Source organism: Streptomyces sp. NPDC048504 (genome assembly GCF_043200035.1).
Taxonomy (GTDB): Bacteria; Actinomycetota; Actinomycetes; order Streptomycetales; family Streptomycetaceae; genus Streptomyces.
The window spans coordinates 396,688-454,358 of the sequence record NZ_JBICXA010000007.1; the positions used below are offsets into that span (position 1 = coordinate 396,688).

Consider the following 57,671-nt stretch of genomic DNA (forward strand, 5'->3'; position numbering starts at 1 on the left):
CCTTGCCGCGGGTGTAGAAGTGCGTGCCGTCGTTGCCGTAGATGTGGTGGTCCCCGAAGAGGGAGTCCTTCCAGCCGCCGAACGAGTGGTAGCCCACCGGGACCGGGATCGGGACGTTGACGCCCACCATGCCGGCCTCGATCTCCAGCTGGAAGCGGCGGGCAGCGCCGCCGTCGCGGGTGAAGATCGCGGTGCCGTTGCCGAAGGGGGAGCTGTTGATCAGCGCCACGCCCTCGTCGTACGTGTCGACGCGCAGGACGCACAGCACCGGGCCGAAGATCTCGTCCTGGTACGCCTTCGCCGTCGTCGGCACCTTGTCGAGGAGCGAGATGCCGATCCAGTGACCGTCCTCGAAGCCCTCGACCGTGTAGCCGGTGCCGTCGAGGACGACCTCCGCGCCTTCGGCCGCCGCGCCGGTGACGTAGGACGCCACCTTGTCGCGGTGGACCGCGGTGATCAGCGGGCCCATCTCGCTCGTGGGGTCGTTGCCGGGGCCGATCTTGATCTTCTCGGCGCGCTCGCGGATCTTCTCGACCAGCTCGTCGCCGATCGAACCGACCGCTACGACGGCCGAGATGGCCATGCAGCGCTCGCCGGCCGAGCCGTAGGCCGCGCTCACGGCCGCGTCCGCCGCCGCGTCGAGGTCGGCGTCCGGGAGGACCAGCATGTGGTTCTTGGCGCCGCCCAGGGCCTGGACGCGCTTGTGGTTCGCGGAGGCGGTGGTGTGGATGTAGCGGGCGATCGGCGTCGAGCCCACGAAGGACACCGCCTTGACGTCCGGGTGCTCCAGGAGGCGGTCCACGGCCACCTTGTCGCCGTTGACGACGTTGAAGACGCCGTCGGGGAGGCCTGCCTCCGCGAGCAGTTCGGCGATCTTCAGGGACGCCGACGGGTCCTTCTCGGACGGCTTGAGGACGAAGGTGTTGCCGGTCGCGATGGCGATCGGGAACATCCACATCGGCACCATGGCCGGGAAGTTGAACGGCGTGATGCCCGCGACCACGCCCAGCGGCTGGCGGATCGAGGAGACGTCGACGCGGCTGGCGACCTCGGTCGACAGCTCGCCCTTCAGCTGCACGGTGATCCCGCACGCCAGGTCGACGATCTCCAGGCCGCGCGCGACCTCGCCCAGCGCGTCGCTGTGCACCTTGCCGTGCTCGGCCGTGATCAGCTCGGCGATCGCGTCCCGGTTGGCGTCCAGCAGCGCGCGGAACTTGAACAGGATCGTGGTGCGCTTGGCGAGGGACGAGGTGCCCCAGGTCGCGTAGGCGTCCTTGGCGGCGGCGACGGCCGCGTCGACCTCGTCGACGGTCGCGAAGGCGACCTTGGTGGTGACCGCGCCGGTCGCCGGGTCGGTGACCGGCCCGTACGTGCCCGACGCGCCTTCGACGGTCTTGCCGCCGATCCAGTGGTTGACGATCTTCGTCATGACCGAGAACTCCTTCACAGATGGCGGCGTCGAGTGGAGACGTGCCGTTCGTACAGCTCACGTGCCTTGACCGCGGACGATCGGGTCGCGGTCGCGGCCACAGGTACATCCCACCAGGCCTGCGCGGGAGGCGCGCCCGACACTGTGTCTGCGGTTTCGGTCTCCACGTAGACACATGTGGGAGTGTCGGCCGCCCGCGCCACGGCGAGTGCCTCGCGCAGGTCGCTGACGGTCTTCGCGCGCAGTACGCGCATGCCGAGGCTGGCCGCGTTGGCGGCGAGGTCGACGGGCAGCGGGGGGCCGGTGTAGGTGCCGTCGTCCGCCTGGTGGCGGTAGGCGGTGCCGAAGCGCTCACCGCCCACCGACTCCGACAGGCCGCCTATCGAGGCGTACCCGTGGTTCTGTATCAGCAGGACCTTGATCGCGATGCCTTCTTGTACGGCGGTCACGATCTCCGTCGGCATCATCAGATACGTGCCGTCGCCGACCAGCGCCCACACCGGCCGGTCCGGCGCGGCCAGCTTCACGCCGATCGCCGCCGGGATCTCGTAGCCCATGCAGGAGTAGCCGTACTCCAGGTGGTACTGGTCGAACGACCGCGTCCGCCACAGCTTGTGCAGATCGCCGGGGAGCGAACCGGCCGCGTTGACGATGATGTCCGACGCGTCGACGATCTCGTCCAGCGCGCCCAGCACTTGGGGCTGTGTGGGGCGTATGTCGGGTTCCTCCGCCTCGTAGCAGGCGTCGACGCGCTGCTCCCAACGCTCCTTGTCCTCGCGGTACTCGGCGATGTACGACGCGGTGACCCGGTACTCGTCGGGGCCCAACTCCTCGGCCAGCGCGGTGAGTCCTCTCCTGGCGTCCGCGATCAACGGCTGTCCGGCGAGCTTGTGGCCGTCGTAGGCACCGATGTTGAGGTTGAGGAAGCGGACGCCGGGACGTTCGAAGAGGGTGTGGGAGCCGGTGGTGAAGTCGGTGTAGCGGGTGCCGACGCCGATCACCAGGTCGGCGAGGCGGGCGAGTTCGTCGGCGGTCGCGGTGCCGGTGTGGCCGATGCCGCCGACGTCCTGGGGGTGGTCGTGGTTCAGGGAACCCTTGCCGGCCTGGGTGGAGGCGACGGGGATTCCGGTGGCCGACGCGAAATCCGCGAGGACGGACTCCGCGCGGCTGTGGTGGACTCCGCCGCCCGCGATGATCAAGGGGCGCTTGGCCGCGCGAACTGCCCTTACGGCGTCGGCGAGTTCGGCCGGGTCGGCGGCCGGTCGCCGTACGTACCAGGTGCGTTCGGCGAAGAACTCGTCCGGCCAGTCGTATGCCTCGGCCTGAACGTCCTGCGGGAGAGCGAGAGTTACGGCTCCGGTCTCGACGGGGTCGGCCAGTACGCGCATGGCTTGCAGCGCCGCCGGGATCAGCGCCTCGGGGCGGGTGATGCGGTCGAAGTACTTCGACACCGGGCGCAGACAGTCGTTGACCGACACATCGCCCGCGTACGGGACTTCGAGCTGCTGGAGCACCGGGTCGGCGACGCGGGTGGCGAAGGTGTCGCCGGGGAGGAGCAGGACCGGGAGGTGGTTGATGGTGGCGAGTGCGGCGCCGGTGACGAGGTTGGTGGCGCCGGGGCCGATGGACGTCGTAACGGCGTGTGCGGACAGGCGATTCGACTGACGCGCGTAGCCGACTGCCGCGTGCACCATGGACTGTTCGTTGCGGCCCTGGTGGTACGGCATGTCGTCGGCGTACTCGATGAGGGCCTGGCCGAGGCCGGCCACGTTGCCGTGGCCGAAGATGCCCCAGGTCGCGTCGATCAACCGCCGCCGTGCGCCGTCGCGTTCGGTGTACTGGACGGACAGGAACCGTACGAGTGCCTGTGCGGCCGTCAGCCTCGTCGTCGAGGTCATCGGTAACCACCTGTGCTTTCAACGTGGTCCGGGTGGAAGCAGATCCGCCACTCCCTCGTTCCACCCGGCCCCGCCATGACGTTCAGGTAGTACATGTCGTGACCCGGCTGGGCGATCGACGGGCCGTGCCAGCCATCGGGCACGAGCACGGCGTCGCCGGAGCGGACCTCCGCGAGGACGTCGGATCCGCCCTCACGGGAGGGGAATACGCGCTGATAGCCGAAACCGTTCGGGCCGTCGATCTCGAAGTAGTAGATCTCCTCCAACTCGGCTTCCTCGCCCGGCCGTTGTTCATCGTGCTTGTGGGGCGGATACGAGGACCAGTTGCCGCCGGGCGTGACGACCTCGACCGCGATCAGCTTGTCGCAGGCGAAGGCGTCGGCCGAGGCGAAGTTGCGGACGCGGCGCAGGCAGGTGCCGTCGCCGCGTCGTTCCACCGGAACCTCCGGCGCGGGGCCGTAGCGAGCGGGGAGTCGTCGCTCGCACTTCGCTCCTGCCAGGGCGAAGCGGCCTCCCGCGCCGGAGGCGATCTTGGCCTGGGCGTCTCGGGGCACGTACGCGAAGTCGGTGACTCCGGCGAACACGCTTTCCCTGCCCAGGAGTTGGAACTCTTCGTCCGCAATTCGCACGGTACATCCACCGCTGAGCGGAAGCACGACCCACTCGCTGTCACCGGTGGTGAAGTGGTGGGTCCCGCCCGGCTCCAGCTCGACGATCCGCAGACTGCTGTGGGTCCAGCCGGCCCGCTTGGGGTCGATGTCCACGGCGTACTGCGCGTTGGCGGCGGAGCCCTTGGGGACGTACAGCTCGGGGACGTACGGCTCGGCGGTCGTCATAACGCGGCCCTCACAGCAGTCCCACGGCGGTGTCTACGGCGGCGGCGACGTCTCCGTCCGCCGGGTAGAGCAGCGAGCGGCCGACCACCAGGCCGCGCACGGTGGGGAGTTGGAGGGCGCCGCGCCACTTCTCGTAGGCGCCGTCCTGGTCGTCGCCGACCTCGCCGCCGAGGAGCACGGCGGGGAGGGTGGAGGTCTCCATGACCCGGGCCATGTCGTCCGGGTTCTCGGTGACCGGGAGCTTGAGCCAGGTGTAGGCCGAAGTGCCGCCCAGGCCCGAGGAGATGGCGATGGACTTGATGACGGCATCGGCGGAGAGGTCGTTCTTCAGCTTGCCCTCGTCCGTGCGGCGGCTGATGAACGGCTCGACGAACAACGGGAGTTGACGCGCGGCCATGTCGTCGATGGCGCGGGCGGTGGACTCCAGGGTGGTGAGGGAGCCCGGGTCGTCGTAGTCGATGCGCAGGAGCAGCTTGCCCGCGTCGAAGTTGAGGCGCTCGATGTCCTGGGCGCGGTGGCCGGTGAAGCGGTCATCGAGTTCGAAGCCGGCGCCCTGGAGGCCGCCGCGGTTCATCGAGCCCATGACGACCTTGCCGTCGAGGGCGCCGAGGAGGAGCAGGTCGTCCAGGATGTCGGCGGTCGCGAGGACGCCGTCGACGCCGGGCCGGGACAGGGCGAGGCAGAGGCGTTCGAGCAGTTCGGCGCGGTTGGCCATGGCGAACTTGTGGTCGCCGACGCCGAGCGCGCCGCGGGCCGGGTGGTCGGCGGCGACGATCATCAGCCGGCCGGCGTCGTTGAGCAGTGGGCGGCGGACCCGGCGGGCGGCGGCCTCGGCGATCGCCTCGGGGTGCCGGGCGCGGACGCGGACGAGCTCCGAGATGTCGACGCGGGGGCCGGGGCCGCCCTCGTGACCGGAGGGGCGTGAGGGATCGGTGGGGCGTGAGGGATCGGTGGGGCTCGAAGGGCCGGTGAGACCGTCGCCGCCCTCGTGTTCGTGCTCGTGCTCGGCGCCCGCCACGCGGCCGGCCCTCACAGGACCGCTCCGGCGGCGACGGCGTCCTCGACCTCGGTGACGGTGGGCATCGCGGACGAGCACTCCAGGCGGGAGGCGACGATCGCGCCGGCCGCGTTGGCGTGCCGCATGATCTTCTCCAGGTCCCAGCCGGACAGCAGGCCGTGGCAGAGCGAGCCGCCGAAGGCGTCACCGGCGCCGAGTCCGTTGAGGACGGTCACGGGCAGCGGGGGCACCTCGGCGGTCGTACCGTCGCGGTGCACGGCCAGGACGCCCTTGGGGCCCTGCTTGACGACGGCGAGTTCGACACCGGCGTCCAGGAGCGCGCGGGCGGCGGCGTGCGGTTCGCGTACGCCGGTGGCGACCTCGACCTCGTCGAGGTTGCCGACGGCGACGGTGGTGTGGCGCAGGGCCTCTTCGTAGAAGGGGCGGGCCTCGCTCGGGTCCTTCCAGGCTGCATCTTTCCAAAACGCCGGCCGCCAGTCGAGGTCGAAGACCGTCGTACCGGACTTGGCGCGGTGGGCGAGGGCCGCGAGCGTGGCCGTACGGCTGGGCTCCTCGCTCAGGCCGGTGCCGGTGATCCAGAAGATGCGGGCCTCGTGGATCGCGTCCAGATCCAGGTCGTGGGCGTCGATCTCCAGGTCCGGGGCCTTGGGCTGCCGGTAGAAGTACAGCGGGAAGTCGTCCGGCGGGAAGATCTCGCAGAAGGTGACCGGGGTCGGGTAGTCCGGGACGGGCGTGACCCAGCGGTCGTCGACGCCGAAGTCGCGCAGCGCCTCGTGCAGGTAGGTGCCGAAGGGGTCGGCGCCGGTGCGCGAGACCAGGGCGACCTCGCGGCCCAGCCGGGCGGCGGCGACCGCGACGTTCGCCGCCGAGCCGCCGAGGAACTTCCCGAAGGTCGTCACCTGGGGCAGCGGCACGCCCGTCTGCAGCGGATAGAGGTCCACCCCTAGCCGCCCCATGGTGATCAGGTCGTACGCCATCGACTTCCCTTCGCGCCCGCGCGTGCGGTCCCCCTGAGGACCGGATGCGGAGCGGCTTCGTTTCGGCTCTCCACGGTTTGTAGTCCCGGTGGCCGAGCCCTGTCAATGTTTTGTCCAGACATTCGGACGAGACGGGGGTGGGTTGGGGGTAAGGGCTTGCACTGTGACGGTTGTGTCCCGTTGTTTGTCGAGTGCGGTCCGGCTGTGGCTGAGCGCGCAGTTCCCCGCGCCCCTATCGGGGCGCTGCAGTCCCGTAGGACTATCAGTGGATGTCTGTTGCTGCCGTGCACACCCGGCGCGGGCACGGGCCCGACGGGTCCTGGGAGACCGCGCTCGCCGCGCCCCACGCCCGGCTGCGGCCCGGGGTGATCAGTTATCGGGGGATGCGGCTCGACCTGGCGCGGCCCCGGGCGCGGCTGGAGGCGCCGATCGGGGCGGCGACGTTGCTGCTCGGGTTCGAGGGGGCGGTGCGGATCTCGCGGGCGGGGCGGCCTACGGTGACGCTGGGGTCCGTGTTCTGCGGGCCTACGACCACTGCGGCGCTCGGCGAACACAGCGGGCGGCTCGCGGGAGTTGAGGTCCTGCTGATGCCGTGGGCGGCGTTCACGCTGTTCGGCACGGCTCAGCACGAACTCGCCGACCGGGTGGTCGATCCGGACGAACTCCCGCACGTACTCGGCTCCCGCTGGGCCGGGATCGGCGAACTGGCCGCCGCGCTCGCCGCGTTGCCGACCTGGGCGGCCCGATTCGGGCTGCTGGACGACGTGTTGACCCGCTGGACGGCGGCCGGCACGCCGAGTTCGGAGCGGGTGGTGCGGGCCTGGTCGGAGCTGGTGCGGACCCGGGGCTCGGTGCCGGTGCCCCGGCTGGCGGACGAAGTGGGCTGGAGCGTACGGCAGTTGGAGAACCGCTTCCGGGAACAGATCGGCCTCGGCCCCAAGGCGGCGGCACGGGTGCTGAGGTTGCAACGGGCCCGGCGGCTCCTCGCGTCCGGCCACAGCCAGGCGGAGACGGCGGCGGTCTGCGGCTTCTACGACCAGGCGCACCTGAGCGGCGAGTTCAGGGCGATGACGGGGTGTACGCCGGGGCAGTTCGCGGTGGCGCGGGTGAGTCCGGCGGTGGCGCGGTCCGGGATGCCGGCCGGGGACCGGATGACGGGCGAGGCGACGAGTCTGCTGATCGCCCCGGGCCGCGGTGCGGATTTCTCCAAGACCGGCCGAGCACGTTGATGCAGGCTGAGCGCCTGGCCGGTTGATCCCCGGGGCCGCGAGGTCTTCAGCGGGTCACCGGTCCGACGGGGGATGCGGGGGCAGCGGGCCGGACCTGACGCAGCGGGTCCGGCCCGCCTTGGCCGGGGGGGTGACGCAGCGGGTCCGGCCCGCCTTGGCCGGGGGTGAGGCGGGGGCCCGGGGCGCCTTGCCGGGGCGGGAGATCCGGCCTACCTCGCTCGGGGCCAGCGCGGGAGTTCAGAGCCGCCCTGCCTCCCGTCTCAACACGTCCGGTCCACCTCGCCGCCCCAGCACACCCCGCCCCGCACGTCAACGCGCCGCGCCCCCGCGCCCGCGTGCGCCTTTGCGTCACGTGTGTCACAAAAGCCCCCCTCGTGTCACACATATCGCGTGTACGCGGGTTTTGCGTCACACCCGGTCGACAGGCGCTTCCCATCCCTCACTGCGTGTCGTTCACCCGGCACACGCTTGTGATCGCCAGCGCAGCGCACGGCTCCCCCGACGGCCGCCCCCGGCCGCCGCCGCGGCGCGCGCAGGGAGGTGCACTCATGACCGACCGACGGCTCTGGTCGTACAAGGAAATCGCGGCCCACATCCGGGTCCAGCCCGACACCGTCCGCTCGTACCGCAAGCACGGTCTGCTGCCCCCACCCGACCATGTGGAGAGCGGCAAACCGTTCTGGTACGCGGACACGGTCCGGGCGTGGGTGGCCTCCCGGCCCCGGAACCGGGGTCGCGGAGACGACTGAGCCGAGCCGGTGAGGGACCGGGCGCCCGTGCCGCGACGCGGGCGCCCGGCGCCGACGCGGAAAGCGCGTGCCGTAGTCATCCGACTATCCGCTTTACGTCTGAGTGACTCCGCTGTCCACCAACACGCCCTGTATATGGCCTTTTTCTGATGTGACCATTTTGTCGAGCACTGCTTCTGCGACCTCAAGAGGTGCGCATGTCCCGCTATCTGTTCGACAACACGGCCGTCCAGACGGCAGGACGCTTCTCCGTACTTGAGGCCCGCTACGACACCGCGTCCAGAGCGGCGCTGGAGCGCACCGGGCTCAGCCCGGGGTGGAGGTGTCTCGAAGTCGGCGGCGGTGGCGGCTCGTTGGGGAACTGGCTGGGCGAACGGGTCGGACCCGACGGCGAGGTGGTGGTCACGGACATCGATCCGGCCCGCGCCGCGTCCCGCCCGGGAGCGGCCAACGTGCGGGTCCTGCGGCACGACATCACCCACGACCCGCTGCCCGGAGACGGTTTCGACCTGGTGCACGCCCGGCTGGTGCTGCTCCATCTGCCCGAACGGCTACGGGTGTTGGAACTGCTGGCCGGTGCCCTGCGACCGGGGGGCTGGCTCGTCCTGGAGGACTTCGACTGCGGCTGGATCCCCGTGCTGGCCGCACCCGACGACAGCGCGGTACTGCTCTTCGAGCGTCTGCACGCCTCCCTGCTGGCCCTGTTGGAACAGGCCGGTGCCGAACCCCGGTGGGGCCGGCAGGTGGTGGGGGCGATGCTGCGGGCGGGACTTGACCAGGTCACGGCGACCACCTACGCGGAGACGTGGCAGGGCGGCGGGGAGGGGATCGGCCTGCACCGCGTCAACACCGTGCAAGTCGCCGACGGCCTGGCCGAGTTGGGGGTCGGCGCCGGCGAAGTGGCCGCCTTCCTCGCCCTCCTGGACGACCCGCGCTTCGTCGTCAGCTCCTATCCCCTGGTCAGCGCGCTCGGTCGGCGTCCCGGAGAGGAGACCTCGCGATGACCACCGAATACCGGGAAATCCGCCTGCAGTTGACGGAGGAGCCCCTCGCCCTCATGGCCCGGCTCGCCCGGAGCGGCCCGTACGACCAGTACACCGTGTACGAGAACGGCCCGGAGTGGTCGTACGCCGGCGGCGCCCTCGCGACCTTCCGCCTCACGGCGGACGCGGAGGATCTCTCCGCCGTCGAGGAGTGGCTCGCCGATGTGCCGGTGACCGGGTGGCGGGTCTACGGCTGGGCCGCCTTCGAGCTGGGGGCGGCGCTGGCCGGGGTGCGCGGGAGCGGCACGGACCCCGGGGAGGCCCTGCTGCACCTGGTCGTACCGGCCGTGGAGGTGCGGGCCCGCGGGGAGCGGCTGCTGCTCCGCGCCACCGATCCCGGCCAACTCGACGCGCTGGTAGGGCTGGTCGGTGCCGAGGTGCCTGGCGAATCCGGGCCGCCCGAGCCCGTCGGGCGCGTCGGTGTGGCGCTGGACGACACCGGCGGGTACCGCGACGCCGTCACCTCCGCCCTGCACGACCTGCGCGGACCCGGTCCGCTGACGAAGGTGATCCTGTCGCGCCGGGTCGCGGTACCCGTACCACTGGACCTGACCGCCACCTATGTCGTGGGGCGGCGGGCCAACACCCCTGCCCGGTCCTTCCTGTTGAACCTCGGCGGCATCAGCGCGGCCGGCTTCAGCCCGGAGACCGTCGCCGAAGTCACCGGCGACCGGCGGGTGGTGAGCCGGCCGCTGGCCGGGACCCGGGCCCGCACGGGCTCACCGGACGAGGACGCCCGGTTGCGCGCCGACCTCCTGAGCGACCCGAAGGAGGTCCACGAACACGCCATCTCCGTGAAACTGGCGCTGGAGGACCTCGCCCTGGTCTGCGACGACATCTGCACCACCGCGTACATGAACGTCGAGGAACGCGGCACCGTCCAGCACCTCGCCTCCACCGTCGTCGGCCGCCTCCGCGCCGACCGCACCCCCTGGCAGGCCTTCGCCGCCCTGTTCCCCGCGGTCACCGCCACCGGCATCCCGAAGACACCCGCCTACGACGTGATCCGCACGCTGGAGGGCCGCCCCCGGGGCCTGTACGCGGGTGCCGTCCTCACCTACGACGTCTCCGGCGAACTCGACGCCGCGCTCGTCCTGCGCAGCGTCTTCCGGCAGGGCGACCGCTGCTGGCTCCAGGCCGGCGCCGGCATCGTCCGGCAGTCGCAGCCGGCCCGCGAACACGAGGAGACCTGCGAGAAGCTCCGCAGCGTCGCCGACCACCTGGTCCCGGCACCGGACGGGTGAACCGCCCCCCTCGGGGCCGGATTCCGTCAACTGGGTCGGCACAGCGTCCAGTTGGAGGCCTACGGCCGCCTTCGCCGGGCCCGGCCGGTATCCCGAGCCCGTCCTCAACTCCACGGCTCGATGACCGTCACCCCCGCTCCCGGTGCCGTGCCCATCGCGGCCAGTGCCGCCGGTGTCTCGTCCAGGGTGATGGTGGCGGTGGCCAGGAGGTCGGGGCGGAGTACTCCCGATCGGACCAGTTCCAGCATGGGTGGGTAGGTGTGGGCCGCCATGCCGTGGCTGCCGAGGAGTTCGAGTTCCAGGCCGATCGCGCGGGCCATGGGGACCGGGGTCGTGCCGGACGGGGAGGGGAGGAGGCCGACCTGGATGTGGCGGCCCCGGCGGCGCAGGCCGTTCACCGAGGCGGCGCAGGTCGCCGGGGAGCCCAGGGCGTCCAGCGACAAGTGGCCGCCGCCGCCCGTCAGTTCACGTACCGCTCGGGCCGTGTCCGGGGTGCTCGCGCCGTCCACGCACTCCGCCGCCCCGAACTTCCTTGCCAGCGCGAGTGCTTGGGGTGAGATGTCGACCGCGATGACTCGGGCGCCCGCGGCCGCCGCGATCATTACCGCCGACAGGCCGACTCCCCCGCAGCCGTGCACCACCACCCACTCCCCCGGCGCGACCCGGCCCCGCTGCACCACCGCGCGGAACGCCGTCGCGAACCGGCAGCCCAGCGAGGCCGCCGTCGCGAAGGTCATCTCGTCCGGCATCGCGACCAGGTTCACGTCGGCGTGGTCCAGGGCGACGTACTGGGCGAAGGAACCCCAGTGCGTGAAGCCGGGCTGGGTCTGCCGCTCGCACACCTGCTGGTCGCCCGCGGCGCAGGCGGGGCAGGTGCCGCAGGCGCACACGAACGGGACGGTGACTCGGTCGCCGGGGTGCCAGTTGGTGACCCTGGGGCCCACCGTCTCGACCACGCCGGCGAGTTCGTGGCCCGGGACGTGGGGCAGGGTGATGTCCGGGTCGTGGCCCTGCCAGCCGTGCCAGTCGCTTCGGCAGAGGCCGGTGGCTTCTACCCGGACGGTCACTCCGTGGTCTGCGGGGTGGGGGTCGGGTACGTCGCGTACGTTGGCAGGTTCACTGTATTGCTCGAACACCACCGCTCTCATGTGGGCTCCCATCGTCGTTGCGGTCTGCGGGTACGTCGTGGCTGGGCGCGCCCCGCGGCGGAGTCGCAGATTGATACAGCCCCGCGCCCCTTTCGGGGCGCCCAGTCTCAGCCTCTCCTAGACCGAACCGGTCGTGGAACCTTCGCAGCGGGGCCGGCGCCCACCACGTCGCCCTTCCCGTCAGTCTCATCACCGCCGGGACCAGCAGGCTTCGGACGATCATCGCGTCCATCAGTACCGCGAGGGCGATGCCGAGGCCCAGCATCTTGGTGTTGGTGACCCGGGACGTGCCGATCGCGATCATCACCACCGCGAGGATGACCGCGGCGGCGGTTATCAGGCCGCCTGTGCGCTGGAGGCCGTGGCGGACCGCCTCGTTGTGGTCGCCCGTGCGGTCGTACTCCTCCTTGATGCGGGAGAGCAGGAACACGCCGTAGTCCATGGAGAGTCCGAAGGCCACGCAGAACATCAGGACCGGGAGGGTGGTTTCTATGGAGCCGGTGCTGGTGAAGCCGAGGAGGCCGGAGAGGTGGCCGTCCTGGAAGACCCAGACGACCGCGCCGAACATCGCCGTGAGGCTGAGCGCGTTGAGCAGGACCGCCTGGACCGGGATCAGCACGCTGCCGGTCAGGAGGAAGACCAGGAGCAGGGTGACGACGGCGATGAGGGCGGCCGCCCAGGGCAGGCGGGTGGCTATCGCGTGCTTGGAGTCGACCAGGACGGCCGCCGTGCCGGTCACCTTGGTGGTGAAGGGGGCGTCCGTGGCGCGCAGGTCGCCGACCAGGTGCTGGGCCGCGGTGTCGACCGCCTCGCCCGTGGGCAGCACCGTGAAGTACGCCGAGTCGCCCTTCACCAGGGGGCCGTCCACCCGTGTCACCTCGGGGAGTTGGGCGATCCTGGCCTTGTACGCGGTGTACTGCGCCTGGGTCGCCCGACCCTCGGCGAGCACTTCGAGGCCGCCGCCGGGGTTGCCCGGGAAGCCGTCGCGGATGTGCTGCTGCACGACGTGCGACTCGGCGCCCGAGGGCAGTTGGCGGTCGTCCGCGGTGCCGAACTTCACGCCCAGGAAGGGCAGTCCGAGGAGGACGAGGACGGCGGCGGTGGCGAGGGCGAAGAAGGGGGCCCTGCGCATCACCAGGCTCGCTGTGCGGGCCCAGCCCGTGCCCTCCTCGCCGGAGACCTTCGCCGGGCGGCCCCGGCGGAACAGGCGCCGTAGATCGAGGGAGTTGACCCGTTGGCCGAGCAGCAGCAGGGCCGCCGGGAGAAGGATCAGGGCGGCCGCCGCGGCCAGGAGGACCACAGCGATGCCCGCGTAGGCGAAGGAGCGCAGGAAGTACATCGGGAAGACCAGCATCGCGGCCAGGGAGACCGCGACCGTGAGGGCGGAGAAGAGCACCGTGCGGCCGGCCGTGCGCAGGGTGGTGGCGATAGCCGTCAACGGGTCGGCGCCGGTGGCCAGTTCCTCGCGGAAGCGGCGGACGATGAACAGGGCGTAGTCGATGGCCAGTCCCAGGCCCAGGGCCGTGGTGAGGTTCATCGCGAAGACCGAGACGTCGGTGAACTCCGTGAGGCCGCGCAGCACCGCGTTGGTCCCGAGGATCGCGACGATGCCGATGCCCAGGGGCAGCAGGGCCGCGATCGCGGAGCCGAAGACCATCACCAGCAGGAGCAGGGTCACCGGCAGGGCGATCATCTCCGCGCGGGCCAGGTCCTCCTTGATGATCGTCTGCATCTCGTGGCGGACCGCGACGATGCCGCCGACCCTGACGTGCACCGGGCCGTGCGTGCCCCGGAGGGTGGGCGCGATGCGGTCCAGGGTGTCGTTCGTCGCCTTCTCGTCGCCCGTGAGGTGGGCGGCGATCAGCGCCTCGTGTCCGTCCTTCGCACGCAGGGACGGGGATTTGGTCTGCCAGTAGGAGCCGACGCCGGTGACGCCCGACTCGCTCGCCAGGCGGGCGGTGAGGCGGTCGGCCTCGGCGGTGACCGCCGGGTCGTCCACCGAGGCGCTGCCGGAGTCGACGAGCAGCAGGAGGTTGGGCTGCGAGGCCGGGAACTCGCGCTCCAGCGCCTTGGTCGCGTACGTCGACTGGGCGTTCGGGTCCTCCCAGCCGCCGCTGCCCAGCCGGTCGGCGACTCCGCTGCCGGCGACCACGGCGAGCGCGGTGAGCACCAGGGCCACAAGCAGCGACAACCTGGGGCGGGTGGTCACGAAACGCGTCCATCCCCCGAGCCGCGGCGGGCTGTTGACTTCGGTCATCGTGCGATGCTCCCCTTCACCTCGACCCGGCTCCGCGCAGAGCGGTGGCATGGGGCGGCCCTGCAATAGAATGGGAAACACGAGATACCGCTCGCGTTTCGCCGGAGCACCAGAATGCGAGCGGCCGCTCGTGTTTGTCAACGTCGTTCGGAGAGCTGGGGATAACTCGTGCCCGTGGACCAGGAGAAGACAGGCCCCCGTCGCCAGGCCCGCGGCGAGCGCCGCATCGCCCAGCTGCTGGAGGCCGCCGCCTCCGTCTTCTGCACGACGGGCTACACCGCGTCCAGCACCAACGCCATCGCCCGCGAGGCCGGCGTCTCACCGGGCACGCTCTACCAGTTCTTCCCGAACAAGGAAGCGATCGCGATCGAGCTGGGCGACCGGCTGGTGCACGAGATGCGGGACACCTACGGCGAGGTACTGGCCCCGGTCGACCCGTCGACCCCGCTGGAGGAGGCCGTCGGTACCGCGGTCGACGGTTTCATCGCCTTCAACTGCCTGCACCCGGTGTTCTTCGCCCTGATGCACGGCCCGGACATCCCCGGGCGGCTCACCGAGGAGCACGACGCGCTGCACGCGAACCTGCTCGCCCGGGTCGAGGCGCTGATCGCGTTCTACCTCCCCGGCGCCCCCACCGCCGACATCGCCCGCACCGCGCGCATGTGCTTCGGCCTCTACAAGGCCGGCCTCGAACTGGTCCTCTCCCACGAGGGCACCGAACGCGAGGCCTACGTCCAGGAGTTGAAGAACGTCCTGATCCGCTACCTGGCCCCGATGGTCACCGCGGCGCGGACCACGGCCTGAGGCGCGAACCCCCGCATCCTCACCACGACTCCATCCCCGCGGCCGCCCCCTCCCCCGGAACCCGCTCCCCCCGCAACCGTAGCGCGACCAGCGGAAACACCAGGACCGACACCATCGCCGCCCCCACCAGCGCGGCCGCGTCCGCCGGCTTCAGCACCTTGTCGTCGACCCCGATGGTGGTGATCGCGACGACCAGTGGCAGCGCGGTCGAGGCGAAGAGCGTGAGTGCGCGCCGGTCCCGTCGTACGAGATCGCGCGGGGCCAGGACGTAGACCGGAAGGCCGCGGACGAGCAGGAAGAGGGCCAGGAACACCGGGAGCAGGAGCAGGGCGTGGCCGCCGGAGAGCAGCGCGTCCAGGTCGAACTCGATGCCGGTGACCACGAAGAACACAGGCACCAGGAAGCCAAAGCCCATCGCCTCCACCTTCTCCAGGACCGAACCCGCGCTCTCCGGGGCCGCACCATGCAGCACCAGGCGGGTGATCAGGCCCGCGGCGAAGGCGCCGAGAAGGGTGTCGAGGCCGAGGGCCCCGGAGACGCCCAGCATGACGGCCAGGAGGAGCACCACCAGCCGTACGGCGAACTGGCCGCTGCTGTGCAGGGTCTTGGCGATGACCCGGGAGAACCACGGCGGACGCGGGCGCATCGCCCACCACACAGCCGCGGCCGTGAGCAGGGCGAACACGGCGAGCACCGCCGTCGAGCGGCCGGGCGCCCGGCCGCTCAGCAGCAGCGCCATCGCGATGACCGGCCCGAACTCGCCCACCGCGCCGACCGCCAGCATCACGGAGCCGAAGCGCGAGTGCAGGTCACCCGCGTCGCGCAGCACCGGCAGGACCGTGCCGAGGGCGGTGCTGGTGAGGGCCGTACCGATGTAGACACCCTTGGACCAGCCGGAGAGGAGGGTGGCCAGGGCCAGGCCCACGGCCAAAGAGATCAGCCACGCACGTACCGACCGTTTGAGCGTGTCCCCCCGGATCTTGTCGAACTCGATCTCGTACCCGGCGAGGAAGATCAGCATCGTCAGACCGAGGTCGGAGAGCGTATCGATCACCTGTCCGTCGCCCGCCCAGCCGAGTACGTCGGGACCGACGAGGATGCCCAGCAGGATCTCGAAGATGACCAGCGGGACCGGGAGCCGGCGGCCGATCGCGTAGGCCAGCAGGGGTGCCAGTACGGCGATGGCCATGATCAGGATGAGCGTCCCGGACTGCGACATGAGGCGTATCTACCATAAAGTGCCGGTAAATCTGCCCTGTAGGAGTACGAGGGGATTTGCCGTGACCTACTCTCCGCCGCCCGGTGCGCCCCGGGCCCGTATCCCCGGGCCGCAGCAGCCACCGCCGACGTACCCCCAGATCCGTACCGGCCTGTGGAAGCACTGTCTGGGCGGCGGGCTGGCGCTGTGGGTGCTGACCGCGCTGGTCACGTACACGACGAAGAACACCACCCTGTTGCCGACGCTGATCCTGCTCGGCAGCTTCCTGGTGCCGGTGACCTTCGTCCTGTGGGCGTACGAACGGCACGGGCGGGACCTGGGCGTCAGCGTGATCCTCGGCTGCTTCCTGACCGGTGGCACGCTCGGGGTGCTGGGCGCCTCGGTGATGGAGTACTACCTGCTGCACCCCTCCTTGTGGATGTTCGTCGGCGTCGGCCTCATCGAGGAGGCCGTCAAGCTCGGGGCACTGGTGTTCGTGCTGCGCCGGCAGCCCCGGCTGCACGGGATGCGCGCCGGGCTGGTACTCGGCGCGACGGTCGGCTTCGGCTTCGCGGCCCTGGAGAGCGCCGGGTACGCGTTCAACGCGGCCGTCTCCACCAAGGGCATCGATCTGCGGGCGCTCCTGGAGACCGAGATCCTGCGCGGCGTCCTCGCGCCCTTCGGGCACGGCCTGTGGACGGCGATCGCGGGTGGCGTCCTGCTCACGTACCGGCAGTTGAACGGGCGCTTCCGGTTCACCGCCCCGGTCGTCGGCACGTATCTCGGCGTCTCCTTGCTGCACGCCCTGTGGGACTCGACGCACGGCATCGCCATCTGGCTGGTGGCCCGGCTGTCGAGTACCGGCCTGGACAAGCAGCTGTTCGCCCAGGGGTACATCCCGAGTCCGACCGACCAACAGGAGCATCTGTTCACGATGTTCTCGGTGGGCGGGATGGTGCTCGTCGCCCTGCTCGGCATCGCCTGGGTACGGTCGCTGGCCCGGCGCGACCCCTCTTGGAGAAATACCCCCTAGGGGTATAGTCTGGGGACAGAGTGAGCCACCGTGGGCCACTCCGACCCCGCACGCCTCCACGAGGAGAACGACATGACCGCCCAGACCGACACCCAGGGTTCCGTCACCACCGTCTACAAGGTGAGCGGGATGAGCTGCGGACACTGCGAGGGTTCCGTCTCCGGCGAGATCTCCGGGCTGCCCGGCGTCACCTCGGTGAAGGCCGTCGCGTCGACCGGCGAGGTCACCGTCGTCTCCGCCGCCCCGCTCGACGACGAGACCGTCCGCGCGGCGGTCGACGAGGCGGGCTTCGAGCTCGTCGGCCAGGTCTGACCGGCATCAGCCCGAGCAACACCCGCACGACGATTCTGCTTTCCGAGCGGGCCGTGCCGACCAGCTGATACTGCCTCCGCACGGTCCGGTCCGATGTCTGGAGTCCGGACATGACCAGCACCACCACAGCGACACCCACCAGCGCAGAGACACCCATAGGCGCGGCCCCCGAATCGGCCGCCGCCGAGGTCGAATTGCTCATCGGCGGGATGACCTGCGCCTCCTGCGCGGCCCGCGTCGAGAAGAAGCTCAACCGCATGGACGGCGTCAGCGCCACAGTCAACTACGCGACCGAGAAGGCGAAGGTCAGCTATCCGGCGGGCATCCAGGTCGCCGACCTCATCGCGACCGTGGTGAAGACCGGGTACACCGCCGAGGAACCCGCGCCGCCGGAGCCGGAGCCGGAGGCCCCTGAGGACGCCCCGGATCCCGAACTCGCCTCCCTGCGCGAGCGGTTGACCGTCTCCGCCCTTCTCGCCGCACCCGTCGTGCTGCTCTCGATGATCCCGGCCCTCCAGTTCGACAACTGGCAGTGGCTCGCGCTCACCCTCGCCGCACCCGTCGTCGTCTGGGGCGGACTCCCGTTCCACAAGGCCGCGTTCACCAACGCACGGCACGGCGCCGCCACCATGGACACCCTCGTCTCGGTCGGCACGCTCGCCGCGTTCGGCTGGTCGCTGTGGGCGCTGTTCTTCGGCGACGCGGGCATGGCAGGCATGCACGACGAGTTCCGCCTCACCGTCTCGCGCACGGACGGCGCCTCGACGATCTACCTCGAAGTGGCCGCCGGAGTCGTCGCGTTGATCCTCCTGGGCCGCTACCTGGAGGCCCGCTCCAAGCGCCGTGCGGGCGCGGCCCTGCGCGCGCTCATGCAACTGGGCGCCAAGGACGTCGCCGTACTGCGGGACGGCCGTGAAGTACGGCTGCCCGTGGCCGAGTTGGCGGTCGGCGACCGTTTCGTCGTACGGCCCGGGGAGAAGATCGCGACCGACGGCACCGTCGTCGAGGGCGCATCGGCGGTCGACGCGTCGATGCTGACCGGCGAGTCGGTGCCGGTGGACGTGGCACCGGGTGACACCGTCACCGGCGCGACCGTGAACGCCGGCGGGCGACTCGTCGTAGCGGCGAGCCGTGTCGGGTCGGACACCCAACTCGCCCGCATGGCACGGCTGGTGGAGGACGCGCAGAACGGCAAGGCCGAGGTGCAGCGGCTCGCGGACCGGATCGCCGGGATCTTCGTGCCGGTGGTGCTGCTGATCGCGCTCGGCACGTTCGGGGTGTGGCTCGGAGCCACCGGCGACGTGGCTGCCGCGTTCACCGCGGCCGTCGCCGTGCTGATCATCGCCTGTCCGTGCGCGCTGGGCCTGGCCACCCCGACCGCCCTCATGGTCGGCACCGGCCGCGGCGCCCAGCTCGGCATCCTGATCAAGGGCCCCGAGGTCCTGGAGTCCACCCGCCGCGTCGACACGGTCGTCCTCGACAAGACCGGCACGATCACCACCGGCCGCATGACCCTCCAGGAGGTCTACGTCGCCGAAGGCACCGACGAGCGGGAGTTGCTGCGGCTCGCGGGCGCCCTGGAGCACGCCTCCGAGCACCCCGTCGCGCGGGCCGTCGCGGCGGGCGCGGAGGAGCGGGTCGGACCGCTGCCGTCCGCCGAGCACTTCGAGAACGTGCCCGGGCGCGGCGTACGCGGCCGCGTGGAGGGCCGTGACGTGGCCGTGGGGCGCCTCTACGACGATCTCCCGGAGGAGTTGGCCCGCGCCAGGTCCGAGGCCGAGAGCGGCGGACGTACGGCCGTGGTGGTCGGTTGGGGCGGAGAGGCGCGCGGGATCGTCGCGGTCGCTGACGCGATCAAGGAGACGAGCGCCGAGGCCGTACGGGAGCTGCGCGCGCTCGGGCTCACTCCGGTGCTGCTGACCGGCGACAACCGCGCGGTCGCGGAAGCCGTGGCCGCCGCCGTCGGGATCGCCCCCGGGGATGTCATCGCCGAGGTGCTGCCCGAGGACAAGGTCGCCGTCGTACGACGGCTGCAGGGCGAGGGGCGGAGCGTCGCCATGGTCGGCGACGGTGTGAACGACGCCGCCGCGCTCGCCACCGCCGATCTCGGGCTCGCGATGGGCACCGGGACGGACGCGGCGATCGAGGCGAGCGATCTGACGCTGGTGCGCGGGGACCTGCGGGTGGCCGCGGACGCGATCCGGCTGTCCCGGCGGACGCTCAGCACGATCAAGGGCAATCTCGTGTGGGCTTTTGGATACAACGTGGCGGCGCTCCCGCTCGCCGCCGCGGGGATGCTGAATCCCATGATTGCGGGGGCCGCGATGGCCTTCTCGTCGGTGTTCGTGGTCTCCAACAGCCTGCGACTTCGGACATTTCGCTGAAGTTCCGCAAAGTTACCGGGAGTTACGGGAAGTCGAAGTAAGAGTCCCCCTAGAGACGGACGACGGCCTCACATAAGCTCTTCACAAGGCTCGCGCATCATCCTTACGCTGGGGTCCCGACCACGACATCGGGGCTCTTGCGCATCTAACGGACATATGCAAGAGACGCAGATCACAGTGATGTGAACGTAACCATCGAAGGGGTTCGAAGGTCTAAGTTGACGATGTCAGCAAGCGTCTTGGGGGGCGCGAACTGGCATCTGAGGATGTCTTGGGGGACTTCCTCAGAGATGCGTTGCCGGGGCACGTACAACGGGGAGCTTTGAGCGGCCCTCCCGACGTGCGATGTCCCGGCAGATCGCACACATCACTGGCTCCACCCAGTAGTACGAGGAGTTTTGCTCGTTCTACTCAACGAAGCTCAGCTTCATCGAGCTTCGGCAGTACGCAGTACAGCGATTCAGGCGCTGGTTCTCTAAGACGCCCGGCCGGATCCCGTGGGGGGAATCCGCACCGGGACATGGGAAGGCGCCCTGTACGCCGGCCCGTGGGGGGACCGTCGGCAGGGCGCCTTCTCCCCTCTTTTTTAAGGCTCGGTTCGCCTCCGGGGCGCCAAAGTCGGTGTCGAGAGGCCGACCGTGCTCGACCCTTCGGGCCTCCGCGCGCTCGACCTCTCGACACCGACGCGCCCCTTCGGCTCACTCGCCGCGTTGGGCGAGGGAGTTGAAGGGGCGCGGTCTTGCCATGGTCCGGAGTATTGCAGTGGTGCAGTGCTCCGGAGTTGTTGCTGCGCTGCGGCGCCCTTCCCTTAGGGACGCCGGGCTGCTGCTTTTAGGGGCGCGGGGAACTGCGCGACCAGCCCCCACCGGGCCTGCAGACAAAAACCGGCGGGCCCAGCGGAGCGTCTAGCGACCCTCGACCGGCACGAAGTCGCGCTCGACAACACCCGTGTAGATCTGGCGCGGGCGGCCGATACGGGAGCCGGGCTCCTTGATCATCTCGTGCCACTGGGCGATCCAGCCCGGGAGGCGCCCCAGGGCGAACAGGACCGTGAACATCTCGGTCGGGAAGCCCATCGCCCGGTAGATCAAGCCGGTGTAGAAGTCGACGTTCGGGTAGAGGTTGCGCGAGACGAAGTAGTCGTCCGACAGCGCGTGCTCTTCGAGCTTGAGCGCGATGTCCAGCAGCTCGTCGGACTTGCCGAGGGCCGACAGGACGTCGTGCGCCGCCGCCTTGATGATCTTCGCGCGCGGGTCGAAGGACTTGTACACCCGGTGGCCGAAGCCCATCAGGCGGACGCCGTCCTCCTTGTTCTTCACCTTGCGGATGAAGGAGTCGACATCGCCGCCGTTAGCCTGGATGCCTTCCAGCATCTCCAGGACGGACTGGTTGGCGCCGCCGTGCAGCGGGCCCCACAGCGCGTTGATCCCGGCCGAGATCGAGGCGAACATGTTGGCCTGCGAGGAGCCGACGAGACGGACCGTGGACGTGGAGCAGTTCTGCTCGTGGTCAGCGTGCAGAATCAGCAGCTTGTCGAGCGCGGAGACGACGACCGGGTCGAGGTCGTACTCCTGCGCCGGGACCGAGAAGGTCATCCGCAGGAAGTTCTCGACGTAGCCGAGGTCGTTGCGCGGGTAGACGAACGGATGGCCGATCGACTTCTTGTATGCGTACGCCGCGATCGTCGGGAGCTTGGCGAGCAGCCGGATCGTGGAGAGGTTGCGCTGCTTCTCGTCGAACGGGTTGTGGCTGTCCTGGTAGAAGGTGGACAGCGCCGAGACGACCGACGACAGCATCGCCATCGGGTGGGCGTCGCGCGGGAAGCCCTTGTAGAAGTTCTTGACGTCCTCGTGCAGCAGGGTGTGCTGCGTGATGTCGTTCTTGAACACGGTGAGCTCGTCGACGGTAGGCAGCTCGCCGTTGATGAGCAGGTAGGCGACCTCCACGAAGGTGGAGCGCTCGGCCAGCTGCTCGATCGGGTAGCCGCGGTACCGGAGGATGCCCTGCTCACCGTCGAGGTAGGTGATGGCGGATTTATAGGCGGCGGTGTTCCCGTAACCGCTGTCCAGCGTCACCAGACCGGTCTGGGCGCGGAGCTTCCCGATGTCGAAGCCCTTGTCGCCGACGGTGCTGTCGATCACCGGGTAGGTGTACTCGCCGTCGCCGTACCGCAGTACTACAGAGTTGTCGCTCACGTCATCCCTCACCGACGTTGTGCCTCTTTTTCGAGGTTGCCCTGACTGTCTCTACCATCCCCCATTTGGCGCAGGAGAGTGCACTCGGGGTCGACCATTGGGCCTATCGGCGGCACTCAGTGCCGCCAACCTGCTCATCCTGCCCCGTTCGGCCTTGGTTCCGAAAGCCCCGTGTGACCTTTGTGACTCATTTGATCGATCATTTTCCCACCGTGTTCGGCCAACGAACGAAGGTTGTCGGCCGGGATGTTGTGCCGCGAGGTCGGGCCGTCGACAGGCGGAAAGCCTATCCGTGCAACGGTCGCGCGCGGCTGCCGCCGCTTCCGGGACGCAGGCCGGACGGGGCGCAGGACGAGAGGGAAAACGGCGTTGAAGAACCCCACGCACGCCCCCAAGCTGATGTATCTCCGCGGTGATCCGACGGGGTCCGCCTCCGAGGAGGCAGAAGTTCTTGAGAAGGCCTGCGAGGCGAACGGCATGACGTTCCTGTGCCCTGATCCGGGTGTGCTCGGCCCTCAGCCGCGGTCCCTCCTGGCCGCCACCGCGGCGGCGACAACTTTGTTCGACGAACGCGCGGACACATATGCCTTCGCACGCAGCACGGGCGTCCGAGTGCTGCTGGGCGCGTCGGCCGCCTGGCTGCGTCAGCACCCGAACCGCCCGCCGCCCCTCGCCGCGATGGTCATCTTGGCACCCGTGACAGCGTCCTTGAAGGCGGGAGCGCTGGGTAGGTTCGCGGCCCCGTCCGCCGACGAGCTCTCGGCACTGAGGGTGCCCACCCTGCTGCTCACCGACGCGGACGACCGTACCGGGGCCCGTGACAACGCCGAAGCATTGCACCGCGTGATGCCTGCCTCGATCCTCGTCGAGGAACCCGTCCCTCTCGGGCATGCCGCGTGGGAGCGGGCGGCTGCGTTCTTCTCGGACGCGTCGGGTACGGAGTTCGGGCGAGTACGGGGGCCGCAGCTCGAAGTCGGTTTCCACGAGGCGCGGGAGCTGCGGCTCCTGCCCGATGTCGCGGCGGAGGCGGCGGACATTCTGATGTCCGCGTACGGGCGGCTGAGTCACCCTCGGGACACACACGTCCGCAGAATGGTTGACCATCCGGGCATCCTGGTCTGGGCGCGCAGCGGCGGACGGCTGGTCGGCTGCTCGCACATCAGAGCCGACGGGAAATGGGGGGCCTGCGGCACGGTCCCCGAGTATCGCGGGTACGGCATCGGGTTCCGGCTGGCCCGTCTCGGCCTGCGGCAGCTGCCGGCCCAGTTCGTCGAGGTCGGGCGGAATACTCCTCACGGCCTGCGACTGGTCCTGGGCTGCGGATTCCGCCCCCTGCACGAGGAGTCCGCCGTGCGGGCCGTTCTTCGCTCCGCGGTCCGCCGTGAGATCGAGCCGCTCGGCGTGGACGCGTTGGGATTCGTGTACCGCAGGAAGCGGGAAGGAGGACGGGACACCGGACCGTTACGGCTGTGTCTGCACCACCCCCAGCCCCCGGGCGGGTAAACATGGGAGCCCCGGCCTGTGTCGACCGCCCTGCCGTCCCGCTGCCGTGGCCGAGGCTCACCGTGATCGTGCGGCCTGTGCCGCCACGGTCGCCACCTCGGTGATGTCGCTGTCGGCCAGCTGGGCGAAGAGCTCCTCGCAGTGAACTCGGCGGGCTCGTTTGAGGCGGCGGCCGCCGGTGGACATGCCCGCGCTCGCACGGTGCGGGGCGTCGAGGTGGTTGAGCACGAACGCCGCTCTGGCGAGCGCGAACGTCTCGAAGCCACGCCGCACCAGATCGGCATCGGTGCGCAGGGACGGTGGGCACACGGTGTCCGGAAGCAGGTCGAGATAACGGGTCGCGAGGTTCCGGCATGTGACGAAGTGCCGCTCGTCGACCGGGAGCAGGGCGAAGTCCTCGATGAACTGGGCCACTTCGAACAGCAGAGGAAGCCAGGCCAGCCCTTCCAGGTCGATCGGGGCGACCCATCGGGGTCGCCCCGGGGCTGCCGGGATCAGCCAGTTGTCGGCATGGGCGTCGCGCTGGCCCACCAGAGGGAGGCCTGCCACACCGTCCCAGAGAGCGGCCAGGTCCTGCGGCTGGACCGCACGGCTGAGCGCGTGCAGGTCGTCGCGCATGCGGTGGTGCAGACGCCGTTGGACCTCACTCCCGTCGGCTGCCGGACCGGGGCCCCGCCAGTGGTGGAAGGACGCCAAGGCGTGCAGGACCGGTTCAGCAACGGCCACCATGTCGTGGTGTGTCTCCACGGATCCGACCGCCACCCGGTCGGCGACGAGCGCGCTGACGGGGCGGCCGGACACTCGCTGGAGGACCAGGGCGACCTCCCGTGTGCCGCTGACCCGGGTAGGCGGCAGGGGTACGGTCGCGATCACCTCCGGCACCCTGATCCACGCCTGGTCCTGTGCGGAGGTCCAGCCTGCGAAGCCGGTGAGCAGCTCGCGCTCCGTGTCGGCCCACTGGCGGAGGCGTTCCTTGATGACGACGGCCCTGCTCAGCAGGCGGTGCGGATCGTCGAGGACGTAGACGGCGTCGGTGATCCGGCCGCCCATCCCGAAGCGGGTGAACTCCTCATCGCGGACGACGAGTTCGGCGGCCCGGCGGAGCAGTTCGGCGCGTTCTCCGGCGAGGGCCAGCCGACGTGTCTCGGACATGCCCGGCTCGTCGAGCCACCGTGCGGCACGGTCGCGGTCGGGCTGCGGCAGCGAGGCCAGTTCGGCGAGCTGGAAGAGGGGCCAGGGCCAGTCGGGGGTCAGTCGGGTCGCCTCGTCGGCGCACGCGATCGCATGGCCGAGGTCCTGCTCGGCGCGGCTCAGCGTGAAGAGCATCTGATGCGCCGCGCACGACACCGACCAGTTCTCCCGGCTGAGGGAACCCAGCTCGCGTGCGGCCGACTTGAGCTCGACGGCCAGGCGGAGGTCCGTCGCGTTCCGGCGGTCGCGGCCCTTGCGGTAGTACACGTCGCCGACGAGGCCGAGCAGGTTCGGGCTGTCGTTGCCGCGACGCCTGCTGCGGGCGAAGTGGTCGAGCGCCAGGTCGGCGTGGTCATCGGTTCCCGTGATGCCGTGCAGCCGCATGTGGCACTCGCCGATCCGGCTCTCCAGACCGGCACGCCGGGGGTCGAGAGGTAGTTCAGGAGCCCGCGCGAGCCAGTCGAGGTGGATCTGCCGCGCGCCGGTGGCAGCCGGCTCTTCGGCGGCACCAGTTCCCAAGGGTCGGGACGACTCCCCAAGGGAGTCGAGCACCGCTTCGGCCTCGGTGTCCAGGCCACGGTCGAACCCGGAGTCTCCGTCCAGAGTGCTGTCGAGGCCATCGTCGAGATCATCGATGGCGAGGTCGTCGGCGTCCAGGCCGCCACCCACGTCAAGGCCGACGTCCTCTCCGGCGAGGGCGAGAGCGGGCGTGGGCGCCACGGCCCGCGGCGCGGCCCGGACAGCCGATCCAGCGGTGGCCGCCTCGGTCATCTCGCCGACGGCCTCCTCCGCGTCGGCCAGTTCGGCGGTGGTGTCGTCACCGAGGGTTCGGACGAACAACGCCAGCGCGTCCCGCAGCAGTTGTACCGCCTGCTCGCGGTCCCGCTCGTCCCCGCCCTGGAGCGCCTTGGCAAGGGTGAACGCGGCGACGCCGGCGTGGTGCTGCAACTCGGGGCCGGGGTCGGTGACGTACGACAGGGCGGTCTGGTAGAGCTCGTGGACCCGCTGCACCTCGTCGAGGTCGGTCGAGTCGCCGAAGGAGAGCACGGCAAGCGTCGCGGCATGGCTGGCGACGAACGACAGCCGGGCAGGTCTGCGCAGTCGTGACAGTTGCCGCTCCAGCGCGACGCTGACGGCCATCAGCCGGGAGGCGGCTGCGGGGCGCCCCCGCGCGGAACACAGCAGACGGGCCGCGTGGGCCAGCGCGCCGCTGTGCACGAGTTCGTCCTCGACTGCGGCGAGGCGGTCCAGAAGGGGCTCGACCGTGTCCCAGTCGCCGGCCGCGGAGGCGCGGCGCAGGGCGGCCTCGTCCTCGTGGACGCGCGCCAGGCGCAGCATCCTCGTGACCAGTGGGCGGACCGGCTGCGGCGCGGTCAAGGTGTCACCGGTCAGCCAGCCGACCGCACGGAGATAGGTGAGGGCGTCCTCGACGTCCTCGAGCGCTCTGTCGACGTCCGTGGTCCACAGCCGGTTGCGGGCCCGGTACAGCAGCACGTACGGGTAGGAGGCGGAGTCGATGACGCCCGCGCCGGTGGCGAGGTCGTCGATCGCTTCGTCCAGGCAGCTCTCGGCAGGCGCGTCCTCGGTCGCCGTCACCTGCCGGCCCACATGGACCCGGAACCGTGCCTGGCCCCGAAGCAGGGCAAGAACCGGGTCGGGGCAGGCCCGGGTGGTGGCGGGCCGTTCCAAGGCCGTTTCATAGGCGGTGACGCTGCGCTCGAACTCGCCGAGGGCGCCGCTCCGGTCAGCGGTGCCGAGCAGATGGACACCCCACCGGAAGGCCACATCCCCTTCGGCAACGGCCAGTTCCCTGGCCTGGTGTTCCAGATCGGCGGCGAGGTCGAGCAGGTCCTCCGCCTCGCCGAGCAGTTCGGCTGCGAGCGCTGTCGCCAGGTTCTCGTCGCCCGATCTCACAGGTGAGGGGCCGGTGCGCCCCCGGCTCAGCAGCAGGTCGAAGCGGCGCACCTTCACTTCGAGGTGGTAGCGGAAATGCTCGGCTGTCGTGTCGTCGTACTTCTGTGACAGCGCCAACTGGTTGTCCGCGTATTCCAGGCGATTGAGTGCGTCGGCGTCCCTTCGCGCCAGAATCAGGCTCGCGACGCCACGAATTCCGTGAAATATCTTCAGTTTGGCGGCGGGGAAAGGAACCAGGGGCAGCGCTCCCTCGATCACCTCGCCCTCGGTCAGCACCGCCCGGAAGATCCGGCGCGCCACCTCGTACCCCTCCTCCTGGGGACCTTCGTTGAGCTTGTCCATGGCCATCCGGTAGAGGGTTCCGGCGAGCCGGAAATGGACCTCGAACCAGGTCTTGTCCCGTGAGAACTTCGCGAAGGCGGCCCGCAGTGAGACATCCGCTCGATCAGGGTGGATCTCGAGAGCACGGTGCACGAGGAGGAGGACTGCCAGGTCGGCCGGTTCCAGCTTCAGCCGCTTGTGGTCCAGCACCGCCTTCCAGGCTGTTCCGACCGAGTCCGCGGCGGTCGCCGGATCCAGCAACGCCTCCAGCGGGACGGGGGCTATTCGTGCGGCGGTCGCGGAGCGGACTTCCTCGTCGCACGGCAGACCGTATTCCTCGAGCACGTCGAACGGCCAGGCGGGACGACAGGCTATCGGGCTCTCACCCATGGCTGACAAACGATCTCCATCGACGCGTTTGATGTTCGCCCCAGAATGGCAGTCTGCCCAGTATGCGGCTCGTACAGGCCACGAGGGAATCGCACTCACACAGAGCGATGGGGCGCCCATGAAGATCTCCGAAGTGACCCCTTTTTTGACCGGACTTGTCGCTGCCCTGATCGCCCTTGTCGGGTACTGGATCACGCAGCACCAGAAACGGCGAGAGCGCCGGGCTGAGGTCTTCGCCTCCGCGCTGGAGGCAATCCGCGAGTACGAGCAGACCCCGTATCTGATCCGGCGCAGGGAAGGGCCCGACGCAGCCACACGCGCCCGTATTTCCGAGTCGTTGAGTGCCAGTGCCGCCCGGCGCCGCTACTACGAGGCGGTGCTCTGCCTGGATTCACCGGTAGTCGCCGAGTCGTACAAGGTCCTGCAACGGCGCACGAGGAAGCAGGTCGGCCCTTATCGCTCGAATGCCTGGAAGGCTCCCGTCATCAGCAGGGACGAGGAGTTCCCCGGCTCGGCGTACTACCCGTACGACAGCGATGAGGAATGGGACCTGTGTCTGTTGGCCATGCGCAGTGAACTCTCCGCTTTCGCCGCGCTGCGACGCCGGGGCACTCGTCGTCGGCTTGCCGCCCTTGTCGCCTCACGGACCCCCTGAGCCAACCACCCAGGGCGGACAGCCCGTTCACCAATGACGCTTCGCAGCCGAACTCAGCCCGAGACCCGTCCCTCGGCCAGCCTGAAATCCAGTGCCGTACACCGTCGGCCCGCCGACACCGTGCGCACGGCCTGGCCGATCGCCTTGCGCGATCCGACCAGCACAACCAGCTGTTTGGCCCGGGTGACGGCCGTATACAACAGGTTCCGCTGAAGCATGGTCCACGCGCTCGTGGTGACCGGGATCACGACGGCCGGGTACTCGCTGCCCTGGGAGCGGTGGATGGTCACCGCGTACGCGTGCGCCAGCTCGTCCAGTTCATCGAATTCGTACGGAACCTCCTCGTCCTCGTCCGTCAGCACCGTGAGGCGCTGGTCCACCGGGTCGAGTGAGGTGACGACGCCGACCGTGCCGTTGAAGACGCCGTTCTCGCCCTTCTCGTAGTTGTTGCGGATCTGGGTGACCTTGTCGCCGACGCGGAAGACCCGGCCGCCGAACCGCTTCTCGGGGACGTCGGGGCGGCCGGGCGTGATCGCCTGTTGGAGCAGGCCGTTGAGGTTGCCCGCGCCCGCCGGTCCCCGGTGCATGGGCGCGAGTACCTGCACGTCCCGGCGCGGGTCGAGCCCGAACTTGGCCGGAATCCGCCGGGCCGCCACGTCCACGGTGAGCCGGCCCGCCTCCTCCGTGTCGTCCTCGACGAAGAGGAAGAAGTCCTTCATGCCGTCGGTGACCGGGTGTTGGCCGGAGTTGATCCGGTGCGCGTTCGTCACCACGCCCGACTGCTGGGCCTGGCGGAACACGCGCGTGAGGCGCACGGCGGGGATCGGACCGCCGTCGGCCAGCAGGTCGCGCAGCACCTCGCCGGCGCCGACGCTGGGGAGCTGGTCCACGTCTCCCACGAAGAGGATGTGGGCCCCTGGGGGCACGGCTTTGACGAGTTTGTTGGCGAGGAGGAGGTCGAGCATGGAGGCCTCGTCGACCACGACCAGGTCGGCGTCCAGCGGGCGGTCCTTGTCGTAGGCCGCGTCGCCGCCGGGCTTGAGTTCCAGGAGGCGGTGGACGGTTGAGGCTTCGGCGCCGGTGAGTTCGGCCAGGCGTTTGGCGGCACGGCCGGTGGGGGCGGCGAGGACGACCTTGGCCTTCTTGGCGCGGGCCAGCTCGACGATGGAGCGGACCGTGAAGGATTTGCCGCAGCCGGGGCCGCCGGTGAGGACGGCGACCCTTTTCGTGAGGGCGAGCTTGACGGCGGCCTCTTGTTCGGGCGCGAGTTCTACGCCCGTACGGCTCTTGAGCCAGGCCAGCGCCTTGTCCCAGGCCACGTCGTGGAACCCGGGCATGCGGTCCGCGTCCGCGTGCAGGAGGCGGCGGAGCTGGGCGGCGAGGGAGAGTTCGGCGCGGTGGAAGGGGACGAGGTAGACGGCGGTGACGGGGTCGGGGCTGCCGTCGGGACCGGGGACTTTTTCGCGTACGACACCGGGGTCGCCCGACTCCTCGTCCGGGAGGGCGAGTTCGGCCAGGCACTCGATGACGAGGCCGGTGTCGACCTGGAGGAGTTTGACCGCGTCGGCGATCAGGCGCTCTTCGGGGAGGTAGCAGTTGCCCTGGTCGGTGGCCTGGGAGAGGGCGTACTGCAGCCCCGCCTTGACGCGCTCCGGACTGTCATGGGGAATCCCGACGGACTGGGCGATCCTGTCGGCGGTGAGGAAGCCGATGCCCCAGACGTCGGAGGCGAGGCGGTACGGCTGGTTCTTCACTATCGAGATCGACGCGTCGCCGTACTTCTTGTAGATGCGCACCGCGATCGACGTGGACACCTCGACGGTCTGGAGGAAGAGCATGACCTCCTTGATCGCCTTCTGCTCCTCCCAGGCCTCGGCGATCTTCTTGGTGCGTTTGGGGCCGAGCCCGGGAACCTCGATGAGGCGCTTGGGCTCGTCCTCGATGATCTGCAGGGTGTCCAGGCCGAAGTGCTGGGTGATGCGGTCGGCGAAGACGGGGCCGATGCCTTTGACGAGGCCTGAGCCGAGGTAGCGGCGGATGCCCTGGATGGTGGCGGGGAGGAGAGTTGTGTAGTTCTCCACGGTGAACTGCTTGCCGTATTGGGGATGCGAGCCCCAGCGGCCTTCCATGCGGAGGGATTCGCCGGCCTGGGCGCCTAGCAGCGCGCCTACGACGGTGAGGAGGTCTCCGCCGCCTCGACCTGTGTCTACGCGGGCGACCGTGTAGCCGTTCTCCTCGTTGGCGTAGGTGATCCGCTCCAGGACACCTTCGAGGACGGCGAGGTGTCGCTCGCCGGTGGGGGTCCCCGGTTTTGCCGCCTGGTTGGACATGGGTCGACGGTACCGGGCGGGTGTGACAGTGGGGGTGGGGCTTCTTCCGGTACCTCGGCATCCTGCCGTCTTCCAGGGCTGGTGCCGCTATGCCAAGGTTGCCGTAGCGCCCTTGGAGTCCAGGGGCGCTCAGCCGTCTGTCCGAGCCGCTGGAGGGTTCTTGATGTCCGTCGCCCCGCTGTGGGACGAGCTCACCGAGCGGTTGCTTCCGGTCTTCACCACTTACCGCAGCCACCTCGCTGATCTTCCTGTCGAGGTCAAGGCGGACACCACTCTCCTCACGGAGGCGGACGTCGCGGTGCAGCGGATCATCGTCGACGCGATCCGGGCCACGGAACCCGACGCCGCGATCATCGCCGAGGAGGACGAGCGGCAGGGACCTCGGGAAGAGGTGGCGCGTGCCGGCGGCCGGGTGTGGGTGATCGATCCCATCGACGGAACGGCGGAGTTCGTCCAGGAGAAACGGGTCGAGTTCTGTTCGGTGGTCTGTCTGCTGGAGGACTGGCAGCCGGTGTCCGCCTTCGTCCTCGCACCGGAACTCGGTTCGGGCGGCACGCCTCTGGTCGTGACCGGGGACGCGCGTGGGCGCCGTCTCACTCTCGACGGCGCCACTGTCGAGCCTCCCTCCGATCCCCGCGAGGACCGATGGCTCTCCGCCACTCGCAGTGCCGGGGCCCCTCCTCGGGACTTCGACCGAGCGGCCGAGGAAACGGGCTTCCTGCTGAAGACCCGTACGACGTCCCAGACGCTCGACATGGTCCGCGCGGCTATCGACCTCAGTGGTCGAACGGCCCCCTCGCTGCCCCCGTTCGAACTGTTCTGGCGGCGCAGGCAGAAGGTGTGGGACGGGATCGCGGGCCTCTGCCTCGGCACGGCGGCGGGCCTGCGTCACTGTGCCGAGGACGGCGAACCGCTCCCCCTCACCCCGTCCTTCTTCAGCCAGGCCGAGCCGGTCTTCGCCTCGACGGTCATGGGGCGGCCGGATGTCATCTCCTGGTTCCTAGGCACACCCCACTGACGACGCGAAGCGGCCGGTCGATGACACAGCGGAACACCGACGTCCTGTTGGACGTCACGTCCTTCATCAGCGCGGAGGATTTCCTGCTGGCCCAGAACAGGGCCGAGCAGCCCGCCGATCCCTTCGCAAGGCAGTGCTTCGTGGAGATCGTGCAGTCACTCATCTTCATGTCCCGGGTCCACGTGGCCCACCCGATCCTGCCGACCCCAGGCCCGGAGGACTTCGGAGAACGTCCGCTGCTCCTGCGTGAACTCATGCGGACCGGTCTGACCCATGCCCTGCAGGCCGACACCGGCCAGCAGCGACGCACAGCGGACCTGGTGGACGCCGCGCTTCTCGACCTCCAGAGCGTGCACGGCATCACCAGCATGGCGCGCTTCGTCGAGCAGGCGTTCACGATCGACCGCACCAGCGCCGGATCACAGACTTCGCTGTCCGGCCGGCTGCGGGACTGGAGCGCGTTCCAGGAACAGAAGGTCCGCAACAGCAGTGGTCATCACTCCGACCGCATACCCACCCGCGACGGGGTGGAGGAGGACGGCTTCGGGGACTGGGCCCGCGCTGCGGCAGTCATCCTCGCCGGACCGCTGCGTGACATCACGGCGCCCGGCCAGGGGAAGTACCTCATGGCCACACTGGCCAGAGGCATGAAGTACCAAGCCCGGGCAGAAGCAGCCGAGATCACCTACCAGTCGCATCCTCTCCGCAGGGACTTCTCCCTGACATTCGATCTCACACTCGACGGCGCGGGCGACGCCGCCGTGCTCGACATCATCCAGGCGGTACGCGGCATCCACGACACCCTCAGCCGCGCGGCCCGCCAGGGCGACGCCCATCGGCTACGCCTTCTCGAACTCGAACTGCCCCTGCTGGGCGGCAGGCTGTGGGAGCCCGGCGAGACCGGTCGACTCGACGACAGACGCTGGATCGCCCTCATCGTCCAGCGCATACACGAGTACCGCGAGCGAGCCGCAGACCTTCGTCACGCCGTCGAACGCTGCGTCACCGACGAGGACCAGTTACGGCTCGCCCGAGACATCGAAGGAGTGAAGCACCAGCTCCTCGATCGGCTGGGCCTGCGCAGGGCCGAAATGTCCGCCGTAGAGCAGGAGTTGGTCAACTCCGTGGCATCCGTCACGCAGGTGGCGACGGGCGTCCCGGCCGTCAGTGGGCTGTGGTTCGGAGCACGGACGCTGGGCAAGCAGTTCACGTTCGTGGGGGCACAGCCGTTCCAGCGCTTCCTGTACAAGGAATTCATCAGCGCGTGGAAGCGGGCGGGCCGCTGACGGGAAGATCAGCGGCGGGGTTGCGGCTTCAGGGCTTCGACGAAGGCGGTGAAGGCGGGGGCGGTGACTGTGAGGGTGGCGTGGTTCGGGACCTTGGAGTCCCTGACGGCTATGTGCAGGTGGCGACGGGCAATCTCCACGCAGGCATCACCCTGGCCGCCCCCGGAATACGACGACTTCTGCCAATTGTCAGGGGTGATCATGCGGTCACAGCTCCTTCGCCAGCCTGTGGATGAAGTCACGCGAACGCTGGGGTTCGAGGGACACCGCCTCCACCCTACGGAAGAGGGTTCGGTAGCGGTTGAGCTGGGCCTCGGAGTCAATGAAAACGGGGCCGTTGGGGCCGTCGCGTACCACGGTGTCCAACTGTGGGACGGCGCCGCCCGCGTACACCATGGCACTTCCGGCCCCGCCGAAACCGTTCAGATCGAAGGGGATGACGCGCACGGTGACGTGTTCGGCTTCGGAGAGTTCCAGGACACGGGTGAGTTGGGCCCGCGCCGCGATCTGGTCACCGACCCGGATGCGCAGGGCCGCCTCGTGGATCAACGTCTCGTACGGGATCGGATTGGGGCGCTCGATGATGACTCTGCGCTTCATCCGGTGTTCCACCCAGCTCTCCACCTCGCTCTTCGGGAACTCCGGGTTCACGTAGGAGAAGAGGGCTCGGGCGTAGTCCTCGGTCTGCAGAAGTCCCGGGATGTGCAGGAAGTCCACGTCCCATCGGTAGCAGGCGTGATGTTCCAACTCGGCGAGGTCGAGGAACGGTGTGGGCAGCGAACCTCGGTACTCCTCCCACCAGCCGCGTGTCCTGTCGGTCGCCATCGCGACCAGGGCGTCGATGAACTCCTCATCCGTGGCTACATAGTTGGCCGCCAAACGGCGCAGCCGCTTTTCACTGACGCCGGCTAGGGCCGCCTCGATCTGACTGATCTGCGCGGAGCTCACTCCAAGCAGTGCCGCCCCTTCGCGGGCCGCGAGACCTGCCGCGTCGCGGAGTCTGCGCAACTCGATCGCCAGGCGCATCTGACGTGCCGTTGGCTCGCGCCTCAGTGCCACGACTACCCCTCCCAACGCGCCGGTGGGCGCGACTCGTTCAGGGGTCAGATTACGCGACCGGCTTGCGAAACTTAAAATGCTAGGTCTACCGTCGGTGACGCGACGCACACGCTGCGGCAATCCCGGGACACCGGAAGCGCACCACTCCGTCCTGCCAGGACGGCTGCGGCAAGCCACCGCCCGCGCCACCCCGTAGTCCTCCGAAATCCCCACCACCGAAACGGAGTTGACGCATGCCCGAAAACCCACCCGTGCCCTGGGAGTACTGCCTCTACATCCCAAACGACCTTCGTGCCGTCACAGTCAGCCGCCGCACCCTGCGCCTGATCCTCACCGTGCACGGTCTGATCCGGCTGGCCGACACCGCCGAGCTTCTCGCGACGGAGCTGATCGCCAACGCCGTACTGCACGCGAAGGGGCCCGCCGCCCTGCGCGTGAACTGGGCGGCGGGAGTACTGCGGCTCGGGGCCTGGGATGCCGATCCCGAACCGCCGGAGCCGCCACGGCCGTTGGAGGAACTCGGCGACGCGGAGGACGGCCGCGGCCTCGCGCTGGTCCGGGCCTGCGATCAGTGGGGCTGGCAGCCGCTTTCCCGGAACGGCAGCCGGGGGAAGCTCGTGTGGTGCGAGCTCGCTGCGGCTTGAGGTGATGTTCCGCCGGAACTACCGGACAGGGCAGGGCAGTTCGGGCTTCGAACGGTTCGGGGAGCACGTCACCAGGGACAGGGACAGATACGAGGGGCGTTCGAGATAGAAGCCGAGCGAGACGTCAGACCCTGACTCCAGACGCTCGGCAGCGGAGTTCACGAGGCATCCGCAGTTCGTCCGCCGAGACCCCTTCCGGTCCTCGTGGTCAGCAAGCTACGGACGGTTACACACCCGCCACAAGGGCGGCCCCGCTCCAGTCACGAAGTCGCACAGAACCGTAAGCACAAGTCACGGAAAGAAGGTCCCTGACCGGCCCCTACAGGGGCTGATCACGTGACCGATGCATGACCGACAGAGGCCAGGAGCGGACAGAAACCGGACCGGGTCCGTCGGCCGGAGCGAGCCCAATGGGTTCACGGTCTTCCCCAGCCGGAGTATGCCTTGGATCATTGATCGATCACCGAGCGGAGGGGGCCGATCCAAGGTGAGCGAGACGAGCGAGACGGAGCTGCGCGAGGCTGCCGCCGCGCTGCGAAGGACGGCGGAGCGCGCGGCCAAGCCTCATGCCCGGGGCGCCTGGATCGACTCCACGTGGCACAACGTGGGCACTGGGCTCGCCATGGCCGCGACCACGGTCGCCACGGTCCTGCCCGGCGGTTACTCGACCTGGACCCGCAGCGCCACCGGCCTGGCCACGTTCCTGATCGCCTTCCTCCGGGCGATGGACTTCGGTACGCGCTGGCGCTGGCACCGCAGCATGCGGGCCGGCCTCCTTGGGCTCGTCGACCGCGTGGACGGAGTCGCCGTTCTCCCGCCCGAGCAACGCGCCGAGGAACTCCACCGGCTGCACGGGGAACTGGCGCGTATCCGCGCACAGGACGCCGCCATCCCCGGAACCGGGGCCTTCGCGCCCGCCGGTGACAGCCCTTCCCCGGGCGGGCCCGTCCCGCCGGCCAGATAGCGAACCGGGTCACCGGTTCAGGCACGGACCATCACGATCCGGTCTCAGGGTCTTGTTTACTCCCGTGTAATCGATTCCAATCCTCCATGTAATCGATTCCACAAGGAGGTGGAACGGCGATGGCGAGCATCAAGGACGTCGCCGCCGGGGCCGGGGTTTCCGTGGCCACGGTGTCGCGGGTGCTGAATGACCATCCGTCGGTCAGTGACGACGCGCGTGCCCGCGTGCTGGCCGCCGTAGAGGCGCTGGGTTATCGCCCTAACGCCGTCGCCCGTTCGCTGCGTACCGATCAGACCCGCACCCTCGGGCTGGTCATCAGCGACGTGCTCAACCCGTACTTCACCGAGCTGGCCCGTTCCGTCGAGGAAGAAGCCCGCGCCCTCGGGTACAGCGTCATCATCGGCAACGCCGACGAGCGGCCGGAGCTGCAGGACCACCATGTGCGGACGCTGCTGGACCGTCGTATCGACGGACTGCTCGTGTCCCCCACCGACGGCGGCTCCCCCGGGATGCTGGACGCCGCGCGCGCGGGGACCCCGATGGTGTTCGTGGACCGGTGGATCCCGGGCCTGGACGTGCCCGTCGTGCGGGCCGACGGGCGGGCCGCGATCCGGGATCTCGTCGCGCATCTGCACGGGCTCGGGCATCGCAGGCTCGCCATCATCGGCGGCCCCGCCGCCACCACCACCGGCAGTGAGCGCGTCGCGGCCTTCCGGGACGCGCTGGCCGAGTACGGGATTCCCCTCCCCGACGTCTACATCGGGCAGGGCGACTTCCAGGCCGAGAGCGGGCGGCGGGTGACCGAAGGGTTTCTCGATCTGGCCGAGCCGCCCGAGGTCGTGTTCGCCGCCGACAACCTGATGGCCCTGGGTGCCCTGGACGCCGTACGCGCGCGTGGGCTGCGGGTTCCGGAGGATCTCGCGCTGGCCGCGTTCGACGACATCCGGTGGTTCGTGCACACCGATCCGCCGATCACCGCGATCGCTCAGCCGACCGGTGACCTCGGCCGGGCCGCCGTTCGCGCGCTCGTCGACCGGATCGAGGGGCGGGCTCCGCAGTCCGTCACCCTCCCTGCCCGGCTCGTCGTGCGCCGCTCGTGCGGTGAGCCGGACTCCGCGCAACCCACTGTTGGAACCGCCCCGGTTCAACCTGTTCGAAGGAGCCAGTCGTGAGCAACCAGGACGAGTTGCTGCGCATCGAGGGCATCCGCAAGACCTTCCCCGGTGTCGTCGCGCTGGACGGCGTCGACTTCGATCTGCGCCGGGGTGAGGTCCATGTGCTGCTCGGTGAGAACGGCGCGGGCAAGAGCACCCTCATCAAGATGCTCTCCGGGGCCTACCGCCCCGACGGCGGCCGCATCCTGGCCGCCGGCGAGGAGGTGCGCATCCACAGTGCGCAGGACTCCGCGCGGCTCGGGATCGCCACCATCTACCAGGAGTTCAACCTCGTTCCCGATCTGACGGTCGCCGAGAACATCTTTCTGGGGCGGCAGCCGCGTCGGCTCGGGATGATCGACCGGAAGCGGATGGAGGCCGATGCCGCCGTCCTGCTGGAGCGGGTGGGTGTGAACGTCTCGCCGCGCGCTCGGGTGCGTGAACTCGGTATCGCTCGGCTCCAGATGGTCGAGATCGCGAAGGCGCTCAGCCTCAACGCGCGCGTGCTGATCATGGACGAGCCGACCGCCGTGCTCACCTCGGAAGAGGTCGAGAAGCTGTTCGCGATCGTGCGTCAACTGCGCGCGGACGGGGTCGGGATCGTCTTCATCACCCATCATCTTGAGGAGATCGCCGCCCTCGGGGACCGGGTCACCGTCATTCGGGACGGGCGGTCCGTTGGGCAGGTGCCTGCCTCCACCCCGGAGGACGAGCTCGTACGGCTCATGGTGGGGCGGTCGATCGAGCAGCAGTATCCGCGTGAACGGCCGGACGCCGGCGCCGCGTTGCTCTCCGTCGAGGGGCTCACCCGGGACGGGGTCTTCCACGACATCAGCTTCGAGGTGCGGGCCGGTGAGGTCGTCGGCATCGCCGGGCTCGTCGGGGCCGGTCGTACCGAAGTCGTACGGGCTGTCTTCGGGGCCGACCCGTACGACCAGGGGGCCGTCACCGCCTCCGGTGGACTCGTCCCCAAGCATGACGTCAACGCGGCCATGGCTGCCGGGATCGGGCTCGTGCCCGAGGACCGCAAGGGCCAGGGGCTCGTGCTCGACCAGTCCGTGCAGGAGAACCTCGGGCTCGTCACCATGCGGGCCGCGACCCACGGCGGGCTCGTCGACCTCAAGGGGCAGCGCGCGGCCGCCGCGCGGATCGCCAAGCAGCTGGGCGTACGGATGGCCGGACTCGGCCAGCAGGTACGGACGTTGTCCGGCGGCAACCAGCAGAAGGTCGTCATCGGCAAGTGGCTGCTCGCCGACACCAAGGTGCTGATCCTCGACGAGCCGACGCGCGGCATCGATGTCGGCGCCAAGGTCGAGATCTATCAGCTGATCAATCAGCTCACCGCCGGTGGTGCCGCCGTCCTCATGATCTCCAGTGATCTGCCCGAAGTTCTCGGCATGAGCGACCGGGTGCTGGTCATGGCCCAGGGGCGCATCGCGGGCGAACTCTCCGCCGAACAGGCCACGCAGGACTCCGTGATGGCACTCGCCGTCAGCACACCCGGCACATCAACCGAAGCGACTACCGCTCAAGCAACTACCGCTGTGGAGGGCCACCGTGGCCACTGACACGCTCAAGAGCACGCCGGGCGCGAGTGGCGCCTCGGGGATCCGCCGACTGCTCCTGGACAACGGGGCGTTGACCGCGCTCATCGTCCTGGTCATCGCCATGTCGGCGCTGTCCGGCGACTTCCTGACCACCGACAATCTCCTCAACGTCGGTGTCCAGGCGGCCGTGACCGCCATCCTCGCCTTCGGCGTCACCTTCGTGATCGTCTCGGCGGGCATCGACCTGTCGGTCGGTTCGGTCGCGGCCCTCTCGGCCACCGTGCTGGCCTGGAGCGCCACGCAGCACGGCGTCCCGGTCTTCCTCGCCGTCGTCCTCGCGATCGCCACCGGCATCGCCGCCGGCCTGGTCAACGGTTTCCTCATCGCCTACGGCAAACTGCCGCCGTTCATCGCGACGTTGGCGATGCTGTCCGTGGCGCGCGGGCTGTCGCTGGTGATCTCGCAGGGCTCCCCGATCGCCTTCCCGGACTCGGTCTCGCACCTCGGTGACACGCTCGGCGGCTGGCTGCCGGTGCCGGTCCTGGTGATGATCGTGATGGGGCTCATCGCGGCCTTCATCCTCGGGCGGACCTACATCGGCCGGTCCATGTACGCGATCGGCGGCAACGAAGAGGCCGCACGCCTCTCGGGGCTGCGCGTCTCCAAGCAGAAGCTCGCGATCTACGCCCTGTCCGGTGTCTTCGCCGCCGCCGCGGGCATCGTCCTCGCCTCCCGGCTCTCCTCCGCGCAGCCGCAGGCCGCCGACGGTTACGAGCTGGACGCGATCGCCGCGGTCGTCATCGGCGGCGCCTCCCTCGCGGGCGGCACCGGCAAGGCGTCCGGCACGCTCATCGGCGCGCTGATCCTCGCGGTGCTGCGCAACGGCCTCAACCTCCTTTCCGTGTCCGCCTTTTGGCAGCAGGTCGTCATCGGCGTCGTGATCGCGCTGGCGGTCCTGCTGGACACCGTGCGCCGCAAGGCGGGCGCAACTCCCGCCTCCGGTGCGGGCGGTGGCGGTGGCAGCAAGGGCAAGCAGGCGACCACGTACGCGCTCGCGGCCGTCGTCACCATCGCGATCGTCGGTGCCACCTCCTTCCTGCACAACGACTCCTCCACGACGTCGAAGCCCAAGCTCGGTCTGTCGCTCTCCACGCTCAACAACCCGTTCTTCGTGCAGATCCGGTCGGGCGCGCAGGCCGAGGCGAAGAAGCTGGGCCTGGACCTGACCGTCACGGACGCGCAGAACGACGCCTCCCAGCAGGCCAACCAGCTCCAGAACTTCACCAGTTCCGACTACGGCGCGATCATCGTCAACCCGGTGGACTCGGACGCGGCGAGCAACTCCGTGAAGGCCGCCGACAAGGCGAAGATCCCGGTCATCGCCGTCGACCGGGGCGTCAACAAAGCGGCCGTGGACACGCTCGTCGCCTCCGACAACGTCGTGGGCGGTGAACTCGCCGCCAAGACCGTCGCCGAGAAGCTGGGCGGCACCGGCAAGATCGTCATCCTCCAGGGCCAGGCGGGCACGTCGGCGGCGCGCGAGCGGGCGGAGGGCTTCGCCAAGGGACTGAAGGCCTACCCCGGCATCCAGGTCGTCGCCCAGCAGCCGGCCGACTTCGACCGCACCAAGGGCCTCGACGTGATGTCGAACCTGCTCCAGGCCCACCCCGACGTCCAGGGCGTCATCGCCGCCAACGACGAGATGGCCCTCGGCGCGATCAAGGCGCTCGGCTCCAAGGCCGGCAAGTCGGTCTCGGTCGTCGGCTTCGACGGCACGCCGGACGGCCTGACCGCCGTCAAGCAGGGCACGCTGTACGCGTCCGTGGCGCAACAGCCCAGCCAACTCGGCAGGATTGCCGTGGACAACGCGCTGCGCGCGGCTCAGGGCAAGAAGGTCGAGTCGACGGTCAAGGTGCCGGTCAAGGTCGTCACCAAGGAGAATGTGGCTGGGTTCACCGGCTGACGAGGACCGGTCCACCACTCCAAGTCACCACCGTGGGGAGTCAATTGATGTACGACTACGACCTCCTGGTCGTGGGATCGGCCAACGCCGACCTCGTGATCGGCGTCGAGCGGCGGCCGGGCGCCGGCGAGACGGTCCTCGGTTCCGACCTGACCGTCCACCCCGGCGGCAAGGGCGCCAACCAGGCGGTCGCCGCCGCCCGGCTGGGAGCCCGTACGGTCCTGCTGGCCCGGGTCGGCGACGACGCGCACGGCCGGCTGCTGCTCGACTCGCAGCGGGCCGCCGGGGTCGACACAGTGGGCGTCCTGGTCAGCGGCGCGCCGACCGGGGTCGCGCTGATCACGGTCGACCCGTCCGGCGACAACAGCATCGTGGTGTCGCCCGGCGCCAACGGAAAGCTGTTCCCCGTGGACATCCAGGCCGCCGGGTGCCTCTTCCAGGCCGCCCGGGTGGTCTCCGTACAGCTGGAGATCCCGCTGGAGACGGTCGTGGAAGTCGTACGGAATCTCGCGGACGGCAGCCGCTTCGTGCTGAACCCGTCGCCGCCCCGGCCCCTCCCGGCCGAAGTCCTCGCCGCCTGCGACCCGTTGATCGTCAACGAGCACGAGGCGAAGGTGATCCTCGGGGACGCGTGTGTGAGCGAGCGGCCCGAGGACTGGGCGCGGATCCTGCTGGCGAAGGGGCCGCGTTCGGTGGTCGTGACGCTGGGCGCGGAGGGTGCTCTGGTGGCGTCCAAGGACGGGGTCACGCGGGTGCCGTCCGTGAAGGTGGACGCCGTGGACACGACGGGCGCGGGCGACGCGTTCACCGCGGCGCTGGCCTGGAAGCTGGGTGCGGGGCTGTCGTTGGCCGAGGCCGCGGAGTACGCGGCCAGGGTCGGGGCGGTGGCCGTCACCAAGAAGGGTGCCCAGGACTCCTTCCCCACTGCGGACGAGGTCGCCGCACTGTGAAGAAGGCAGGGATTCTCAACCGTCATCTCTCCGGCGCGCTGGCCGAGTTGGGGCACGGCGACGGGGTGCTGGTGTGCGACGCCGGGATGCCGATCCCCCAGGGTCCCCGGGTGGTGGACCTGGCGTTCCGCGCCGGGGTGCCGTCGTTCGAGGAAGTGCTGGACGGGCTGCTGGCCGAGCTGGTGGTGGAGGGCGCCACGGCGGCGAGCGAGGTGCGCGGCGCGAATCGAGCGGCCACGGCCCTGCTCGACGCCCGCTTCCCCGACGGCCTGGACCTCGTCTCCCACGAGCGGCTCAAGGAACTGTCGGCGGACGCGCGGCTGATCGTACGCACGGGCGAGGCACGGCCGTACGCGAACGTGCTGCTGCGGTGCGGGGTGTTCTTCTAGAGACCATAAATTCGAGGAGGCCCAGTCCGTCGACCAGGCCCCCTCGGGTTTTCCCCTCCAGCATCAGAACCCCCGCGATCCCCCCAGATCCCCCTCCAAGAGTCCTGATGCCAAGTAAGACCGGCGGACTGCGGGAAGGGTTGTACGCCGTCTTGAGAAATCTTCAAGACGGCTTCCGGGTGCCGACGAAACGGGTCAGACGTAGCGTTTCGGCATGACCGAAGACTCTGCTACGACCTTCCACGACGACATCCTCGACGAGCTGGGCGACGCCAAGGTCCAGGAGATCGCGGGCCTGCTGGGGACGGACGAGGCGGGCGCGAGGGAGGTCGTGGGGACGACGGCCTCGGCGCTGTCCGGCGAGGCGGCGGCCGCGGAGCCCCCGACGATCGAGACGCCTCCGGAGGCTCCGCTCCAGGGCGTGGCCACGCTGGGCGGTTTCGCGACCGGCGGGCTCATGGCCGGGGTGCTGGCGAAGGCGGCCAGGCCGGTGGCGAACGCGGTGGCCAAGAAGACGGGGCTGCCGCCGGCGACCGTCGCGCGGGTCGTCGAGATGCTGATCCCGGCCGTGCTCGCGGTGCTCACGAAGCGGGCGGCAAAGAAGAAGTAACCCGTGCGGTGCGGGTATTGGACGGCCGGTACGGCATACTCCTGACCTCCTGCCCCACCCCGGATCGAACGGGGTGGGGCAGGGCTCAGGGGTGTGTCAGCGCGGGGCGGTCGACGTCAGCGGACGGTGACCGAGACACCCTTGGACACAGCGGCGCCGTCCTTGACGCGCAGGACCTGGACGCCCTTCTTCTGGAACTTGTCGGTCAGCTTGTAGGCGCTGTGGTTGACCTTGGCGGTCACCGGCAGCGACTTCCACGTCGCACCGGTCTTGACCTGCAGCGTGACCTTGCTGCCTTCCTTCAGACCGGTGGTCTTGCCGGTGAAGGTCACCACGTCGCCGAGCTTCACGGCGGCGTGGTTGGCCTTGAGGGTGATGGTCGCGGGCGCCGGGGCGGGCGCGGCGACGGCGGAGGTGGCGCCGACGGCGACGAGGGCCGCGGAGACGACGGAGACGGCGGCGATACGCACGTTCACAGATAACTCCTTGTTTTGTTTCTCGAATTACTTCTCTTATGCACCTCTCAGGCTTCTCTCATACAAGAGAAAGCCCGGAAGACCGCGTTTCCGGGCTTTCTCCCGGCCCCGCGGCGAGCACGATCCTACAGACATGACCTGGGGAGATACGGTTCCGAAAAGCTCCGAAAAACCTAAATCGACAGGCTGGTCACAGGAATGACGCGCACCGCACGGACCCTGATCTGCATTTATAAAAACGAGCTGTGTGAAGGTGACTCTCACATTCCGCCTACCGGATCACGTGCTCCACGAACCGCGCCGCCGTCTCCGCCAGCACCTCGCGTCCGTCCCGCGCCCACAGGCCGTCGTTGAACAGCTCGACCTCGATGGAACCGGTGTAGCCCGCCGCCTCGACGTACGACAGCCACTCCCGCATGTCGATCGCGCCGTCCCCGATCTGCCCGCGGCCGTTGAGCACGCCCTCGGGCAACGGGGTGGTCCAGTCGGCGAGTTGGAAGGTGTGGATACGGCCGCCCGCGCCCGCCCGGGCGATCTGCTCGGGCGCCCGGTCGTCCCACCAGATGTGGTACGTGTCGACCGTGACGCCGACCTGCTGGGCGGGGAAGCGCTCGGCGAGGTCGAGGGCCTGGGTGAGCGTCGAGACCACGCAGCGGTCGGAGGCGAACATGGGGTGCAGCGGCTCGATGGCCAGCCGCACGCCCCGCTCCTCGGCGTAGGGCCCCAGCTCCCCCAGCGCGTCGGCGATCCGCTCCCGCGCGCCGTGCAGGTCCTTGGAACCGGCGGGGAGACCACCGGACACCAGGACCAGGGTGTCCGTGCCCAGGGTGGCGGCCTCGTCCACGGCCCGGCGGTTGTCGTCGAGGGCGCGGGCGCGCTCGTCCGGGTCGATCGCCGTGAGGAAGCCGCCCCTGCACAACGTTGTCACCGTGAGCCCCGCGCCGCGGACCAGCTTCGCGGTCTCCTCCACGCCGTACGACTGGACGGGCTCGCGCCAGAGGCCGACGCCGGGGACGCCCAACTCCAGGCAGGCGTCGACCAGTTCGGGCATCGACAGTTGCTTGACCGTCATCTGGTTGATGGAGAAGCGCGCCAACTCGGGATTACTCACTGGGTCACTCCGTACAGGGCGAGCAGGTTCTTCATCCGTTCCTCCGCCAGCTTCGGGTCGGGGAACAGGCCCAGGCCGTCGGCGAGTTCGTAGGCGCGGGCGAAGTGCGGGAGGGAGCGGGCCGACTGGAGGCCGCCGACCATCGTGAAGTGTGATTGGTGGCCCGCGAGCCAGGCCAGGAACACCACGCCCGTCTTGTAGAAGCGGGTCGGCGTCTGGAACAGGTGGCGGGACAACTCGACGGTGGGGTCGAGGAGTTCACGGAATCCGGCCGTGTTCCCGGTGTCCAGGACGCGGACCGCCTCCGCCGCCAGCGGGCCGAGCGGGTCGAAGATGCCGAGCAGGGCGTGGCTGAAGCCCTGGTCGTCGCCCGCGATCAGCTCGGGGTAGTTGAAGTCGTCGCCGGTGTAGCAGCGCACGCCCTGCGGCAGCCGGCGCCGGATGTCGATCTCCCGCTGAGCCTCCAGGAGCGACACCTTGATGCCGTCGACCTTGTCGGGGTGCGCGGCGATGACTTCGAGGAACGTGCCGGTGGCCGCGTCGAGGTCCGGCGAACCCCAGTAACCCTCCAGCGCCGGGTCGAACATCGGGCCCAGCCAGTGCAGGACGACCGGTTCGGACGCCTGGCGGAGCAGGTAGCCGTAGACCTCCAGGTAGTCCTCGGGGCCCTTCGCCACGGCCGCGAGCGCGCGGGACGCCATCAGGATGGCCTGCGCGCCCGACGCCTCCACGAGCGCCAACTGCTCCTCGTACGCGGCCTGTACGTCGGCCAGGGACTTCGGGTCGGTGAGCTGGTCGGTGCCGACGCCGCAGGCGATCCGGCCGCCGACCGCCTTGGCCTCGGCGGCACTGCGGCGGATCAGCTCGGCCGCGCCCGCCCAGTCCAGGCCCATGCCGCGCTGGGCGGTGTCCATCGCCTCGGCGACACCGAGCCCGTGCGACCACAGGTGGCGGCGGAAGGCGAGGGTGGCGTCCCAGTCGACGGCGGCGGGCGAGTCGGGGCTCGTGTCGGCGAAGGGATCGGCGACGACGTGCGCCGCCGAGAACACCGTACGAGAGGTGAAGGGGGTGCCGGAGGCCACGGCGAGGGGTTCGGGCCGGGGTTCGTAGGCTCGCAACCCGCCCTTGGAGTCCGGGAGTTGGATGGTCACAGGGTGATCTCCGGTACGTCGAAACGGCGGCCCTCGGCGGACGACTTCAGGCCCAGCTCGGCGAGCTGGACACCGCGGGCGCCGGCCAGGAGGTCCCAGTGGTAGGGGGCGTCGGCGTAGACGTGGCGGAGGAACAGCTCCCACTGCGCCTTGAAGCCGTTGTCGAAGTCGGTGTTGTCGGGGACTTCCTGCCACTGGTCGCGGAAGACCTCGGTGGCGGGGAGGTCCGGGTTCCAGACCGGCTTGGGGGTGGAACTGCGGTGCTGGGCTCGGCAGTTGCGCAGGCCCGCGACCGCCGAGCCCTCGGTGCCGTCGACCTGGAACTCGACGAGTTCGTCGCGATTGACGCGGACGGCCCAGGAGGAGTTGATCTGGGCGATGGCGCCGCTGTCGAGTTCGAAGATGCCGTAGGCGGCGTCGTCGGCGGTGGCGTCGTAGGGCTTGCCGTTCTCGTCCCAGCGCTGCGGGATGTGGGTCGTCGCGATGGCCTGGACGGACTTCACGCGGCCGAACAGCTCGTGGAGGACGTACTCCCAGTGCGGGAACATGTCGACGACGATGCCGCCGCCGTCCTCCGAGCGGTAGTTCCACGACGGGCGCTGGGCACTCTGCCAGTCGCCCTCGAAGACCCAGTAGCCGAACTCGCCCCGGACGGACAGGATCCGGCCGAAGAAGCCGCCGTCGATGAGCCGCTTGAGCTTCAGCAGGCCCGGCAGGAACAGCTTGTCCTGGACGACGCCGTGCTTGATGCCGGCGGCCTCGGCGAGGCGGGCCAGCTCCAGCGCACCCTCGAAGTCGGTGGCCGTCGGCTTCTCGGTGTAGATGTGCTTCCCGGCCGCGATCGCCTTCTTGAGCGCCTCCTCGCGGGCCGAGGTGACCTGGGCGTCGAAGTAGATCTCGACGGTCGGGTCGGCGAGGACCGCGTCGACGTCCGTGGAGACGTTCTCCGGGTCCAGCCCGTGCTGCTCGGCAAGCGCCTTCAGCGCGTGCTCGCGGCGGCCGACGAGGATCGGTTCCGGCCACAGCACCGTACCGTCGCCGAGGTCTAGACCACCCTGCTCGCGCAGTGCGAGGATCGAGCGGACGAGGTGCTGTCGGTAGCCCATGCGCCCGGTCACGCCGTTCATGGCGATACGCACCGTCTTGCGTGTCACGTGTTTCCCTTCGTCCGCATGCGTCTCACCGCATGTCTCAGCGCATGTCTCAGCGCATGTCCCGATTGCAGCAAGCGCTTTCTATATATGCAGAAGCTAGCCTTTGCCCACTGGTCTGTACAAGACCGTGATGGGGTCGAGTTGTTCGAGGGGGCGAACGGCGGGGATGGATGGCCTTATCGTCTGCTCGGACGGGGGCTTCCTTTGAGCAGCCTATGTACAACGGCGTACGACACGATGCGCGACCGGAGGACGAACAACATGACGGTGACCCTGGCGGACGTGGCGGCCCGCGCCCAGGTCTCCCCCGCGACGGTGTCGCGCGTACTGAACGGCAACTACCCGGTCGCGGCCACCACGCGCGAGCGGGTCCTGCGGGCGGTCGACGAGCTGGACTACGTGCTCAACGGTCCCGCGAGCGCGCTGGCCGCGGCCACCTCCGACCTGGTCGGCATCCTGGTCAACGACATCGCCGACCCCTTCTTCGGGATCATGGCGAGCGCGATCCAGGGCGAGATCGGGGGGCCGGGGGGCCGTGCGGGCGGGGAGCGGCTGGCGGTGGTGTGCAACACGGGCGGCTCCCCGGAGCGCGAGCTGACGTACCTGACCCTGCTGCAACGGCAGCGGGCGGCGGCGGTCGTGCTGACCGGCGGCGCGATGGAGAACGCGCCGCACGCGGCGGCGGTCGCGGCGAAACTGCGGAAGCTGGGCGAGGCCGGGACGCGGGTGGTGCTGTGCGGGCGGCCGCCGGCGCCGGACACCGGGGCGTTCGCGCTGACCTTCGACAACCGCGGGGGTGGCCGGGAACTGACCGAGCACCTGATCGGCCTCGGCCATCGCCGGCTCGGCTACATCGCGGGCCCGGAGGAACGGACGACGACGCGGCACCGGCTGGAGGGCCACCGGGAGGCACTGGCCGCGCACGGAATCGCAGAGGATCCGCGGTGGACCGTTCATGGCCGCTACGACCGGCGGTCGGGGTACGAGGCGACGCTGGAGCTGTTGCGGCGGGATCCGTCGCTGACTGCCGTGGTCGCGGCGAACGACTCCGTCGCGGTGGGGGCGTGTGCGGCACTGCGGGAGTCGGGGCGGCGGATTCCGGACGACGTCTCGGTCGCCGGGTTCGACGATCTGCCGTTCAGCGTGGACGCGGTGCCTTCGCTGACGACGGTGCGGCTGCCGTTGTCCGAGGCCGGGGCCCGGGCGGGACGGATCGCCATGGGGCGGGAGGAGCCGCCGCCGGGTGGGATCGCCACGGTTCGGGGGGAGTTGATGGTGCGGGGGTCTTCCGGGGCGCCGCGGAAGTAGAGGTGCCGGGGCCGGCAGGACGCGGGCCTGTCCCCCGGATCCGATCCGGTACGTGCCCGGCGTCCGGCCCAGTGTCCGGCCCATCGTGTGGCTGAACGTGTCGATGAAGGCGCTGGTCGTGGACCAGCCGACCGTTCTGGCAGTACGACGTCGCCGCGGCGCGGACAGGGGCCTCGCGACCGTAGGGGTCGGGGACGCACCGGCTCCCGCACACCGTCCAGGGTCCGTGGCCGTGGCCGTGGCCATGGCCATCCGAGAAGTGCGAACTCCCGTGCGCGGTGTGGGCCGTTGACCGCCGCGCCCACACCAGCACCCCGCCGCTACAACCTTCCGGCACTACGACGTCACCCCGGCCCGGTACTGGCCTACGATCCGTTCATGCCCCGTGCCCTCGTCCTCGGCGGAACCGGTCCGGTCGGGCGTGCCGCCGCGCATCGTCTGCTGGTCGCCGGGTGGCAGGTGGACGTGACCGGCCGGGACCCCGCTCGCATGCCGCCCGAACTGAGCGCGCTCGGGGGCGAGTTCAAGGCAGTGGACCGTGCGGACTCCACCGCCCTGCGGGCCGCCGTCGGCGAGGGAACCGACCTCCTCGTCGACTGCCTCTGCTTCACCGCCGCCGACGCCCGTTCGCTGCTGCCGTTGGCCGCGCACGCGACCTCCACCGCGCTGATCTCCGGCCGGGCCGTCTACATCGACGCGGCGGGCAACCACATCAACTCATCGACCCCGCCCCACTTCTCCGGCCCGGTCTCCGAGACCCAGCCGACCATGACCCCGCGCGACGACATCGACCACCACTCGCGCGAGGGCTACGGCGCGAACAAGGTCGCCGCCGAACTCGTCGCCCTGGAGAGCGGGTTGCCCATCAGCGTGCTGCGGCCGTCGCAGATCCACGGGGTCGGGGCGTCCCCGGCGCGTGAATGGGCCGTCGTCAAGCGGGTGTTGGACGGCCGTACGGCCTTGCTGCTGGCCCGGCGAGGTGCCGGGGTCGCCCACACCACCGCCGCCGCGAATCTCGCCGCGCTCATCGAGACGGTCGCCGAGCGGCCGGGCACCCGCGTCCTGAACTGCGCCGATCCGGACGCACCCAACGTGCTGGAGATCTGCCGGACGATCGCGGGGCACCTGGGCCATGAGTGGGAGGAGGTGCTGCTGGACGACACGGCACCGGTCGGTCTGGGCTGCACCCCCTGGGACTCCGCGCATCCGGTCGTCCTCGACACCTCCGCCGCCACGGCACTCGGCTACCGGCCGGCCGGTAGTTACGCGACGACGATCGCGCCCGTACTCGACCGGCTGGTGGAAGCGGCCAGGAACGGCCAACCTCCCGTCGACGACGGTTACTTCGCGGACTACTTCGACTATGCGGCCGAGGACGCCTTTCTCGCAGGGCGGGTCGGACGGGCGGGGCGGTGACGAGGGAGGACGAGCGGGGAAGGGATGTGGATGAGGGGAAGGGGCGTAGACGAGATGGCGGCTGAAGATCCTGGATCCGCCACTCCCCCGGTGCCGCTGTCAGTGCCTCCCCATATCGTCCCGGCATGGTCTTCCCGCTTCCCACCGAACTGCCCCTGCCCTCCGGCCGCTTCGAGCAACGCGGAGACGTGGAGGTGTGGTTCTCCGACGAACTGCCGGACGATCTCGTGGAGTTGTGGCCTCGGCTGCTGGAGTCGGCCGAGGTCACAGGGCTGTATCCGTTCATCTGCTGGCCGGATGACCATGGCCGGCCCGAGGACCTGAGCGAGATCGACGCTATCCGGCTCGATGCCGTGCTCGCGGCGCACTTCGCCGAGTATCGGCGCCGGCGGCTGCCGCGCTGGTCGAACCCGGTGTCGGACGAGGAATGGGCGGCGAGCGTGCCGGAGGAAGTCCGGGAGTACGTCGCGCCCTGGCCGCACGACCCGGGGCCGCCCTTCGAGAGCTGGCCCGGGCTCGCGGCGGGTGGGGTGGACACGGGTGCCGGGGTCGGTCCGGAGGAGGCGGCCCGGCGGACCGTAGCGGATGTCCTCGGCACTGAACCCTTCGTGCACACCTGTTCCCTCGCCCTTGTGCCCGCCCGCTGTAGTGCCGATGTGCCGGCGATCCTGGGGTGGGCGGCCGAGGCGCCGCTTCCCCTGATGTGCGCGCTGCTGCGCAGTTGGGAGGAGCGGTTCGGGGCGCGGGTCGTGTCGGGGTTCGGCGGTGCGCTGACCGTGTCGGTCGCCCGGCCGCCCCTCGATGTCCCGCACGCTGAGCAACTCGCCCTGGAACATGTGCTGTCCACCGCCTACAACATCGTGGACGATCCGCCGACGCCGTTCCCCGAGTACGCGAACGGGCTGGTGGGGCGGTATCAGTGGCGCTTCTGGTGGGACTAGGCCGCTGCTCGGTCGGCCGCGCCGGCTGTCGAGATCGAGACCTCGTCGGCCATGGGCGCGCAGCCCTGAACCATGGACGCGCGGCCTTCCCCGGTACTACGGTCGGGACCGCAATACCTCTGACTGAGTCAACTACCCTGAGCGAGCACCGGGGATCGATCATGACCGTCCAGGACATCCGTTCCTTCAACCGTTTCTATACGAACGTCATCGGCGCCCTCGACTACAGCCGCCACCTCTACGCCCCGTTCACCCTCACCGAGTCCCGCGTCCTGTACGAACTCGCGCACTCACCTCGTACGGACGCCGCCGATCTCCGTGCCGAACTCTCCCTCGACGCCGGGTACTTGAGCCGGATCCTGAATCGGTTCGAGCAGGACGGGCTGGTCGAGCGGGCGCCGTCGGAGCGGGATCCGCGGCGGCGGCAGGTCACGCTCACCGTGCGGGGACGGGAGACCGCCGCGCTGTTGGCGGAGCGGGCGGACGAATCGGTGGGAGCGCTGCTGGCGGCCGTGCCGGACGCCGACCGGCCGCGGCTCGCCGAGGCGCTGCGCACCGTACGGACCATTCTGTCGGCGTCGGACAAGCGGCGACCGCGGCCGGAGGACGTCGTGCTGCGGGAGCCCGGGCCCGGTGATCTGGGGTGGATCGTGCAGCGGAACGCGGCGCTGTACGCCGCCGAGTACGACTTCAACGCCGACTACGAAGGGCTCGTCGCGCGGATCGTCGCCGATTTCGCCGAGGATCACGATCCGCACCTGGAGCGGGTGTGGATCGCCGAGCTCGACGGGCGGGCGGTGGGGTGTGTGATGTGCGTGCGGGACGACGCACCCGGCACCGCCCGGCTGCGGCTGCTGCTCGTCGAGCCCGACGCGCGCGGGCTGCGGATCGGGGATCAACTCGTCGCGGCTGTCGTCGAGTTCGCGCGTGGGGTCGGTTATCGTGACCTCGTGCTGTGGACGAACGACATCCTCGGGGCCGCCCGCCGGATCTACCAGCGGCACGGGTTCGTCCTCACCGCGGAGAAACCGCACCGATCCTTCGGGCAGGACCTCGTCGGCCAGGACTGGCGGCTCGACCTGCACGAGCCACAGTGAGCGGTGACGAGTAGGGTCCGTGGCATGAAGCTCGCCTTCTCCACCCTCGGTGTCCCGGGCCTCCCCGTGGCCGACGTGCTGGACCTCGCCGTCACGCACGGCTACCACGGCGTCGAGTTGCGCGCGCATCCCGAGGAGCCCGTGCACCCCGGTATCGACGCGGGCCAACGGGCCGACGTGGTCGCCGAGTTCAAGGCGGCCGGGGTCGAAGTCCTGGGCCTCGCCGGGTATGCGCGGGTGGCGGCGCCGGGTGACGACGACACCATACTCGCGGAGATCCGTGAACTGCTGGAGCTGGCACGGGACTTGGGCGCGCCCTTCATCCGTGTCTTTCCCGGTGGTGGTACCGAGCAGCCCGTCGGGGAGGCCGATGCCACGGCCGCGCGACGGCTCGGCACGGCGGCGGAGTGGGGTGCCGATCTCGGCGTACGGGTGCTGCTGGAGACCCACGACTCGCACCGCACCGGCGCGGACGCGCTCCGCGTGCTCGGTCCGGTCGGGCACCGCCACGCCGGGGCGCTGTGGGACGTCATGCACACCTGGCTCGGCGGCGAGCAGCCGTCGGAGACGCTCGCCGCGCTAGGCCCGTACCTCGGGTATGTGCAGGTCAAGGACATCGCGTCGGCCGACGACACGACCCCGCTGCCCCTCGGGGCCGGTGTCCTCCCGCTCGCCGAGTGCGTCGAGGTCCTCGCCCGGCACGAGTGGGACGGCTGGCTCTGCTGGGAGTACGAGAAGCGGTGGTACGAAGCCGCCGCACCGCTCCCCGAACTGCTGGCCGCCGGCCACGACCACCTGGCGCGGCTCCTCAACGACTCCGCGTAAACAACTGGCGGCCCCGGCGGGCCGCGGCTTAGGGTCCCCCGGTGCCTCCTCAACCCGCCCCGCGCCCCGTCATGCCCTCATGAGCCTCACCCGGACGTTGATCGACGTCCGGCCGTTGCGGACGTCAGCGGTGTTCCGGCGGCTGCTGATCGGGCGGACGGTGTCCACGCTCGGCAGCTTCATGACCATGGTCACCGTCATGTACCAGGTCTGGGACATGACGCGCAGCACGGTGTGGACCGGTGCGGTCGGCGTGGCGCAGGCCCTGCCGATGATCGGCTTCGGGTTGTTCGCGGGCGCCTGGGCCGACCGGACCGACCGGCGCCGCGTCTACCTCACGGGCACCGCCGGGTCCGCCGCCTGCTCCCTCCTGCTGGCCGTGCAGGGCTTCACCGGGCACGTACCGGTGGCCGTGGTGCTGGCGCTGGTGGCGGCGCAGTCCGCGTTCGCCGCGATCGGCGCACCCGCGTCGGGCGTGTTCGTACCGCGGCTGCTGCCCAAGGACTAGGTGGCCGCCGGTCTCGCCCTGAACCAGGTGACCGGCCAGGCGATGATGCTGCTCGGCCCGGCCGTGGCGGGCGTGGTGCTCGGCTGGTGGGGCATCGGTGTCTGCTACCTGCTGGACACCCTCAGCTTCGGCGCGTCGTTCTACGGCGCCCTCGGCCTCCCCCCGCTGCCGCCCGAGGGCGAGAAGTCACGCCCCGGGCTGCACGGCATGTTCGACGGCCTGCGTTTCCTGGCCGGGCACCGGGTGGTGCGCGGCGCGCTGATCACCGACCTGGCGGCCACAGTCCTGGCGATGCCGGTCAGCCTCTTCCCGCTGATCAACGCCGAGCGCTTCGGCGGCGACCCGCGGACACTGGGCCTGTTCCTGTCCGCGCTCGCCGTGGGCGGGGTCACGGCCACGGCCCTCTCCGGCCCGGTCACCCGCCTCGCCCGCCCCGGTTCGGTGATGCTCTGCGGCGCGGCGGGCTGGGGCGCCGCCCTGGCCTGCTTCGGCCTGATGACCAACCCGTGGGCGGGACTCGCGCTGCTGGCGCTGGCGGGCGCCGCCGACGCCACCTCGGTGGTCGCCCGCAGCACGATCGTGCAGACCCACACCCCGGACGCCCTGCTCGGCCGGGTCACGGCCGCCGAACAGATCATCGGCCAGGCGGGCCCCAACCTCGGCAACCTCCGCGGCGGCCTGATCGCCGGCTGGACCTCGGGCGCGACGGCCCTGTTCACCGGCGGGCTGCTGTGCGTGCTGGCGGTGGCGGGCGTGGGGGCGAGCACGCCTGAGCTGCGCGCCGGGGCGGGGGTCGGGGTCACACCGGACGAGGCGTGAGCCGCACCGTCGTCGCGCCCCACTCGCGGAGACCGGCCGCCGGAGACAGCCCTACACCGGACGGGCCACAAGCCGTGTCGTCCCGTCCAGGCACCAGTCCAGTACCGCGGGCCACGAGCCGTAACCGGCGACCAGGTCCAAGTGGCCCCCGCCCGGGACGAGTTCGGTGGGGATGCCGAACGGGTCGCCGTAGGCGGCGCGGGCGTTCTCCGGGCAGTACGGGTCGTCGTCGCCGGCGACGAGGCGGACGTTGCCGGGGAGAGTGAACTCCGCGGCGGGCGGGGCGAATCCGGCGACCTCCGGATACTGGGCGACCACGGCACCGGAGGGTGGTCCGACCAGGAGCACGCGGTCCGCCTCACCGCCCTGGACCTGCCCGCGGGCGACGGCGTGCAGCCAGAGCAGCGCCGAGGCGCTGTGTCCGAGGACGACTCGCTCGGCGCCGCCGCTGTTGTTCAACTCATCGAGGCAGCGGGCGAGTTCACCCAGCCACACGTCCAGGTCGGGCTCGTCGGGGTCGGGCAGCTGGGGGTAGACGACGTGGTGGCCGAGTTCGCCGAGCCGGTCGGCCAGCCAGTGCTGCCAGTGCTCCTTCGGGCGGTGGTTCTGCCAACCGTGGAGGATGAGGTAGGAGTTCATGAGGGCGATGGTTTCCGATCACCGGCCGAACGGTCCAGTCGGCCCCCGATCAACTCAACCGGTCCGCCCCCGAGTTGCCCCGCGCCAACCGTGCCCGCACCCGCGCCTCCAACCCCACCCGGCACTCCCCCCACTCCCCCGCCGTGATCGAGTAGATCGCCGAGTCACGCAACCGCCCCTCCTCCCCCGGCGCCCAGGACCGCGACCAGTTCCGCAGTACGCCCTCGAAGCGGGCGCCCACGCTCTGGATCGCGGCGCGGGAGCGGTCGTTGCGGGCGTCCGTCTTCAGGTCGACGCGGGAGACACGCCACTCCTCGAACGCGTGCCGGAACAGCAGGAGTTTGGCCTCGGCGTTCACACCCGTGCCCTGCGCCGAACCCGCCAGCCAGGTGAACCCGACCTCCACGGCGTCGAGTCGGTCGTCCGTCAGCCAGGAGCGGGGTTCCCAGTAGGCCGTGACCCCGACCGCCTTTCCCGTGGTCGTCAACACCTGGGCGTACGGCGCGAGTTGACCCGTCGCCGCCCTGCCCAGCTGGGCGTCGATGTAGGCCGGCACCTCGTCCGCCCTCGGCACCCAGGTGAACTCGTACGAACCCCGGCTCTCCTCCGCCGCCACCGCCAGCTCGGCCGCGTGCCGCTGACCGAGCGGCTCCAGACGCACCGACTCGCCTGCCAGGACCGGAGCCTTCAGTCCCAACCCCACACCGAATCCCACACTCATCCCCTCATGCCGGCAACCGCCCCCGCAGCGCCCCGAACGCCTCGTGGAAACCCGGGAAAGTCTTCCGTACGCACCCCGGGTCGTCGAACGAAATACCCGGCACCCGCAGACCGGTCACCGCGAAGGACATGACGATGCGGTGGTCGCCGTAGGACTTGATCTCCGTGCCTGTGACGGGAGTTGTCCCCGGGCGGATCTCGATCCAGTCCGGGCCCGTCGCCACCTCGACGCCCAACCGCCGCAGGCCCTCCGCGCAGGCCTCAAGGCGGTCGCACTCCTTCACCCTCGTGTTGCCGACGTCCTCGATGCGGACCGGGCCCGAGGCGAAGGGGGCGATCGCGGCCAGCGTCGGCATGGTGTCGGAGATGTCGCGCATATTGACCGTGAGGCCGCACAGCTCGCCCGTGCCGCGTACCCGGGTGCCCTTCGCGTTCGTCTCCACCTGCGCGCCCATCCGGCGCAGTACGTCGACGAAGCCCAGGTCGCCCTGGAGCGCGCCCGTGCCGAGGCCGGGGACCGTGACCTCGCCGCCCGTGACGGCCGCCGCCGCGAAGAAGTAGCTCGCGGTGGACGCGTCCGGTTCGATGCCGTAGGTGGTGGCCCGGTAGCCCCCGGGCGGTACGACGTAAGCAGCACCCTCCTTGCGGACCTCCACGCCGAACTCCCGCATCATCGCGATGGTGATCTCGACGTACGGCGCGGAGACCAGGTCCGTGACCCTGATGCGGAGGCCCTTTCTGGTCAGGGGGCCGAGGAGGAGCAGCGCGGTCAGGTACTGCGAGGACTGGCCCGCGTCCAGGACCACCTCGCCGCCCTCCACGCCCGACGCCTCGATGCGCAACGGGTGGTGGCCCTCCGCCTCCTCGTGGCGCAGGTCGACGCCCAGGTCGCGCAGGGCCCGGGTGAGCGGGAGGAGGGGGCGGCGGCGCATCTGCGGGGACGCGTCGAAGCGGAAGCTGCCGTGCCCGGCCGCCGCCAACGTCGGCAGGAAGCGGGCCGTCGTCGCGCCGTCCCGGCAGTACACGTCCGCCTCCGCGACGGCCGGGCCCTGTGGGCGGCCGTCGATCTGCCAGGCGTCCGGGGTCCGGCCCACGCGGTAGCCGAGCCGGGTCAGGCCCTCGGCGAAACCCTCGGTGTCGTCCGAGCGGAGGGGACGCCGGAGGGTGGTGACGCCGTCGGCGGCGGCCGCCAGGAACAGCGCGCGGGCGGTGATGGACTTGGAACCGGGGATGTCGACTACGGGCATGCCCTCATGATCGGGCGGCGGTCGGCCGCCCCGCCGGGACGTCCACGGGATGGACGACCGCCGTTCGCCCGCGCGTTCCTGTGCGTGACCGCATCCGTCCCGTTGTGCACGGGTTCACCAACTTCCGGCGATCGGGCCGAGACGGGGAACCCGGACCGCTTCCGCTTCGTCCAAGGCGCATGCCGTCGGATGAGTCTCCGTGGTACGGCGTCGGCCTCGCCGCTGGCTGCGAAAGCTGACAAACCCTCTCCTCCGTACCGCGGCCGGCGGCTGGCCGTCATCGGCGCGCCCCCCTCCAACTGCGCCGATGGCGGCTCCCCCGCTGGGTACTGTGCGTTCCCTTGACTGGCAGAAACTTCCCGGATATTCGTGAAGTCTTGGAAGTTTCCTTCAGCGGATCAGATGATCCGAAGTGGAACACCTCCGGAAGGAGCGCACGTGCCCTCCAGACGTACCGTCCTCGCCGCGACCATGGGCGTCACCGCGTCCCTCGCGGTCGGCGGCACCGCCCACGCCGACGACAAGAGACTCCGCTCGCTGATCTCCCGCATGACGTTGCCGGAGAAGGTCGGCCAGCTCTTCGTGATGCGGGTCTACGGCCACTCGGCCACCGCCCCCGACCAGGCCGACATCGATGCCAACCTGAGCGAGATCGGCGTGCGCACGGCCGCCGAAATGATCGCCAAGTACCGCGTCGGCGGCATCATCTACTTCACCTGGGCCCACAACACCCGCGACCCCCACCAGATCGCCGACCTCTCGAACGGCATCCAGAAGGCGTCCCTCAGTCAACCCCGGGGGCTGCCCGTGCTGGTCGCCACCGACCAGGAACACGGCATCGTCTGCCGTATCGGCGCGCCCGCGACGCTCTTCCCGGGCGCGATGGCGATCGGCGCCGGCGGCTCCCGTACCGACGCCCGCGCCCTCGGCCGGATCTCCGGCGCCGAGCTGCGCGCGATGGGCGTCAACCAGGACTACTCCCCCGACGCCGACGTGAACGTCAACCCGGCCAACCCGGTCATCGGCGTACGGTCCTTCGGCGCCGACCCGGACGCGGTGGCCGGCCTCGTCGCCGCCGAGGTGAGGGGGTATCAGAGCAGCCGGGTCGCCGCTACCGCCAAGCACTTCCCGGGGCACGGGGACACCGCTGTGGACAGCCACTTCGGGTTTCCCGTCATCACGCACAGCCGGGAAGTGTGGGAGGCGCTGGACGCCGTCCCCTTCCGGGCGGCCATCGGCGCGGGCATCGACTCGATCATGACCGCCCACATCATGGTCCCGGCCCTCGACGACTCCGGCGACCCGGCCACCCTCTCCCACCCCATCCTCACCGGCATCCTGCGCGGCGAACTCGGCTACGACGGCGTCGTGGTCACCGACTCGCTGCAGATGGAGGGCGTACGCCAGAAGTACGGCGACGACCGCGTGCCGGTGCTCGCGCTGAAGGCCGGGGCGGATCAACTCCTCAACCCGCCCTCCCTGGACGTCGCCTGGAACGCCGTGCTCAAGGCCGTGCAGGGCGGGGAGCTGACGGAGGCGCGGCTCGACGAGTCGATCCTGCGGGTGCTGCGGCTGAAGGCGCGGCTGGGTTTGTTCGAGGACGCGTACGTCAGCCGGGCGGGTGTCGACCGCACGGTCGGTACCGGCGCGCATCTCGCCGCCGCCGACCGGATCGCCGAGCGGACCACCACCCTGCTGGTCAACTCGGCGGGGCTCCTTCCGCTGTCCCGCCGTACGCACGGGAAGGTGCTGGTGGTCGGCGCCGATCCGGCCTCCCCCTCCGGTACTACGGGACCACCCACCGGTGTACTCGCGGCGGCCCTCGGGGAGCTGGGGTTCACGGCGACCGCCCTCTCCACCGGTACGGCTCCTTCCGCCGCGACCGTCGCGAAGGCCGTGGCGGCGGCGCGTGAGGCGGACGCCGTGGTCGTGGCGACCTACAACGTCACGGCGGCCGATGCGCAGAAGACTCTGGTCGGGCACCTGCTCGCCACCGGGAAGCCGGTCGTGGCCGTCGCCGTCCGAAACCCCTACGATGTTGCCCAACTGCCTTCGGTCACCGCCTACTTGGCTTCCTACTCCTGGACCGACGTCGAACTCCGGGCGGCGGCACGGGTGATCGCGGGCCGGGTCCGGCCGCGCGGGAGACTCCCGGTGGCGGTGCAGCGCGCGGACGATCCGGCGCAGGTGCTGTATCCCGTAGGGCACGGGCTGTCGTACTAGGGGTACGTTCCACACCCGCCCCACCCCCGCCAACTGGCCCAAAGCCCCCCGCACGTCTGGCGTGCGCCCGCTGCCGCGGGTCACGCTGGGCGGGGCAGTCGGGGGGATCTATGCGTGAGAGATGGTGCGCGGGGGTGGTGTGCGCGGTGCTGCTCGCCGCCCTGACGACGGGCTGCCAGGGCGCGAAGGGTTCCGGATCGGGCGAGGGCGACGGCCGGCTCGGCGAGAAGGCGGCCGCGTCGCCCTCCGCGACCACCCGACCCTCCGGCTACGGCGCGGTGTTCCTCGCCGTCGACGAGTGCAGTTCCTTCGGCACGACGAGTTTCACCGAGGCGCCGTGCACCAGCGAGCGCGCGGCCGCTCGGGTCATCGCCCGCTACGACGGTGACGTGAG

47 protein-coding genes and 1 pseudogene (2 of these 48 only partly in view) are annotated in these 57,671 nt (G+C 70.2%); 28 read left to right on the forward strand and 20 right to left on the reverse strand.

Annotated features, from left to right (window positions below; translation table 11 throughout):
- The 5 genes from mmsA to iolC all read right to left on the reverse strand — a co-directional run.
- Positions 1–1,429: the 5' portion of a CoA-acylating methylmalonate-semialdehyde dehydrogenase gene (mmsA, locus tag ACGFY9_RS20170; protein ID WP_393755805.1), read on the reverse strand. 74 nt of this gene lie to the left of the window's left edge; 1,429 of the gene's 1,503 nt are visible here — the first part of the coding sequence; its start codon is at positions 1,427–1,429; its stop codon lies beyond the left edge, outside the window.
- A gap of 14 nt (positions 1,430–1,443) precedes the next feature.
- The gene (gene iolD / locus ACGFY9_RS20175; protein ID WP_393755807.1) at positions 1,444–3,327 is read right to left on the reverse strand and encodes a 3D-(3,5/4)-trihydroxycyclohexane-1,2-dione acylhydrolase (decyclizing); all 1,884 of its coding nucleotides are present in this window, start codon (positions 3,325–3,327) and stop codon (positions 1,444–1,446) included.
- Complete coding sequence (gene iolB, locus ACGFY9_RS20180; RefSeq protein WP_393755809.1) at positions 3,324–4,163, reverse strand: 5-deoxy-glucuronate isomerase; 840 nt, start codon at positions 4,161–4,163, stop codon at positions 3,324–3,326. The genes iolD and iolB overlap by 4 nt, the downstream gene beginning before the upstream one ends.
- A gap of 10 nt (positions 4,164–4,173) precedes the next feature.
- Entirely contained in the window at positions 4,174–5,043 is an 870-nt protein-coding gene (locus tag ACGFY9_RS20185) for a deoxyribose-phosphate aldolase (RefSeq protein WP_393755971.1), read from the reverse strand.
- Between the two features lie 149 nt (positions 5,044–5,192).
- Entirely contained in the window at positions 5,193–6,158 is a 966-nt protein-coding gene (iolC, locus tag ACGFY9_RS20190) for a 5-dehydro-2-deoxygluconokinase (protein WP_393755811.1), read from the reverse strand.
- 269 nt (positions 6,159–6,427) lie between these two features.
- Between iolC and ACGFY9_RS20195 the strand changes: the two genes are divergently transcribed.
- From ACGFY9_RS20195 to ACGFY9_RS20210, 4 genes are all read left to right on the forward strand, one after another.
- Entirely contained in the window at positions 6,428–7,387 is a 960-nt protein-coding gene (locus ACGFY9_RS20195) for a helix-turn-helix domain-containing protein (protein WP_393755813.1), read from the forward strand.
- Positions 7,388–7,935: 548 nt separating this feature from the next.
- Positions 7,936–8,136: a helix-turn-helix transcriptional regulator gene (locus tag ACGFY9_RS20200; RefSeq protein WP_393755815.1), complete on the forward strand. Its 201-nt coding sequence runs from the start codon at positions 7,936–7,938 to the stop codon at positions 8,134–8,136.
- 197 nt (positions 8,137–8,333) lie between these two features.
- Entirely contained in the window at positions 8,334–9,140 is an 807-nt protein-coding gene (locus ACGFY9_RS20205) for a class I SAM-dependent methyltransferase (protein ID WP_393755817.1), read from the forward strand.
- On the forward strand, positions 9,137–10,423 hold the full coding sequence (locus ACGFY9_RS20210) for a salicylate synthase (protein WP_393755819.1): 1,287 nt from the start codon (positions 9,137–9,139) through the stop codon (positions 10,421–10,423). The genes ACGFY9_RS20205 and ACGFY9_RS20210 overlap by 4 nt, the downstream gene beginning before the upstream one ends.
- A 104-nt stretch (positions 10,424–10,527) precedes the next feature.
- On the opposite strand, the gene ACGFY9_RS20215 is transcribed toward ACGFY9_RS20210, so the two are convergent.
- Both ACGFY9_RS20215 and ACGFY9_RS20220 read right to left on the reverse strand, forming a co-directional pair.
- Positions 10,528–11,571, reverse strand: coding sequence for a zinc-dependent alcohol dehydrogenase family protein (locus ACGFY9_RS20215; RefSeq protein WP_393755821.1), 1,044 nt, complete (start codon positions 11,569–11,571; stop codon positions 10,528–10,530).
- A complete protein-coding gene (locus ACGFY9_RS20220; protein WP_393755823.1) occupies positions 11,540–13,828 on the reverse strand; it encodes an MMPL family transporter in 2,289 nt (762 codons plus the stop codon). The genes ACGFY9_RS20215 and ACGFY9_RS20220 overlap by 32 nt, the downstream gene beginning before the upstream one ends.
- A 168-nt stretch (positions 13,829–13,996) precedes the next feature.
- On the opposite strand from ACGFY9_RS20220, the gene ACGFY9_RS20225 reads away from it, so the two are divergent.
- Positions 13,997–14,632, forward strand: a complete 636-nt coding sequence (locus ACGFY9_RS20225; RefSeq protein WP_393755824.1) for a TetR family transcriptional regulator — start codon at positions 13,997–13,999, stop codon at positions 14,630–14,632.
- 19 nt (positions 14,633–14,651) lie between these two features.
- Here ACGFY9_RS20225 and ACGFY9_RS20230 read toward each other — a convergent pair whose 3' ends face one another.
- Positions 14,652–15,851 carry a cation:proton antiporter gene (locus tag ACGFY9_RS20230; protein ID WP_393755826.1) on the reverse strand — a complete coding sequence of 400 codons (1,200 nt, stop codon included), beginning with the start codon at positions 15,849–15,851 and terminating at the stop codon, positions 14,652–14,654.
- 61 nt (positions 15,852–15,912) lie between these two features.
- On the opposite strand from ACGFY9_RS20230, the gene ACGFY9_RS20235 reads away from it, so the two are divergent.
- From ACGFY9_RS20235 to ACGFY9_RS20245, 3 genes are all read left to right on the forward strand, one after another.
- On the forward strand, positions 15,913–16,863 hold the full coding sequence (locus tag ACGFY9_RS20235) for a PrsW family intramembrane metalloprotease (protein ID WP_393755828.1): 951 nt from the start codon (positions 15,913–15,915) through the stop codon (positions 16,861–16,863).
- A 72-nt stretch (positions 16,864–16,935) separates the two neighbouring features.
- Positions 16,936–17,175, forward strand: coding sequence for a heavy-metal-associated domain-containing protein (locus ACGFY9_RS20240; RefSeq protein ID WP_384155669.1), 240 nt, complete (start codon positions 16,936–16,938; stop codon positions 17,173–17,175).
- 110 nt (positions 17,176–17,285) lie between these two features.
- The gene (locus tag ACGFY9_RS20245) at positions 17,286–19,559 is read left to right on the forward strand and encodes a heavy metal translocating P-type ATPase (RefSeq protein ID WP_393755830.1); all 2,274 of its coding nucleotides are present in this window, start codon (positions 17,286–17,288) and stop codon (positions 19,557–19,559) included.
- 905 nt (positions 19,560–20,464) lie between these two features.
- Here the strand turns inward: ACGFY9_RS20245 and ACGFY9_RS20250 are convergent.
- Positions 20,465–21,754 carry a citrate synthase gene (locus tag ACGFY9_RS20250; RefSeq protein ID WP_033287238.1) on the reverse strand — a complete coding sequence of 430 codons (1,290 nt, stop codon included), beginning with the start codon at positions 21,752–21,754 and terminating at the stop codon, positions 20,465–20,467.
- Positions 21,755–22,123: 369 nt separating this feature from the next.
- Here ACGFY9_RS20250 and ACGFY9_RS20255 point away from each other — a divergent pair, with 369 nt between their 5' ends.
- The gene (locus ACGFY9_RS20255; RefSeq protein ID WP_393755832.1) at positions 22,124–23,257 is read left to right on the forward strand and encodes a hypothetical protein; all 1,134 of its coding nucleotides are present in this window, start codon (positions 22,124–22,126) and stop codon (positions 23,255–23,257) included.
- Positions 23,258–23,314: 57 nt separating this feature from the next.
- Here the strand turns inward: ACGFY9_RS20255 and ACGFY9_RS20260 are convergent, their stop codons facing one another.
- A complete protein-coding gene (locus ACGFY9_RS20260) occupies positions 23,315–27,028 on the reverse strand; it encodes a hypothetical protein (protein WP_393755833.1) in 3,714 nt (1,237 codons plus the stop codon).
- A 163-nt stretch (positions 27,029–27,191) separates the two neighbouring features.
- Here ACGFY9_RS20260 and ACGFY9_RS20265 point away from each other — a divergent pair, with 163 nt between their 5' ends.
- Complete coding sequence (locus tag ACGFY9_RS20265; protein WP_393755834.1) at positions 27,192–27,728, forward strand: hypothetical protein; 537 nt, start codon at positions 27,192–27,194, stop codon at positions 27,726–27,728.
- A gap of 53 nt (positions 27,729–27,781) precedes the next feature.
- On the opposite strand, the gene ACGFY9_RS20270 is transcribed toward ACGFY9_RS20265, so the two are convergent.
- On the reverse strand, positions 27,782–30,058 hold the full coding sequence (locus ACGFY9_RS20270; RefSeq protein ID WP_393755835.1) for an ATP-dependent RecD-like DNA helicase: 2,277 nt from the start codon (positions 30,056–30,058) through the stop codon (positions 27,782–27,784).
- Between the two features lie 163 nt (positions 30,059–30,221).
- On the opposite strand from ACGFY9_RS20270, the gene ACGFY9_RS20275 reads away from it, so the two are divergent.
- Together ACGFY9_RS20275 and ACGFY9_RS20280 are read left to right on the forward strand one after the other, a co-directional pair.
- Positions 30,222–31,076: an inositol monophosphatase family protein gene (locus ACGFY9_RS20275; protein ID WP_393755836.1), complete on the forward strand. Its 855-nt coding sequence runs from the start codon at positions 30,222–30,224 to the stop codon at positions 31,074–31,076.
- Positions 31,077–31,096: 20 nt separating this feature from the next.
- Positions 31,097–32,362: a hypothetical protein gene (locus ACGFY9_RS20280; RefSeq protein ID WP_393755837.1), complete on the forward strand. Its 1,266-nt coding sequence runs from the start codon at positions 31,097–31,099 to the stop codon at positions 32,360–32,362.
- 8 nt (positions 32,363–32,370) lie between these two features.
- Here ACGFY9_RS20280 and ACGFY9_RS20285 read toward each other — a convergent pair whose 3' ends face one another.
- Both ACGFY9_RS20285 and ACGFY9_RS20290 read right to left on the reverse strand, forming a co-directional pair.
- Positions 32,371–32,565, reverse strand: a complete 195-nt coding sequence (locus ACGFY9_RS20285) for a DUF397 domain-containing protein (protein WP_393755838.1) — start codon at positions 32,563–32,565, stop codon at positions 32,371–32,373.
- Between the two features lie 4 nt (positions 32,566–32,569).
- Complete coding sequence (locus ACGFY9_RS20290) at positions 32,570–33,421, reverse strand: helix-turn-helix domain-containing protein (protein WP_393755839.1); 852 nt, start codon at positions 33,419–33,421, stop codon at positions 32,570–32,572.
- Between the two features lie 233 nt (positions 33,422–33,654).
- Between ACGFY9_RS20290 and ACGFY9_RS20295 the strand changes: the two genes are divergently transcribed.
- From ACGFY9_RS20295 to ACGFY9_RS20330, 8 genes are all read left to right on the forward strand, one after another.
- Positions 33,655–34,065, forward strand: coding sequence for an ATP-binding protein (locus tag ACGFY9_RS20295; RefSeq protein ID WP_393755840.1), 411 nt, complete (start codon positions 33,655–33,657; stop codon positions 34,063–34,065).
- A gap of 487 nt (positions 34,066–34,552) precedes the next feature.
- Positions 34,553–35,029, forward strand: a complete 477-nt coding sequence (locus ACGFY9_RS20300; protein WP_393755841.1) for a hypothetical protein — start codon at positions 34,553–34,555, stop codon at positions 35,027–35,029.
- Between the two features lie 119 nt (positions 35,030–35,148).
- A complete protein-coding gene (locus ACGFY9_RS20305; RefSeq protein WP_393755842.1) occupies positions 35,149–36,201 on the forward strand; it encodes a LacI family DNA-binding transcriptional regulator in 1,053 nt (350 codons plus the stop codon).
- Positions 36,198–37,751, forward strand: a complete 1,554-nt coding sequence (locus ACGFY9_RS20310) for a sugar ABC transporter ATP-binding protein (protein WP_393755843.1) — start codon at positions 36,198–36,200, stop codon at positions 37,749–37,751. The genes ACGFY9_RS20305 and ACGFY9_RS20310 overlap by 4 nt, the downstream gene beginning before the upstream one ends.
- Complete coding sequence (locus ACGFY9_RS20315) at positions 37,741–39,693, forward strand: substrate-binding domain-containing protein (protein WP_393755845.1); 1,953 nt, start codon at positions 37,741–37,743, stop codon at positions 39,691–39,693. Before ACGFY9_RS20310 ends, ACGFY9_RS20315 begins: the two co-directional genes overlap by 11 nt.
- A gap of 47 nt (positions 39,694–39,740) precedes the next feature.
- Positions 39,741–40,643, forward strand: a complete 903-nt coding sequence (locus tag ACGFY9_RS20320) for a ribokinase (RefSeq protein ID WP_393755846.1) — start codon at positions 39,741–39,743, stop codon at positions 40,641–40,643.
- Positions 40,640–41,032, forward strand: coding sequence for a D-ribose pyranase (rbsD, locus tag ACGFY9_RS20325; RefSeq protein WP_393755847.1), 393 nt, complete (start codon positions 40,640–40,642; stop codon positions 41,030–41,032). Before ACGFY9_RS20320 ends, rbsD begins: the two co-directional genes overlap by 4 nt.
- A 214-nt stretch (positions 41,033–41,246) precedes the next feature.
- Entirely contained in the window at positions 41,247–41,642 is a 396-nt protein-coding gene (locus ACGFY9_RS20330; RefSeq protein ID WP_393755848.1) for a DUF937 domain-containing protein, read from the forward strand.
- 116 nt (positions 41,643–41,758) lie between these two features.
- Here ACGFY9_RS20330 and ACGFY9_RS20335 read toward each other — a convergent pair whose 3' ends face one another.
- The 4 genes from ACGFY9_RS20335 to ACGFY9_RS20350 all read right to left on the reverse strand — a co-directional run bounded on the left by ACGFY9_RS20335 (position 41,759) and on the right by ACGFY9_RS20350 (position 45,534).
- A complete protein-coding gene (locus tag ACGFY9_RS20335) occupies positions 41,759–42,118 on the reverse strand; it encodes a hypothetical protein (RefSeq protein WP_393755850.1) in 360 nt (119 codons plus the stop codon).
- A gap of 271 nt (positions 42,119–42,389) precedes the next feature.
- On the reverse strand, positions 42,390–43,190 hold the full coding sequence (locus tag ACGFY9_RS20340; RefSeq protein ID WP_393755973.1) for a sugar phosphate isomerase/epimerase family protein: 801 nt from the start codon (positions 43,188–43,190) through the stop codon (positions 42,390–42,392).
- Between the two features lie 35 nt (positions 43,191–43,225).
- Positions 43,226–44,380 carry a dihydrodipicolinate synthase family protein gene (locus ACGFY9_RS20345; RefSeq protein WP_393755851.1) on the reverse strand — a complete coding sequence of 385 codons (1,155 nt, stop codon included), beginning with the start codon at positions 44,378–44,380 and terminating at the stop codon, positions 43,226–43,228.
- Complete coding sequence (locus ACGFY9_RS20350) at positions 44,377–45,534, reverse strand: Gfo/Idh/MocA family protein (RefSeq protein WP_393755852.1); 1,158 nt, start codon at positions 45,532–45,534, stop codon at positions 44,377–44,379. The genes ACGFY9_RS20345 and ACGFY9_RS20350 overlap by 4 nt, the downstream gene beginning before the upstream one ends.
- 261 nt (positions 45,535–45,795) lie before the next feature.
- On the opposite strand from ACGFY9_RS20350, the gene ACGFY9_RS20355 reads away from it, so the two are divergent.
- The 6 genes and pseudogenes from ACGFY9_RS20355 to ACGFY9_RS20380 all read left to right on the forward strand — a co-directional run bounded on the left by ACGFY9_RS20355 (position 45,796) and on the right by ACGFY9_RS20380 (position 52,448).
- Entirely contained in the window at positions 45,796–46,842 is a 1,047-nt protein-coding gene (locus tag ACGFY9_RS20355) for a LacI family DNA-binding transcriptional regulator (protein ID WP_393755854.1), read from the forward strand.
- Between the two features lie 378 nt (positions 46,843–47,220).
- A complete protein-coding gene (locus ACGFY9_RS20360; RefSeq protein ID WP_393755855.1) occupies positions 47,221–48,258 on the forward strand; it encodes an NAD-dependent epimerase/dehydratase family protein in 1,038 nt (345 codons plus the stop codon).
- Between the two features lie 125 nt (positions 48,259–48,383).
- Positions 48,384–49,199, forward strand: coding sequence for a DUF4253 domain-containing protein (locus tag ACGFY9_RS20365; protein ID WP_393755856.1), 816 nt, complete (start codon positions 48,384–48,386; stop codon positions 49,197–49,199).
- Positions 49,200–49,360: 161 nt separating this feature from the next.
- Entirely contained in the window at positions 49,361–50,296 is a 936-nt protein-coding gene (locus tag ACGFY9_RS20370; RefSeq protein ID WP_393755857.1) for a GNAT family N-acetyltransferase, read from the forward strand.
- Between the two features lie 24 nt (positions 50,297–50,320).
- Positions 50,321–51,121, forward strand: a complete 801-nt coding sequence (locus ACGFY9_RS20375) for a sugar phosphate isomerase/epimerase family protein (protein WP_393755859.1) — start codon at positions 50,321–50,323, stop codon at positions 51,119–51,121.
- Positions 51,122–51,200: 79 nt separating this feature from the next.
- Positions 51,201–52,448, forward strand: a pseudogene (locus ACGFY9_RS20380) (MFS transporter).
- 51 nt (positions 52,449–52,499) lie between these two features.
- Here the strand turns inward: ACGFY9_RS20380 and ACGFY9_RS20385 are convergent.
- The 3 genes from ACGFY9_RS20385 to aroA are packed head-to-tail and all read right to left on the reverse strand — an operon-like array spanning position 52,500 to position 55,054.
- Entirely contained in the window at positions 52,500–53,087 is a 588-nt protein-coding gene (locus ACGFY9_RS20385) for an RBBP9/YdeN family alpha/beta hydrolase (protein WP_393755860.1), read from the reverse strand.
- A gap of 49 nt (positions 53,088–53,136) precedes the next feature.
- A complete protein-coding gene (locus tag ACGFY9_RS20390) occupies positions 53,137–53,808 on the reverse strand; it encodes a GNAT family N-acetyltransferase (protein ID WP_393755861.1) in 672 nt (223 codons plus the stop codon).
- Between the two features lie 4 nt (positions 53,809–53,812).
- On the reverse strand, positions 53,813–55,054 hold the full coding sequence (gene aroA, locus ACGFY9_RS20395; protein WP_393755863.1) for a 3-phosphoshikimate 1-carboxyvinyltransferase: 1,242 nt from the start codon (positions 55,052–55,054) through the stop codon (positions 53,813–53,815).
- Between the two features lie 402 nt (positions 55,055–55,456).
- Between aroA and ACGFY9_RS20400 the strand changes: the two genes are divergently transcribed.
- On the forward strand, positions 55,457–57,277 hold the full coding sequence (locus tag ACGFY9_RS20400; RefSeq protein ID WP_393755864.1) for a glycoside hydrolase family 3 protein: 1,821 nt from the start codon (positions 55,457–55,459) through the stop codon (positions 57,275–57,277).
- A gap of 110 nt (positions 57,278–57,387) precedes the next feature.
- On the forward strand, positions 57,388–57,671 hold the start of the coding sequence (locus ACGFY9_RS20405; RefSeq protein ID WP_393755865.1) for a hypothetical protein. Its footprint extends 358 nt past the window's final position; 284 of the gene's 642 nt are visible here — the first part of the coding sequence; it begins with the start codon at positions 57,388–57,390; the stop codon falls past the right edge of the window.

Excerpts from the sequence above, each read along its gene's own strand:
- iolD (WP_393755807.1), bottom strand. The coding sequence starts at position 3,327 with ATGACCTCGACGACGAGGCTGACGGCCGCACAGGCACTCGTACGGTTC.
- iolB (WP_393755809.1), bottom strand. The coding sequence starts at position 4,163 with ATGACGACCGCCGAGCCGTACGTCCCCGAGCTGTACGTCCCCAAGGGC.
- iolC (WP_393755811.1), bottom strand. The coding sequence starts at position 6,158 with ATGGCGTACGACCTGATCACCATGGGGCGGCTAGGGGTGGACCTCTAT.
- ACGFY9_RS20195 (WP_393755813.1), top strand. The coding sequence starts at position 6,428 with ATGTCTGTTGCTGCCGTGCACACCCGGCGCGGGCACGGGCCCGACGGG.
- ACGFY9_RS20200 (WP_393755815.1), top strand. The coding sequence starts at position 7,936 with ATGACCGACCGACGGCTCTGGTCGTACAAGGAAATCGCGGCCCACATC.
- ACGFY9_RS20205 (WP_393755817.1), top strand. The coding sequence starts at position 8,334 with ATGTCCCGCTATCTGTTCGACAACACGGCCGTCCAGACGGCAGGACGC.
- ACGFY9_RS20210 (WP_393755819.1), top strand. The coding sequence starts at position 9,137 with ATGACCACCGAATACCGGGAAATCCGCCTGCAGTTGACGGAGGAGCCC.
- ACGFY9_RS20215 (WP_393755821.1), bottom strand. The coding sequence starts at position 11,571 with ATGAGAGCGGTGGTGTTCGAGCAATACAGTGAACCTGCCAACGTACGC.
- ACGFY9_RS20220 (WP_393755823.1), bottom strand. The coding sequence starts at position 13,828 with ATGACCGAAGTCAACAGCCCGCCGCGGCTCGGGGGATGGACGCGTTTC.
- ACGFY9_RS20230 (WP_393755826.1), bottom strand. The coding sequence starts at position 15,851 with ATGTCGCAGTCCGGGACGCTCATCCTGATCATGGCCATCGCCGTACTG.
- ACGFY9_RS20240 (WP_384155669.1), top strand. The coding sequence starts at position 16,936 with ATGACCGCCCAGACCGACACCCAGGGTTCCGTCACCACCGTCTACAAG.
- ACGFY9_RS20245 (WP_393755830.1), top strand. The coding sequence starts at position 17,286 with ATGACCAGCACCACCACAGCGACACCCACCAGCGCAGAGACACCCATA.
- ACGFY9_RS20265 (WP_393755834.1), top strand. The coding sequence starts at position 27,192 with ATGAAGATCTCCGAAGTGACCCCTTTTTTGACCGGACTTGTCGCTGCC.
- ACGFY9_RS20270 (WP_393755835.1), bottom strand. The coding sequence starts at position 30,058 with ATGTCCAACCAGGCGGCAAAACCGGGGACCCCCACCGGCGAGCGACAC.
- ACGFY9_RS20275 (WP_393755836.1), top strand. The coding sequence starts at position 30,222 with ATGTCCGTCGCCCCGCTGTGGGACGAGCTCACCGAGCGGTTGCTTCCG.
- ACGFY9_RS20280 (WP_393755837.1), top strand. The coding sequence starts at position 31,097 with ATGACACAGCGGAACACCGACGTCCTGTTGGACGTCACGTCCTTCATC.
- ACGFY9_RS20285 (WP_393755838.1), bottom strand. The coding sequence starts at position 32,565 with ATGATCACCCCTGACAATTGGCAGAAGTCGTCGTATTCCGGGGGCGGC.
- ACGFY9_RS20295 (WP_393755840.1), top strand. The coding sequence starts at position 33,655 with ATGCCCGAAAACCCACCCGTGCCCTGGGAGTACTGCCTCTACATCCCA.
- ACGFY9_RS20305 (WP_393755842.1), top strand. The coding sequence starts at position 35,149 with ATGGCGAGCATCAAGGACGTCGCCGCCGGGGCCGGGGTTTCCGTGGCC.
- ACGFY9_RS20320 (WP_393755846.1), top strand. The coding sequence starts at position 39,741 with ATGTACGACTACGACCTCCTGGTCGTGGGATCGGCCAACGCCGACCTC.
- ACGFY9_RS20330 (WP_393755848.1), top strand. The coding sequence starts at position 41,247 with ATGACCGAAGACTCTGCTACGACCTTCCACGACGACATCCTCGACGAG.
- ACGFY9_RS20340 (WP_393755973.1), bottom strand. The coding sequence starts at position 43,190 with ATGACGGTCAAGCAACTGTCGATGCCCGAACTGGTCGACGCCTGCCTG.
- ACGFY9_RS20355 (WP_393755854.1), top strand. The coding sequence starts at position 45,796 with ATGACGGTGACCCTGGCGGACGTGGCGGCCCGCGCCCAGGTCTCCCCC.
- ACGFY9_RS20360 (WP_393755855.1), top strand. The coding sequence starts at position 47,221 with ATGCCCCGTGCCCTCGTCCTCGGCGGAACCGGTCCGGTCGGGCGTGCC.
- ACGFY9_RS20365 (WP_393755856.1), top strand. The coding sequence starts at position 48,384 with ATGGTCTTCCCGCTTCCCACCGAACTGCCCCTGCCCTCCGGCCGCTTC.
- ACGFY9_RS20370 (WP_393755857.1), top strand. The coding sequence starts at position 49,361 with ATGACCGTCCAGGACATCCGTTCCTTCAACCGTTTCTATACGAACGTC.
- ACGFY9_RS20375 (WP_393755859.1), top strand. The coding sequence starts at position 50,321 with ATGAAGCTCGCCTTCTCCACCCTCGGTGTCCCGGGCCTCCCCGTGGCC.
- ACGFY9_RS20385 (WP_393755860.1), bottom strand. The coding sequence starts at position 53,087 with ATGAACTCCTACCTCATCCTCCACGGTTGGCAGAACCACCGCCCGAAG.
- ACGFY9_RS20390 (WP_393755861.1), bottom strand. The coding sequence starts at position 53,808 with ATGAGTGTGGGATTCGGTGTGGGGTTGGGACTGAAGGCTCCGGTCCTG.
- aroA (WP_393755863.1), bottom strand. The coding sequence starts at position 55,054 with ATGCCCGTAGTCGACATCCCCGGTTCCAAGTCCATCACCGCCCGCGCG.
- ACGFY9_RS20400 (WP_393755864.1), top strand. The coding sequence starts at position 55,457 with ATGATCCGAAGTGGAACACCTCCGGAAGGAGCGCACGTGCCCTCCAGA.